Annotated in this window: 52 protein-coding genes (1 of these 52 cut by a window edge); 32 read left to right on the forward strand and 20 right to left on the reverse strand. The window is 64.7% G+C overall.

Annotated elements, in window-relative coordinates; translation table 11 throughout:
• Nucleotides 1–235: 235 nt before the first annotated feature.
• The 5 genes from G7Z99_RS10870 to G7Z99_RS10890 all read right to left on the reverse strand — a co-directional run bounded on the left by G7Z99_RS10870 (nt 236) and on the right by G7Z99_RS10890 (nt 4,243).
• Nucleotides 236–730 carry a hypothetical protein gene (locus G7Z99_RS10870; protein WP_181093709.1) on the reverse strand — a complete coding sequence of 165 codons (495 nt, stop codon included), beginning with the start codon at nt 728–730 and terminating at the stop codon, nt 236–238.
• A 164-nt stretch (nt 731–894) separates the two neighbouring features.
• Nucleotides 895–1,266 (reverse strand): termination factor Rho, encoded by a 372-nt coding sequence (locus G7Z99_RS10875; RefSeq protein ID WP_181093710.1) that lies wholly within the window; start codon nt 1,264–1,266, stop codon nt 895–897.
• A 33-nt stretch (nt 1,267–1,299) separates the two neighbouring features.
• Nucleotides 1,300–2,259, reverse strand: a complete 960-nt coding sequence (locus G7Z99_RS10880; protein ID WP_181093711.1) for a lysylphosphatidylglycerol synthase domain-containing protein — start codon at nt 2,257–2,259, stop codon at nt 1,300–1,302.
• Nucleotides 2,259–3,461, reverse strand: coding sequence for a cardiolipin synthase ClsB (gene clsB / locus G7Z99_RS10885; RefSeq protein ID WP_181093712.1), 1,203 nt, complete (start codon nt 3,459–3,461; stop codon nt 2,259–2,261). Before clsB ends, G7Z99_RS10880 begins: the two co-directional genes overlap by 1 nt.
• The gene (locus tag G7Z99_RS10890; RefSeq protein ID WP_181093713.1) at nt 3,458–4,243 is read right to left on the reverse strand and encodes an endonuclease/exonuclease/phosphatase family protein; all 786 of its coding nucleotides are present in this window, start codon (nt 4,241–4,243) and stop codon (nt 3,458–3,460) included. Before G7Z99_RS10890 ends, clsB begins: the two co-directional genes overlap by 4 nt.
• A 280-nt stretch (nt 4,244–4,523) precedes the next feature.
• Here G7Z99_RS10890 and G7Z99_RS10895 point away from each other — a divergent pair, with 280 nt between their 5' ends.
• Both G7Z99_RS10895 and G7Z99_RS10900 read left to right on the forward strand, forming a co-directional pair.
• Entirely contained in the window at nt 4,524–4,670 is a 147-nt protein-coding gene (locus tag G7Z99_RS10895) for a hypothetical protein (protein WP_181093714.1), read from the forward strand.
• Between the two features lie 141 nt (nt 4,671–4,811).
• The gene (locus G7Z99_RS10900) at nt 4,812–5,363 is read left to right on the forward strand and encodes an ATP-dependent Clp protease proteolytic subunit (RefSeq protein ID WP_181093715.1); all 552 of its coding nucleotides are present in this window, start codon (nt 4,812–4,814) and stop codon (nt 5,361–5,363) included.
• Nucleotides 5,364–5,382: 19 nt separating this feature from the next.
• Here the strand turns inward: G7Z99_RS10900 and G7Z99_RS10905 are convergent, their stop codons facing one another.
• A complete protein-coding gene (locus G7Z99_RS10905) occupies nt 5,383–5,781 on the reverse strand; it encodes an NUDIX hydrolase (RefSeq protein WP_181093716.1) in 399 nt (132 codons plus the stop codon).
• 312 nt (nt 5,782–6,093) lie between these two features.
• On the opposite strand from G7Z99_RS10905, the gene G7Z99_RS10910 reads away from it, so the two are divergent.
• From G7Z99_RS10910 to G7Z99_RS10920, 3 genes are all read left to right on the forward strand, one after another.
• Entirely contained in the window at nt 6,094–7,299 is a 1,206-nt protein-coding gene (locus tag G7Z99_RS10910; RefSeq protein WP_181093717.1) for a zinc-dependent alcohol dehydrogenase, read from the forward strand.
• A gap of 9 nt (nt 7,300–7,308) precedes the next feature.
• Nucleotides 7,309–7,848 (forward strand): hypothetical protein, encoded by a 540-nt coding sequence (locus G7Z99_RS10915; RefSeq protein WP_181093718.1) that lies wholly within the window; start codon nt 7,309–7,311, stop codon nt 7,846–7,848.
• Nucleotides 7,849–7,962: 114 nt separating this feature from the next.
• Nucleotides 7,963–8,292: a DUF6555 family protein gene (locus tag G7Z99_RS10920; RefSeq protein WP_258197010.1), complete on the forward strand. Its 330-nt coding sequence runs from the start codon at nt 7,963–7,965 to the stop codon at nt 8,290–8,292.
• A gap of 81 nt (nt 8,293–8,373) precedes the next feature.
• On the opposite strand, the gene G7Z99_RS10925 is transcribed toward G7Z99_RS10920, so the two are convergent.
• Nucleotides 8,374–8,544, reverse strand: a complete 171-nt coding sequence (locus tag G7Z99_RS10925; protein ID WP_181093719.1) for a hypothetical protein — start codon at nt 8,542–8,544, stop codon at nt 8,374–8,376.
• A gap of 1,734 nt (nt 8,545–10,278) precedes the next feature.
• Here G7Z99_RS10925 and G7Z99_RS10930 point away from each other — a divergent pair.
• Nucleotides 10,279–10,575, forward strand: a complete 297-nt coding sequence (locus tag G7Z99_RS10930) for a DUF2218 domain-containing protein (protein WP_181093720.1) — start codon at nt 10,279–10,281, stop codon at nt 10,573–10,575.
• A 310-nt stretch (nt 10,576–10,885) separates the two neighbouring features.
• Here G7Z99_RS10930 and G7Z99_RS10935 read toward each other — a convergent pair whose 3' ends face one another.
• Nucleotides 10,886–13,450, reverse strand: coding sequence for a bifunctional diguanylate cyclase/phosphodiesterase (locus G7Z99_RS10935; RefSeq protein ID WP_181093721.1), 2,565 nt, complete (start codon nt 13,448–13,450; stop codon nt 10,886–10,888).
• A gap of 137 nt (nt 13,451–13,587) precedes the next feature.
• The gene (locus G7Z99_RS10940) at nt 13,588–14,457 is read right to left on the reverse strand and encodes a DMT family transporter (protein WP_181093722.1); all 870 of its coding nucleotides are present in this window, start codon (nt 14,455–14,457) and stop codon (nt 13,588–13,590) included.
• A gap of 121 nt (nt 14,458–14,578) precedes the next feature.
• Between G7Z99_RS10940 and G7Z99_RS10945 the strand changes: the two genes are divergently transcribed.
• The 4 genes from G7Z99_RS10945 (at nt 14,579) to G7Z99_RS10960 (ending at nt 18,527) form a co-directional block, all read left to right on the forward strand.
• Complete coding sequence (locus G7Z99_RS10945) at nt 14,579–16,027, forward strand: aminotransferase-like domain-containing protein (protein ID WP_181093723.1); 1,449 nt, start codon at nt 14,579–14,581, stop codon at nt 16,025–16,027.
• 74 nt (nt 16,028–16,101) lie between these two features.
• A complete protein-coding gene (locus G7Z99_RS10950) occupies nt 16,102–16,938 on the forward strand; it encodes a hypothetical protein (protein WP_181093724.1) in 837 nt (278 codons plus the stop codon).
• Between the two features lie 246 nt (nt 16,939–17,184).
• Nucleotides 17,185–17,877, forward strand: a complete 693-nt coding sequence (locus G7Z99_RS10955) for a 3-oxoacid CoA-transferase subunit A (protein WP_181093725.1) — start codon at nt 17,185–17,187, stop codon at nt 17,875–17,877.
• An 8-nt stretch (nt 17,878–17,885) separates the two neighbouring features.
• Entirely contained in the window at nt 17,886–18,527 is a 642-nt protein-coding gene (locus G7Z99_RS10960) for a 3-oxoacid CoA-transferase subunit B (RefSeq protein ID WP_181093726.1), read from the forward strand.
• Between the two features lie 58 nt (nt 18,528–18,585).
• Here the strand turns inward: G7Z99_RS10960 and G7Z99_RS10965 are convergent, their stop codons facing one another.
• Together G7Z99_RS10965 and G7Z99_RS10970 are read right to left on the reverse strand one after the other, a co-directional pair.
• Complete coding sequence (locus G7Z99_RS10965; protein WP_181093727.1) at nt 18,586–19,467, reverse strand: alpha/beta fold hydrolase; 882 nt, start codon at nt 19,465–19,467, stop codon at nt 18,586–18,588.
• A 135-nt stretch (nt 19,468–19,602) separates the two neighbouring features.
• On the reverse strand, nt 19,603–20,529 hold the full coding sequence (locus tag G7Z99_RS10970; RefSeq protein ID WP_181093728.1) for a LysR family transcriptional regulator: 927 nt from the start codon (nt 20,527–20,529) through the stop codon (nt 19,603–19,605).
• 167 nt (nt 20,530–20,696) lie between these two features.
• Between G7Z99_RS10970 and G7Z99_RS10975 the strand changes: the two genes are divergently transcribed.
• The 8 genes from G7Z99_RS10975 (at nt 20,697) to G7Z99_RS11010 (ending at nt 28,379) form a co-directional block, all read left to right on the forward strand.
• Entirely contained in the window at nt 20,697–22,049 is a 1,353-nt protein-coding gene (locus G7Z99_RS10975) for a cation:dicarboxylate symporter family transporter (RefSeq protein WP_258197012.1), read from the forward strand.
• Nucleotides 22,050–22,060: 11 nt separating this feature from the next.
• A complete protein-coding gene (locus G7Z99_RS10980) occupies nt 22,061–22,639 on the forward strand; it encodes a carboxymuconolactone decarboxylase family protein (RefSeq protein WP_181093729.1) in 579 nt (192 codons plus the stop codon).
• On the forward strand, nt 22,632–23,450 hold the full coding sequence (locus G7Z99_RS10985; protein WP_181093730.1) for an SDR family NAD(P)-dependent oxidoreductase: 819 nt from the start codon (nt 22,632–22,634) through the stop codon (nt 23,448–23,450). The genes G7Z99_RS10980 and G7Z99_RS10985 overlap by 8 nt, the downstream gene beginning before the upstream one ends.
• Nucleotides 23,451–23,509: 59 nt before the next feature.
• Nucleotides 23,510–24,454, forward strand: coding sequence for an amidohydrolase family protein (locus tag G7Z99_RS10990; protein ID WP_258197013.1), 945 nt, complete (start codon nt 23,510–23,512; stop codon nt 24,452–24,454).
• A gap of 32 nt (nt 24,455–24,486) precedes the next feature.
• Nucleotides 24,487–25,422, forward strand: a complete 936-nt coding sequence (locus G7Z99_RS10995; RefSeq protein WP_181093731.1) for an SMP-30/gluconolactonase/LRE family protein — start codon at nt 24,487–24,489, stop codon at nt 25,420–25,422.
• A gap of 25 nt (nt 25,423–25,447) precedes the next feature.
• Nucleotides 25,448–26,257, forward strand: coding sequence for a molybdate ABC transporter substrate-binding protein (locus tag G7Z99_RS11000; RefSeq protein WP_181093732.1), 810 nt, complete (start codon nt 25,448–25,450; stop codon nt 26,255–26,257).
• Nucleotides 26,257–27,153, forward strand: a complete 897-nt coding sequence (locus G7Z99_RS11005) for an alpha/beta fold hydrolase (protein ID WP_181093733.1) — start codon at nt 26,257–26,259, stop codon at nt 27,151–27,153. The genes G7Z99_RS11000 and G7Z99_RS11005 overlap by 1 nt, the downstream gene beginning before the upstream one ends.
• Before the next feature lie 116 nt (nt 27,154–27,269).
• Nucleotides 27,270–28,379 (forward strand): AbrB family transcriptional regulator, encoded by a 1,110-nt coding sequence (locus G7Z99_RS11010; RefSeq protein WP_181093734.1) that lies wholly within the window; start codon nt 27,270–27,272, stop codon nt 28,377–28,379.
• A 10-nt stretch (nt 28,380–28,389) separates the two neighbouring features.
• Here G7Z99_RS11010 and G7Z99_RS11015 read toward each other — a convergent pair whose 3' ends face one another.
• The 7 genes from G7Z99_RS11015 to G7Z99_RS11045 all read right to left on the reverse strand — a co-directional run bounded on the left by G7Z99_RS11015 (nt 28,390) and on the right by G7Z99_RS11045 (nt 37,594).
• The gene (locus tag G7Z99_RS11015; RefSeq protein WP_308812290.1) at nt 28,390–30,498 is read right to left on the reverse strand and encodes a 3-hydroxyacyl-CoA dehydrogenase NAD-binding domain-containing protein; all 2,109 of its coding nucleotides are present in this window, start codon (nt 30,496–30,498) and stop codon (nt 28,390–28,392) included.
• A gap of 3 nt (nt 30,499–30,501) precedes the next feature.
• A complete protein-coding gene (locus tag G7Z99_RS11020) occupies nt 30,502–31,749 on the reverse strand; it encodes an OprD family porin (RefSeq protein ID WP_181093854.1) in 1,248 nt (415 codons plus the stop codon).
• A gap of 81 nt (nt 31,750–31,830) precedes the next feature.
• Entirely contained in the window at nt 31,831–32,829 is a 999-nt protein-coding gene (locus G7Z99_RS11025) for an ABC transporter substrate-binding protein (RefSeq protein ID WP_181093736.1), read from the reverse strand.
• Nucleotides 32,830–32,864: 35 nt separating this feature from the next.
• Entirely contained in the window at nt 32,865–33,632 is a 768-nt protein-coding gene (locus G7Z99_RS11030) for an ABC transporter permease (protein WP_181093737.1), read from the reverse strand.
• A gap of 26 nt (nt 33,633–33,658) precedes the next feature.
• The gene (locus tag G7Z99_RS11035) at nt 33,659–34,486 is read right to left on the reverse strand and encodes an ABC transporter ATP-binding protein (protein WP_181093738.1); all 828 of its coding nucleotides are present in this window, start codon (nt 34,484–34,486) and stop codon (nt 33,659–33,661) included.
• Nucleotides 34,487–34,702: 216 nt separating this feature from the next.
• A complete protein-coding gene (locus G7Z99_RS11040; RefSeq protein ID WP_181093739.1) occupies nt 34,703–36,784 on the reverse strand; it encodes an acetate--CoA ligase family protein in 2,082 nt (693 codons plus the stop codon).
• A 3-nt stretch (nt 36,785–36,787) separates the two neighbouring features.
• On the reverse strand, nt 36,788–37,594 hold the full coding sequence (locus G7Z99_RS11045; protein ID WP_181093740.1) for an enoyl-CoA hydratase/isomerase family protein: 807 nt from the start codon (nt 37,592–37,594) through the stop codon (nt 36,788–36,790).
• Nucleotides 37,595–37,675: 81 nt separating this feature from the next.
• On the opposite strand from G7Z99_RS11045, the gene G7Z99_RS11050 reads away from it, so the two are divergent.
• From G7Z99_RS11050 to G7Z99_RS11065, 4 genes are all read left to right on the forward strand, one after another.
• Entirely contained in the window at nt 37,676–38,512 is an 837-nt protein-coding gene (locus tag G7Z99_RS11050; RefSeq protein WP_181093741.1) for an IclR family transcriptional regulator, read from the forward strand.
• 224 nt (nt 38,513–38,736) lie between these two features.
• Nucleotides 38,737–39,963, forward strand: a complete 1,227-nt coding sequence (locus G7Z99_RS11055) for an MFS transporter (RefSeq protein WP_308812292.1) — start codon at nt 38,737–38,739, stop codon at nt 39,961–39,963.
• A 278-nt stretch (nt 39,964–40,241) separates the two neighbouring features.
• Complete coding sequence (locus G7Z99_RS11060; protein WP_181093743.1) at nt 40,242–41,366, forward strand: alkene reductase; 1,125 nt, start codon at nt 40,242–40,244, stop codon at nt 41,364–41,366.
• A gap of 106 nt (nt 41,367–41,472) precedes the next feature.
• Nucleotides 41,473–41,778 carry an ArsR/SmtB family transcription factor gene (locus tag G7Z99_RS11065; protein ID WP_181093744.1) on the forward strand — a complete coding sequence of 102 codons (306 nt, stop codon included), beginning with the start codon at nt 41,473–41,475 and terminating at the stop codon, nt 41,776–41,778.
• 8 nt (nt 41,779–41,786) lie between these two features.
• On the opposite strand, the gene G7Z99_RS11070 is transcribed toward G7Z99_RS11065, so the two are convergent.
• Both G7Z99_RS11070 and G7Z99_RS11075 read right to left on the reverse strand, forming a co-directional pair.
• Nucleotides 41,787–42,743, reverse strand: a complete 957-nt coding sequence (locus tag G7Z99_RS11070) for an aliphatic sulfonate ABC transporter substrate-binding protein (RefSeq protein ID WP_181093745.1) — start codon at nt 42,741–42,743, stop codon at nt 41,787–41,789.
• Nucleotides 42,744–42,759: 16 nt separating this feature from the next.
• Nucleotides 42,760–43,725 (reverse strand): ABC transporter substrate-binding protein, encoded by a 966-nt coding sequence (locus G7Z99_RS11075; RefSeq protein WP_181093746.1) that lies wholly within the window; start codon nt 43,723–43,725, stop codon nt 42,760–42,762.
• Nucleotides 43,726–43,905: 180 nt separating this feature from the next.
• On the opposite strand from G7Z99_RS11075, the gene G7Z99_RS11080 reads away from it, so the two are divergent.
• The 10 genes from G7Z99_RS11080 to G7Z99_RS11125 all read left to right on the forward strand — a co-directional run.
• Nucleotides 43,906–44,793 carry a LysR family transcriptional regulator gene (locus G7Z99_RS11080; protein ID WP_181093747.1) on the forward strand — a complete coding sequence of 296 codons (888 nt, stop codon included), beginning with the start codon at nt 43,906–43,908 and terminating at the stop codon, nt 44,791–44,793.
• A 198-nt stretch (nt 44,794–44,991) separates the two neighbouring features.
• Nucleotides 44,992–46,125 (forward strand): acyl-CoA dehydrogenase family protein, encoded by a 1,134-nt coding sequence (locus G7Z99_RS11085; protein ID WP_181093748.1) that lies wholly within the window; start codon nt 44,992–44,994, stop codon nt 46,123–46,125.
• On the forward strand, nt 46,122–47,054 hold the full coding sequence (locus G7Z99_RS11090) for a D-isomer specific 2-hydroxyacid dehydrogenase family protein (RefSeq protein WP_181093749.1): 933 nt from the start codon (nt 46,122–46,124) through the stop codon (nt 47,052–47,054). The genes G7Z99_RS11085 and G7Z99_RS11090 overlap by 4 nt, the downstream gene beginning before the upstream one ends.
• Nucleotides 47,055–47,070: 16 nt before the next feature.
• On the forward strand, nt 47,071–47,865 hold the full coding sequence (locus G7Z99_RS11095; protein ID WP_181093750.1) for a class II aldolase/adducin family protein: 795 nt from the start codon (nt 47,071–47,073) through the stop codon (nt 47,863–47,865).
• Nucleotides 47,866–48,074: 209 nt separating this feature from the next.
• Complete coding sequence (locus G7Z99_RS11100; RefSeq protein WP_181093751.1) at nt 48,075–49,694, forward strand: ABC transporter substrate-binding protein; 1,620 nt, start codon at nt 48,075–48,077, stop codon at nt 49,692–49,694.
• Nucleotides 49,691–50,641, forward strand: a complete 951-nt coding sequence (locus G7Z99_RS11105; RefSeq protein ID WP_181093752.1) for an ABC transporter permease — start codon at nt 49,691–49,693, stop codon at nt 50,639–50,641. Before G7Z99_RS11100 ends, G7Z99_RS11105 begins: the two co-directional genes overlap by 4 nt.
• Nucleotide 50,642: 1 nt before the next feature.
• Nucleotides 50,643–51,557, forward strand: a complete 915-nt coding sequence (locus G7Z99_RS11110; protein WP_181093753.1) for an ABC transporter permease — start codon at nt 50,643–50,645, stop codon at nt 51,555–51,557.
• A complete protein-coding gene (locus G7Z99_RS11115) occupies nt 51,554–53,173 on the forward strand; it encodes a dipeptide ABC transporter ATP-binding protein (RefSeq protein WP_181093754.1) in 1,620 nt (539 codons plus the stop codon). The genes G7Z99_RS11110 and G7Z99_RS11115 overlap by 4 nt, the downstream gene beginning before the upstream one ends.
• 63 nt (nt 53,174–53,236) lie before the next feature.
• Entirely contained in the window at nt 53,237–54,571 is a 1,335-nt protein-coding gene (locus G7Z99_RS11120; protein ID WP_181093755.1) for an LLM class flavin-dependent oxidoreductase, read from the forward strand.
• A gap of 619 nt (nt 54,572–55,190) precedes the next feature.
• Nucleotides 55,191–57,085, forward strand: partial view of a TonB-dependent receptor plug domain-containing protein gene (locus G7Z99_RS11125; protein ID WP_375139148.1) — the 5' portion only. The gene runs 637 nt beyond the window's last position; 1,895 of the gene's 2,532 nt are visible here — the first part of the coding sequence; the start codon lies at nt 55,191–55,193; its stop codon lies off the right edge, out of view.

The following is a 57,085-nucleotide window of genomic DNA, read 5'->3' on the forward strand; positions in this document are numbered from 1 at the left end:
TCTACAATGCGGGCTCGATGCCCTAGGAGCGGCTCTGCTTCATGGCCTTCCCTCGATGATCAGTCGAGAACTTTGGCCTGCAAGGAGGCAAAAGTCGAGATACAAGGAGCGGCCCCTGTGCCGCGATGGGCCGCAAAGCGGCCCCAGCAATCGATCCGCGAAACAGCCTCCAAGTCCTGTCAACTCAGAAGCAGTACTACGGGCAGCACACCCGGCCTCTGGACTGCGCCTGCGATCAGCGAGCGGCCTGACCACCACTCAGGCCGGCGAGGGCCTGGCGCAGTCCGACCAGGTTCGTGAAGCGCTGCTCGCGCACGACCTGGCCATTCTTGAGCTCCAGCCACTGCACGCTGTCGCGATCACCGGCGTAGCGCTCGGCCACCTGGCCATCGCGGTCCAGCAAAATCCGGTAGCGCGCCGAGCGCATGGTCGGCACCAGGACCGCCTGGGCGACCCGGGGCAGCTTCTCGATGTCGGCGACATAGGCCACGCCGCGTTCGCTCAGGTAGCCGTCAGGCGTGTGCTCGACAGCGTTGTTGACCAGTCGCGCGCTGGACAGGCTGCGGGCGATCATCAGGACACGGGTGCCTTCATCCAGGGTGAAACCCTTGTCGAACTGGTCGTTCAATGTCCAGCCCTGGGTGCGCACCTGGGCCGTGGCCGGCAGGGCGTCTTGAGCGAGCAGGTGGGTACACGACAAACCGAGGATCATGAAAAGGCAGGCGCGCATGGCGGCAGGCTCTGGTGGGGGGAGGTGGTGCACACCCTAAAGGGGTCAGGGGCAAGCTGCAAGGGGCGGCTCGGCGGGTGTCCGGAAGGGGCATTTGGCCAGAGGGTATGGTGGATCGGTTTCATGGGCTGCAGAACCCATGAAACCTGTTCGATGGCGCCTGGCTACTGCTTCAATGCCACCACAAGCTCCGCCTTGCGCATGCTCGAGCGCCCTGCGATTTGCCTGGCACGTGCACGGTCGAGCAGCTCGGCCTTGGTCAGGTCCTCCAGATGCTCATCGGCGCGAGGCTCGCCCTTGCGGGTGGCCGCCGCGCGCTTGGCGGAGTCGTGCTTGGCCTTGTCCTTGGCCTGTTGGGAGGTCTTCTGCCCGGAGCCGCCGCTGCGCTCACCGCCGCCCGACTGCTTGTTGACCGTGGCCCAGGCACGCTTCTCGGCTTCGGCCTTGGACAAGCCCTTGTCCTCGTAACCTTCCTCGATGTGCTCGGCCTTGCGCTTCTGCTTGTCGGTGTACTTGGCTTTGCTGCCTTGTGCCATGGGACGCACTCCTGTGGGTGGGGTCGAAGGGGTTCAGGGCTTGCTGACGGCCTGGGGCGCCTGCTGACGCATGTGCTTGGCGCGCTTTTCGAGCACCAGGTAGGTGATCACGGCCACGATCAGCGGGATCAGGTAATACAGGGTGCGGTACGCCAGCAACGCAGCCACCAGGGTGCCTTGCCCGAGCTGACCGGCCAGCAGGGCCAGGAACACGGTCTCCAGCACGCCCAGGCCTGCCGGGATGTGCGCGACCACCCCGGCGATGCAACTGATCAGGAAGATGCCCAGGATCGAGGGGTAGAACAGATGATCCGGCAGCAACCAGTAGATCAGCAGGGCCATCAGCGCCCAGTTGGTCGCGCCCAGGGCGATCTGGCAGGCGGCGAAGCGCAGTGAGGGCAGGGTGATCTCGTGTTCGCGAATGTGCCAGGTACGGCGCGTGGCATAGCCACAGGCCAGCAGGTAGGCCGCAACGACGGTCAGCAACGCGAACCCGATGATCTGCAAGCCTGTCACGCCCACTGCCCAGGTGTCCGGCAACGTCACCAGGCGCAGCGCGAACACGCTGCCGGCCAGGAGCATGTAGCCCGTCCAGTTGGTCAGCAGGCTCAAGGTCAGGATCCGCGTGATGGTGGCGGTGTCCAGGCCCAGGCGGCCATACAACCGGTAGCGCAGCGCGACGCCGCCGACCCAGGTGGTGAAGTTGAGGTTGAAGGCATAGCACACGAAGGCTACGGGCAACACCTGGCGCACCGGCAGCGTATGCCCGGTGTAGGCACGGCCGAGCAGGTCGTAACTGGCGAACACCAGGTAGCTGCACAGGGCGATCACCAGGCCGATCGCCAGGGTGCTCGGCTCGTAGGCCAGAAGCGATTGCTTGACCTCGTTCCAGTCCAGGTTGCGTGCCAGGGAGAACAGCAGGGCGGGGATCAGGATCAGCAGGAGCACGGTGAACAACCGTTTGCCCCACGTCAGCCAGGATTTGGAAGCCATCAGACGTTGCCCTCCGTACCGGTGAGGTGGGGCTCGGCATTCGGCGCGAGGGATTTGATTTTCTGCCGGTGTGCCGGCAACCACCCTGCGATGCGCGGGAAGTAGCGGGTGGCGTGGAAGCAGGCGAAGATCAACGGTGCCCGCCACCAGTAGCCCCGGATCATGCGCTCGAGGGTGATGGCCTTGCACTGCTTGCCGGCCAGTGCGGTGAGGTGCTCGTGCAACTGGGCGTTGAACGCGCGATCGCGCAGGATCAGGTTGGCCTCCAGGTTCATCGACAGGCTGAGCGGGTCGAGGTTGCTGGAGCCCACCGTCGACCAGTCGTCATCGACCAGCGCGACCTTGCCATGCAGCGGCCGCTCGCAGTACTCGTGGATGCGCACGCCTTCCTGCAACAGGTAGTTGTACAGCAGCCGCGACAGGGCGCGTACCCAGCGCATGTCGGGTTGGCCCTGCAGGATCAGCGTGACCTCGACACCGCGTCGCGACGCATTGCGCAGCTCGCGCAGCAGGCGATACCCCGGGAAGAAGTAGGCGTTGGCGATCACGATGCGCTGACGGGCCGTACGGATCACCTCCAGGTACTCGCGCTCGATGTCGGTGGTGTGGCGTTGATTGTCGCGTTCCACCAGGAAGGCGCGCACCGATCCGGTCGGCGTGGTCACGGGCGTGACCTGGCTCTTGGGCGTGAGCACAGGGGCCATCATGCGCTGGCTGCTGGCATGCACCTGCGCCACGACCGGGCCGGTGACTTCCACCGCGTAGTCCTGCTTGGCCATGGGGCCGAAGTCGCCCAGGTGGTCGGCGCTGAAGTTGATCCCCCCAACGAACGCCCGCTCGCCATCGACCACCACGATCTTGCGGTGCAGGCGCCGGAACAGGTTGGTGCGCATGCCGGCGACCCTCGGTTGAGGGTCGAACACGTGAAAGTGCACGCCAGCGGCGGTCATGCCGGCGATGAAGCCATCGGGCAGCTCGGCCGTGCCATAGCCATCGACCACCACCTCCACGCGGACCCCGCGCTGGGCAGCGGCGATCAGCACGGCGCGCAGTTCCTTGCCGACCTTGTCGTCGTAGATGATGAAGGTCTCGAAGAGGATCTCTTCACGTGCCGCTGCCATGACCTCGAACACGCGAGGGTAGAACGCCTCGCCATTGATCAGCAGGTCGACATGATTGCCATCGGTCCAGGGTCGACTCACAGGTTGATCTCCGCAGCGAGAGGGGCATGGTCCGAGAGGTGGGACCAGGGGTATTTGGACAGCACCTGCGCGCCATGGGGCATGGCGTTGCGCAGGTAGATGCGATCGAGCCGCAGAAACGGCAGCCGGGCTGGAAAGCTGCGGGCGGGCGCGCCGAACTTCTCGCCAAACGCCTCCACCAGCCGCTGCGACAAGACATCGTCGGCCTTCAATCGCCAGTCGTTGAAGTCACCCGCGATGATGACCGGCGCCGTCGGTGGCAACCGGTCGAGCAGTTCCAGCAGCAGCTGCACTTGCCGCTGTCGATGCGCTTCGCGCAAGCCCAGGTGCACGCAGATGGCATGGACCTGGTCATGGCCTGGCACGTCGAGCCGGCAGTGCAGCAGGCCGCGCTGCTCGTTGCCCTTGATGGACACGTCGAGGTTCTCGTGCGCGGCGATGGGAAACTTCGACAGCAGGGCATTGCCGTGGTCCCCGTGGGGGTAGACCGCATTGCGCCCATAGGCGAATTGCGGCCACATGCTGTCGGCCATGAACTCGTATTGCGGGCTCTCGGGCCAGGCGGCGTGCGCCAGGGCATGCTGGCTGTGACTGCCATGCACCTCCTGAAGGAACACCAGGTCGGCACCCGTGGCGCGCACGGCTTCGCGCAGTTCCGGCAGGATGAAACGGCGGTTGAAGGCGGTGAAGCCCTTGTGCACGTTGATCGTCAGCACCGTCAGTCGATGCACTGCGGTGACACGGTCGACCTCAGGGTTCAGGGTCGGCTGGGTCTTGATCACAGGCTCACTCCAGGCAGATCGAACAAGCGGCGCCTGAGCGCGGTTCAGCGCAGTGCCGTATCAGCGGATGGGTCATGTCGGCCTCCCTCGATTCGTTCGCAACCCGGTGCCCGCGAGATGCAGGCATTCACTGCTAACGACCTGTTTTGCAGGAAGCTGGTTCCTTTCAGCCCTGCACGTCCAGTGGCCTGGCGTTTTGGTTGAACTTTGTCCCTGGCGGCGATTCCACCAAGGAGGCACGTGCCGTCCGGGCAGGTGCATGACCCTCAGGAGCATGGCCATGGCTGATCGACCGATGATCGTCGATGAACACGAACTGGATGACCCCGAGCAGGCGCTGGGGCTGGATGCAGAAGAAGAGCCGGAAGTGCTGCCGGATGACCCGGACATCGAGGGCGCGACCGAAGATCAAGGCATGCCTCAGTGACACCACGGCTCATGGGCTGAACACCGGGGGCGGTTACCGCGCCGCCGGCTCGATACGCGTTTTCAAACCGTGGCCCGACTTGGCGCCTTGGGGGTTAGTACCACCAGGACGTCGGCCCGGCGCCACTGTGTGGAGGACTTCATGGCACGTCACGTCATCCATTACACCGGCCCGATCAATTCGTCGACCTGCGGCAACCTGATCAACACCTGTTCGCGGGCGATCGACAAGGGGGCCGACCTTCTGCAGCTCAACATCGCGACCATGGGCGGGGAGTGCAGCTACGGCTTCACGTTGTACAACTACCTGAGGGCGCTGCCGATCACCGTGCATACCCATAACCTGGGCACGGTCGAGTCGATGGGCAACATTCTGTTTCTCGCTGGCGAGCACCGCACCGCGTGTCGCTACAGCAAGTTCCTGTTCCATCCGTTCCACTGGACCTTGCACGGCTCGGTCGATCATTCCCGCATGGCCGAATACGCGATGAGCCTGGATTACGACTTGCGCCTCTACGCCGAGATCGTGGCCGAGCGGACCGAGGGTGCCCACGAGCGATTGGACGTCGCGCGTTACCTGATGGCCAGCCCGCGCATTCTGGGGCCTGAGGAAGCAGTGGGCAGCGGCATGATCCATGCGGTCGATGAGCTGCCCCTGGAGAAGGACACCTGTCAGTGGAGCGTGCATGCGTGACGGTGACCCGGCGACTGATCTAGCGAACGGAGGCGGCCATGTCCCGGTCGCAGGCCAGCAGCGAGCGGATCACGGCCTTGATTTCATCCTTCACTTCAGGGCCCCGGTCGAAGCGCTCGAATCGACAGTCGGCGATCTCGTTGCGGGCGGTCGGGCAGGGCGCATCGGCAAACGCCGCCTCGAACACGTAATGCACCCGCTCGGGCGCCTCGTAGCGCATCAGAAAGCGCAAGTCCTCGGCCAGCAGGCCGGTTTCTTCCAGCAGCTCGCGCAGGGCGGCTTCCCGCGGCGTCTCGCCTGGTTCGATCTTGCCGCCAGGCAGGGTCCAGTCGGCTTTGGCTTTACGTACCCACAGCCACTTGCTGCCATGCTTGGCATGGCGACAGATGACAGTGGCACGTGGCTTGATAGGCTTCATGCAAGCTCCAGTGCTTGAACGGGCGGGGAATGAGGTTTGGAACAGAGTTCCCATAAGAATGTTCCATCGTTTTGCAGCGTCAGAGAGGGATGGGGGACGTACTCAGCTTGCAGGGCAAGCCAACCCCTCATGCTGATGGTACCAGTACCCTGACCGATCAATACCGTCTGTCGGGTCGCGCACGAACGATGGAGCTTTGGCACGCTCTTGGGGTTCCCAACTAGGCACGGTCCTTGGCCGTGTCGACCTCTTGCCGTGTCGGATTCGCTATCAGGAGAGAGCGTCGTCAACGATACCGACGGAGATAACCGCATGCGCGCATTGACCTACCATGGGGCCAACGACGTTCGAGTCGACAACGTGCCAGACCCTACCATCCAGCAAGACGACGACATCGTCCTCAAGGTGACTGCCACCGCGATCTGCGGCTCGGACCTGCACCTTTACCACGGCAAGATTCCACAGACCGAGAGCGGCGATATCCTGGGCCATGAGTTCATGGGCATCGTCGAAGACGTCGGCAGTGGGGTGACCACCGTTCAGAAAGGCGATCGCGTGGTCATCCCGTTCGTGATCGCCTGCGGCAGCTGCTTTTTCTGCAACCATGACCTGTTCGCTGCCTGCGAGACCACCAACACCGGCCGCGGCGCGATCCTGAACAAGAAGGCCATACCGCCTGGGGCCGCCTTGTTCGGGTACAGCCACCTGTATGGCGGGATTCCAGGCGGGCAGGCCGAGTACGTCAGGGTGCCCAAGGCCAATACCGGGGCCTTCAAGGTCCCAGGCACCCTGGCTGACGAGAAAGTCCTGTTCCTGTCGGACATCCTGCCGACCGCCTGGCAGGCCGTCGTCAATGCCGACATCGGCAAGGGATCGTCCGTGGCGATCTTCGGTGCCGGCCCGGTCGGCCTCCTGGCTGCCGAGTGCGCACGCATGCTGGGGGCCGAGCAGGTCTTCATGGTCGATGAAGTCGGGTACCGGTTGCGCTATGCGCAGGAGCAATATGGCGTCATCCCGGTCAACTTCCATGACATCGACGACCCTGCCGAATACATCATCGAGCACACCGCTGGACACCGTGGCGTGGACGCCGTCATCGACGCCGTCGGCTTCGAGGCCAAGGGCAGCACCACTGAGACCGTCCTGGCCACGATGAAGCTGCAAGGCAGCAGCGGCAAAGCCTTGCGCCAGTGCATGGCCGCCGTACGCCGTGGCGGTGTCGTCAGCGTGCCGGGAGTCTATGCCGGGTTCATCCATGGCTTCCTGTTCGGCGACGCCTTCGACAAGGGCCTGACGTTCAAGATGGGCCAGACCCACGTACAGCGTTACCTGCCCGAGCTGCTCGATCACATCGAGGCCGGTCGACTGAACCCCGAAGCGATCATCACCCATACCGCTGCGTTGGAAGATGCCGCTCGCTGCTACGAGATCTTCGACGAGAAGCAAGAGTCCTGTCGCAAGGTGGTCCTCAAGCCTGGCATGGCCAGCGGCACTGGGTTCGTCGGGGAGCACAAGTGAGTACCGATCATGCCTAGCCGTATCATCACGTCGGTCAACAGCGACGACCTGAGCGCCGCGGAAGGAGGGCTGGTCTTCAGCTCTCCACGCGAGCGTCTGGATTTCTACCGCCGCGAAATCCAGTACGAGACGACCATGCTGGCCAACCGCACCGACGGTTACCTGGCCGCGCAGTCGTTCCTGGTGATCGCTTTCGCTTCTTCCATGGCCAACGCCAACCCGTCCTGGGGCAACCTGTTCACCCTGTTCGTCCCCCCGTTCCTGTCACTGCTGGGCATCCTGAGCACGCTCAATGCGCTGCCGGGCTTGAAAGCTGGCTACGGCATCATCGATCACTGGCATTTCAAGCAAAGCCAATTGCTGAGGAACGAACCCACCGTGGGGATGCCCTATGACGACTGGCCGCTGTTCAACGAGGCGGAATCGAGCCACCGCGGCTATCGAAAGTCGTTGCTGTTCTCCATGCGCACGCCCTGGATCTTCCTGGTGTTCTGGATCTTGCTGGGGGTCTTCTGCCTGACCATCCAACTGGTCCCGGCCGGTGAATGAGCCCCTTCGCAGGGCGCAGGGCCGCTTGATCATTTTGTCTGTTAATCTTTTGAATCTTCTCGGAAAACCCCGATCAATGACGGTGTCATCCATGGAGAAGAGGAGGGCCCAACGATGCCAACCCCACAGCTGTACATCATCGAATATCGCCTGCATGGGCACTCTCGCAACTTCATCATCCGGTTGGACCGGATGGACAATGCCGAAGCCTGGCATTGGGCAAGCTGCGATGCCGGCGTCGGCATCATCCCTAAGTTCGGTCGCGAAAAGATTCGCAAGGTCAGCCGACCCATGGCCGAGCGTTACGGGATCACCGACGTGCAATGGCGTGTCTCGGGGGGCGGCGCGCCTGTGGTGACCTCCACCGTTCCGGCACCGACCCAGGTGGCCGGGCCGAACACGGGGGAGTTGCCCTCGGGCTCCGAAAAGGCCGCTACGGTCTAATCGGCGAACATGAAAACAGCCCGCTTCGGCGGGCTGTTTTTTGTCTGGCGTTTGGTGAGCGCCGCGTGGACGGGCAGGGTCTCAGGCACCCGATTCCGGGTCGCTGGCCGGTACGCCACGGGGCTCGTCGTCGGTCAGGTTGGGGTCGGCGTCCGGGTCGGCCGCCTGGCCGTCGTTGTCATCGATCTCGCGTTCCAGTTCCGGCCAGTCATCCTGGACGTTACCGCCACCCATGTTCAGTGTGAGGGACATTGTGGACTCCTTGGGTCGAGCGTGGGGAATAGGGGCTCAGGGGCCCTTGAAGCATTGGAGGGAGATTGGGAGGAAGGGGTCGATTTGTCGAGCCGGGGGCTGACGGGCGGTGGGTTGTCGCGGTGGCCTAAGTGAAGTGTCTGAGTAACGGGGCTTGGCGCTGAAGGGCACTGGAGAAGTCACGAAGGACGCAGGGGTCGATTGACCCGTGGATATGATAGACAGTTAACTACACTAAATAACCATTTCGTTGAGTTAAACGAAAAATTGCCGAAAATAGCCGAAATTACTGCCCTGAAGGGTAGTTCACAGAGCAGTATCAAAGCTAGTGAATGGTCAAATGGGCAGGTCGACCAATGCCTGTAGAGACCCGGTCATTTTCCGATGGGAACATCAGCATGGCCCCGGGTTTTCGTTTTCCTAGCACGACACGGTAAGGTCAGGCCAGATCCCTTGAGATAGGGTCACTGGTGCATCCATAGGTTCACCGGCCTGATACAGGCAAGTGCAGTCCATCCTGTATGTGGGCTTGCCCGCGATAGCGTCCGGCCCGTCACTGCCTGCATCGCGGGCAAGCCCGCTCCCACAGGGGGATGAACCACGATGCCACAGCAGCGATGGAGTCCACCTCATGTTGGGCAAAGACGTTGAAAGGCCCATAAACAGAGGCCCGGCTGACCATGCTTACTGTCATGGACGACGCACCACTGGTGAAACGTCCGCCATGCTGAATGCCCGGATCTGACATGCAAGACCTAACAGGCTCCAACCAGCCGAAGACGCTCACGGTCTTCGAATCCACGACCCGTACGGACTGCATCCTGGCCAACGGCTCTCATCCACATCGTGCAGGCCCAGCACTCAGCATTGACCCTACAGACCAAACATTCGCTGGCTTCGACATGGCCGTGTTCTGCCAGATGGATGGCGGTACAGAACGTGCCTGGTCATGGACAGGCACATGTCTTGGCATGCACTGGGGCTGACGAGCGTTGTTCGCTGCAGCGAATGCAGCCTTCAACATGCAAGCGGGATTTTTTCGAGAAATGGCAGGCTGCACATTTGCAGGAGGCTCGTGGTCGGTGAGCACCCGAGTGGTGAGCTGAGCAGATGGATGATGCGGTCGACGACCGATGCAGCAGATCACGCATCAGGCGCTTGATTCGAAGGCTCGGCAAACGGAGTGGCCAAGATGGACCTCACGTACGTTTCACGCTCACGAACCAGGGCATTACGCAGCACATACGAAGGTGCGGTTAATGTGTATTATGTTAAATCATGTATATTCATTGGATTCGATGCTCTAGCCCTGACCCACTTCCCGTCCTGGCTGCCCCAACAAGCTGGACTACTGCAATAGTAGTGGCCCGTGATGCCCACGGCCGTTAGGCACATTGGATGGAGTCCCCGATCATGTGCACCATTTCGCCGGATCCGAACGCGCCAATCGGGTTAGTACTCAGTTGACCACGCGTCCAGTTGTACATCTGAGACTCGGGCTTGAGAATGCCCAATTGATAGCTGTACGCGTAGACATCAAGGTGAGGGAACAAGCTAATTACGACCGCACCATAGGGCTGAGTGAATTTGGAGCACACGGCGATGACCATGCTATATCTGTCGTTTGATAAAAATCAGAGAAAGATTTCGGGCTGGCCAGTTGGAGGGCTACAATGCGAAGAGTTCTCACTACCGCATTCTATTGTCGATAACCTACTGCCCCCAGGAGTTTTCATGGCCACTTCCCAAGCGACTATCGCCACCGATCAACCCAGCCGCTACATCCTTCGCTTGAGCAAGCACTGGGGGCACAAGTTTTTGGTCGTCTTCGACAATGAGCGCAGTCGGATCGAGCTGGGTGATGCTGTTTGCGAGCTGCAGGCCGAGGGCGCCCAGTTGAACGTGCTGATACACGCACCTGAGCCATTACTGGATAAAATGGAGACTGTAGTAGCTGAGCACCTGCAGCGGTTTGCTCCCCAGCACACATCGCTGGCATTTGATTGGATGCGTAACGCTGACAGAGGCTAGCGCCTCGTGAAAGCCTCGCTGAACGCAGATGATAACGATACAAAACCGTCAGCTGCTGCCTGCTGAGCGACGAGGCAATCACTACCCTACCCGGCTCCACCGATTATCTAAGCCTCACCGCGCAATCTCATTCAAACGCACCAGCATTGCCTCCCAGATGCAGTGACCCAGGGCGCTGATGGCAACGCGCTTGTGGGAAGTGACAATTGACGTACCCGGCTCGTGCCCTTCATCTACATGCCACTCGCACTCAGATGCGCCGGTCGATCGCCTGGCTCACCTCGACCTCAGTCCGAGGCCTGTGCACCTGCTAAACCAGCGACGACTCGACCATCTGCCTGAACTCGACTGACTCCACAGGCTTGCTGAGGTAATAGCCCTGCCCTTCATCACAGGTGACGGACTTCAACAGATCCAGATGCTCCGCCGTTTCAATACCCTCCGCGGTAACGGTGAGCGACAGCGCGCGCCCCAGCCCCACGATCGCCTTGACGATCGATCGATCATCCTCGCTTTCCCCAAGACGACTGACGAAGCTCTTGTCGATCTTCAACCCATCGAACGGGAATGTGCGCAGGTAGCTGAGCGATGAGTACCCGGTGCCGAAATCGTCCATCGCGAGCCGCACGCCAAGCGCCTTGAGCGCGCGCATGATGACCAGCGCACCGCTTGCATCTTCCAGCATGACGCTTTCGGTCAGCTCGAGCTCCAGGCGAGCTGCACTGAGCCCGGAACGCGAAAGCGCACTGCTCACACGCTCGGTCAACGACGCCGACTGGAAATCCTTCGGCGACAGGTTCACGGACACGAACAAATCCTGGGGCCAATGAACCGCTTGGGCGCATGCCGTCTGAAGCACCCAGTCACTCAGTGCGGTGATGAGCCCTGTGTCTTCGGCGATCGGGATGAAGGTATCGGGCGACACCAGGCCGCGATCAGGATGCTGCCAGCGAACCAGCGCCTCGGCACCCACCATGTGCCCGTCGCTGATACGAAAGCGAGGCTGGTAATACAAACGCAGCTCGCCATGTTTGATGCCGTAGCGCAAGTCGTTTTCCAGACGCCTGCGCTCTATGATGCGGGCATTCATTTCACCCGCGTAGAAGCGCCAGGTGCCCCGCCCGCTGGTCTTGGCCTCATAGAGCGCAATGTCGGAGTAGCGAAGCAGTTCAGCGGCCTGCGAGGCATCATCTGGGGCCAGCGCGATGCCGATGCTCGCGCTGATATGAACGTCCTGGCCCTCGAGGTGCATCGGTTGCTCGACGCACTGGATCAGTCGTTCGCACAGGGCCTCGATCTCCCCGTGGTCACTCATGTCGGTGATGATCATGACGAACTCGTCACCGCCTATGCGAGCGATCAGGTCTTCGCTGCGCACGCAGTCTTCCAAGCGCCGCGCGGTTTCCAGCAGCACCCGGTCACCGACGGCATGCCCCAGGAGATCGTTCACCGGCTTGAACCGATCTAGGTCGATGCTGAGCATCACCAGCGGTGCTTCGCCGGCTGACGAAAACGCCAGTCTCCCCTCCAGGAAATCGCGAAGGCGCTTCCTGTTCGGCAGGCCGGTCAGCACATCGTGTTCGGACAGGTACTCGACCCGCTTGCGCGCTTCGACTTCTGCGGTGATGTCCGTCGCCGTGCCGCGGTAGCCTAGCCCATTCTTCTCCTTGGCCGTCACGCGGATGATCCGATGCGCACCCTGACTGTCCAGGCATCGGCATTCAAGCGTCGCATTGACGCCATGTGGCCGCTGGCCCGACCATTCGAGCACGCCGCCATTCTCACCGATGAACAACGCGTCTATCCGCGTGCCCAACCAAGTGGCCACTGAAAGGCCGGTGATGGTCTCGAACCGTTCGGAAAGGTACGTGAAGTGCCCGTTCTCGTCGGTCTCCCAGATCCAATCCGAACTGGCCTCCGCAACGTCTCGGAAGCGTGCCTCGCTGTCGGCCAGGGCTGTCCGGCTGCGCTGAACCTCGGCATAGCTGTGATCCAGGTAGCGCGCCACGGAAGTGATGCGCCTTAAGAACATCCACATCATCCCGTAGACCACCGCCCCCAGCAGACCGAGCAAGGGCAAGATGAATGTCAGCATGTCACGCCCTGGGGTAGGCACCTTCCACAACAGGATCCCCGCCCTGCCCTCATCGCCCAGCTTCAGCGCCGACTCGGCGGGCGGGGGCTGATGGGCAAGCCGCAGGTGCTGGATGCCGAATCGCTGGCCCAACGCTTCAAGCCGGTGATCGTCCAACAACTGGGTAAACACAAGGACGGAGGCCTCACCAGCCTCTCGCGTTACCGTGGGATCTGTCGAAGGGGTAATGGCGGCGGCGGCGACGAGCGCCAGTACGCCGTCCACGTTGACAAATGCGCTGACCGCCTTTTCCTGGGGTTCCTCGGCCCGCGCCGCGTGTACGAGGGGGTCGATGGGTTGACCAAGCCACTCCGAGGCCGAGATCGGGACGCGCGATCCGTTGATGACGGCGTAGACGGTCTGCTGGGCATCCCTGATGACGAAAAGACCGTTGACACCGAAATCGGCATACAAGGTGGCGCCGAGATTCCCCTGTACGAAGGCCCAGTCCGTATTGACCTCGCTGTGAAGGTTTCTGTACGCATCGCCCCAGAATGCATAATCCTTGATGGTCGTCTTGGACGCGCTCACCAGTGATTCGACGGCCTTCTCGACCAGGAACTTCGCTTTTTTCGCCTCCGATCGATCCAGCCCCAGCGCAAAGTAGATCGAGATGACACCGGCCGCCAGGATCACCAGCGTCAGAAAGCCTGTGCACATGAAGAGCACGGCTCGGGCCAGGCCGACACTGGAATGCGGGCGCAGCTCGCGGGTAGAAGCCTCAGGCGGAATGGAAGTCATGGTCAGCCGAAAAGTTGAACGATGGCGTTACGATGTCGGCTGACAGTGCTGATTCTTTAGCGCATGGGACCGCCCGGTTGATGCAGGAACCCTTCGGCCCTCCCCCCTGCCTCTGCCGAACGCACCACGGCGCGCACTCATCGGGCGTATCGCTTCGCCCCTGCCACACAGACCACGGCCCCCAGTGTCACGACCACCATCGTCCAGCTGACGTGCTCGTTCAGCAGCAGCGCGGCCAGGCCAAGCCCCATGAACGGCTGAACGAGTTGCAGTTGGCCGACAGCGGCGATGCCACCCTGCACGAGCCCCCGGTACCAGAACATGAATCCGATCAGCATGCTGAACACGGACACGTAACCGAAGCTGACCCAGGCCGGTGTGCTGACCTTGGCGAAGGCCTGGAACGTGGGGAGGTGGGTGAGCGCCAGCACCAGCATGAACGGCAACGCGGCCAGCAACGCCCAGCTGATCACCTGCCAGCCACCCAGTACCCGTGACAGACGTGCGCCTTCGGCATAGCCCAGCCCACAGGCAAGCACTGCAGCGATCATCAACAGATCGCCCATGGCCGATCCCTCTCCCCCGTTCATGAAGGCATAGCCGGCGACCAGCCCGGCACCGAACAGCGAAAACACCCAGAACAGCGGCTGAGGTCGCTCACCGCCCCTGAGTACGGCACATCCTGCCGTGCAGAGCGGCAGCAGCCCGACGAACACGATGGAGTGCGCTGAGGTGACGTGCTGCAGGGCCAGCGCCGTCAACAGCGGGAACCCGATTACCACGCCCAGTGCCGTGATCGCCAGTGACGGCAGGTCTCCACGTCCAGGTCGAGGCTGGCGCAATGCGATCAGAAAGACCGCACCCAGCAAGGCGGCAATCGTTGCCCTGGCACACGTCAGAAAGGTCGGCTCGAAAGCGGTTATCGCCACGCGCGTGGCGGGCAGGGAGCCCGCGAAGATGGCCACGCCGATGAAGCCATTGATCCACCCGCTTGTCGATTTTTCCATGGGTATGTCCTTGATGAGCCAGGCAGCAGTACATCACTGACAGGCTCACCAGGGCCACGTACAATCCAGTACAGTTGAGCAGAACTGTTATGCCTGATGATCCATTACAGTCGAGGGGCCGATGAGCCGGACGGGAACGCGAATTCGAACGGTCATGAATGAAGTCCAGTCCAGGATAAGCGCCCGGACGTACACGCCCGGTGCAAGAATCCCCTCCGTCCGCGCTATGGCGCAGTCCATGCAGGTCTCCGTGTCGACCGTGCTCGAGGCCTATGAGCGGTTGATGGCAGAGGGGGTACTGAGCTCACGTCCTGGGTCCGGCTTTTATGTGGCAGGCCCCGTGGCACCGTTGGCGCTGACTGACATCGGCCCCAGGCTCGACCGTGAGGTCGACCCGCTGTGGATCTCGCGCCAGTCGCTCGAAACCTCAGGCGATGTCCTCAAGCCAGGGTGCGGATGGCTTCCGGCATCCTGGATGTATGAAGCGGGCATGCGCAAAGCGCTCCGGGCCGCTGCCCGATTCGACCCGTTGCAACTGGCCGAGTACGCGTCACCCATGGGGTATCCGCCACTCAGGCAGTTTTTGTCGCGTCGGCTGGCAGGCCTCGGGATCGAAGCGTCCTTGGAGCAGATCATGCTGACGGAGTCCGGTACTCACGCCATCGACCTGATCTGCCGCTTTTTGCTCCAGCCAGGCGACACGGTACTGGTCGACGACCCCTGCTATTTCAATTTCCACGCACTGCTCAAGGCCCATCGGGTAAAGGTCGTAGGCGTACCCTACACGCGCACAGGTCCAGACATTGACGCGTTCGGCGGAGCCTTGCTGAAGCACTCTCCACGGTTGTACCTGACCAATTCCGGCGTCCATAACCCCACCGGGGCCACGTTGTCCCCCGTTACAGCGCACAGGTTGTTGAAGCTGGCCGACAACACTGACCTGGTGATCGTCGAAGACGACATCTTCGCAGACTTCGAGACCACGCCCGCGCCACGACTCTCTGCCTTCGATGGCCTGTCTCGTGTCATCCAGATAGGGAGTTTCTCCAAGACCATCTCCGCTTCGATGCGGTGCGGCTACATTGCAGCGCGCGGTGAGTGGATCGAACCCCTGGTCGACCTGAAGATTGCGACCACCTTTGGCGGTGGACGCCTGGCCGCGACCCTTATCCATCACGCCATCACCGATAGCGGCTATCGCAAGCACATGGACAGTGTGCGCCTTCGCTTGGCCAAGGACAGGGACAGCACGGTCACCAGGCTTCAGGCCATAGGGATCCGTCCCTGGAGGGTTCCCCAGGCCGGCATGTACCTCTGGTGCCAACTGCCTGAGGGCCAGGAGGCGACCACGCTGGCGAGGGTCTGCCTGAACGAAGGCGTCATACTGGCGCCCGGCAATGCGTTCAGCCAGTCCATGACTGCGGGCGATTTCCTTCGTTTCAATGTGGCTCAATCGGGTGATGCGAAAATCTACGAGGTGTTGGAACGGGCGATGAGCCGCGAATTCGGGCAGCCGCGTGTAGGTGAGGTCGCTGGCCCAAGCGCTGAAGCGTACGTGAACGAGCGCTGAACAAAGCCTGACGGCTCATGTCCCATGGCCAGCTGCACCCCAAGCTCATGTTCCCCAAGCAAGGAGGCTTCACCATGCAACCCACCCCACCCACGTCCACCGGCAAGCTGTTGGGCCGCTATGGCTATGGCAAGGCGCTGATCATCAGCCTGCTCGTCCTGGGCACCGTGTTCTTCGCCCTGGCCTTGTTCGTCGGCTACCTGAGCGTGGCCAGTTCCCTGAATTTCAATGGTCCAAAATCCCTGCTCTATGCCACCGCCGCCTTCCTGGCGCTGCTCGGTGTGGTGATGTTCGCGCTGGCTCTGTGGCAGAAGAAGCTGCGCGTGGCGCAGTACGAGGTGTACGAAAAAGGCCTCTGCCAGATCATCGGCAGCCAGCACGACTACGTGCCGTTCAGCGAAATGGGCGATCTTTACCTCTTCGCCTCGGGCCAGACCGCCGTGGCCGGTCTGACCAACAACGTCGCCTACCGCCGCGACGCCAGCGAACCCTTCCGCCGGGCCAACCCTCACCTGCAAAAGCTGTTCGTGTTCCGCGAACAGGTACGCGAGCAGCACCTGAACGAACGCTTGCCCGCGGTGATGACGACCCTGGAAAACGGCGGTGCCGTGCAGTTCAACTACCTCGAGACATCGCAGGTCTGGGGCAAACGCATGAGCGGCGATTTCTTCAACCTCGCCACCAAACCGTTGACCCTCACCCGGGACACCCTCGACGTCAATGGTCGTACGATCGCCCTGAGCACGCTGCGCTCGCTCGACCTCAGCCAATGGACCGAGCGCGTGGTGATCAAGGACGACAAGGGCCAGACTGTCCTGTCGACCGTCGCCACAGGCATCATCAGCCTCGACCTGTTCCTTACCACCCTGCATCACCTGCTCAAGGTCCCCCAGGCACACGTCAGCGCCTGACGACCGGACATGCCACGGCAGGCCTTTCGCAAGAGAGCGCCCGCCGTGGCCTCGCTGCAGCAGGCTCGCCTCTCCCTCCGTCACGCACTCTCACCTCGCCTCGCTCGACGCATAACCGTTCGATAACCGCACGGTTACCGCCTACGCCCCTCTATTCCTCCCCCCGCTTGCGGCAAGCTACCCAAAACGTGTGACGCGACCGTCAAGCACCCTACCCTTGCCTTACTCATCACCCGGAGCCCCGCCGTGATCGACAAGACCCACCCCTCCATCGCCAGCGCCCTCACCGGCATCACCGACGGCTCGACCCTGCTGGTCGGCGGCTTCGGTACCGCCGGCATGCCCTCCGACCTCATCGACGGGCTCATCGCCCTGGCCCCGCGCGACCTGACCATCATCAGCAACAACGCCGGCAATGGCGAAACCGGCCTGGCCGCCTTGCTCAAGGCCGGCTGCGTGCGCAAGGTCATCTGCTCCTTCCCGCGGCAGTCCGACTCCTACGTCTTCGATGCCCTGTACCGCGCTGGCAAGATCGAGCTGGAGGTGGTGCCGCAAGGCAACCTGGCCGAGCGCATCCGCGCGGCAGGCTCGGGCATCGGGGCGTTCTACTCGCCGACCGGTTACGGCACCCTGCTGGCCGAAGGCAAGGAAACCCGTGAGATCGACGGCCGCCAGTACGTCCTGGAAATGCCCTTGCACGCCGACTTCGCGCTGATCAAGGCGCACAAGGGTGATCGCTGGGGCAACCTGACCTACCGCAAGGCCGCGCGCAACTTCGGCCCGATCATGGCCATGGCGGCCAAGACCGCCATCGTCCAGGTCGACCGGATCGTCGAGCTGGGCGAGCTGGACCCGGAACACATCATCACGCCGGGCATCTTCGTTCAGCGCGTGGTGGCCGCTCCCCGCGCCGCCACTTCCCCCGCCCACGCCTCCTGAGACCTGCCATGACCATCACCCGAAAGCTCTCCCGTACCGACATGGCCCAGCGTGTGGCTGCCGACATCCAGGAAGGTGCCTACGTGAACCTGGGCATCGGCGCGCCGACCCTGGTAGCCAACTACCTGGGCGACAAGGAAGTGTTCCTGCACAGCGAGAACGGCCTGTTGGGCATGGGCCCCAGCCCGGCGCCAGGCGAAGAAGACGACGACCTGATCAACGCCGGCAAGCAGCACGTGACGCTGCTGACCGGTGGCGCCTACTTCCACCATGCCGACTCGTTCTCGATGATGCGTGGCGGTCACCTGGACATCGCCGTGCTGGGCGCTTTCCAGGTCTCGGTCAAGGGGGACCTGGCCAACTGGCACACCGGCGCGGAGGGCTCGATCCCGGCCGTGGGCGGCGCGATGGACCTGGCCACCGGTGCGCGCCAGGTGTTCGTGATGATGGACCACCTGACCAAGACCGGCGAGAGCAAGCTGGTGCCTGAATGCACTTACCCGCTGACCGGCATTGGCTGCGTGAGCCGTATCTACACCGACCTGGCCGTGCTGGACGTGACCCCCGAGGGGCTGAAGGTGGTCGAGATCTGCGCGGACGTGACGTTCGAGGCGTTGCAGGCACTCAGTGGCGTGCCGCTGATCGCGTGACCGGTGGTTCCCGGCACGAACGGGCCAGCAGTGCTGGCCCGTCTTTCAACGGGAAGCGTCATTCCTTGTCTGCATAGACCCGCTTGGCGAACGCGGCAATTGCGTCGGCCATTTCCTTGGGTTTCTCGGGCGCCAGCGCATGGCCTGCCCCGGCGATGACCTGGTGCTGCACACGTTCCCCCAGCATGGACTTGAGGATGTTGGGAATGACGACGGCATCCTTCTCGGCCTGCAGGTCCAGGATCGGCACGGTGTCCCCGGCAGACCAGTAGCTGTCGACCGGCGTGCTGTCGCGGGCATGATCCTGGGCCACATGAGTGTCGTGATACCAGCCGGGCAGCCACGCCCGCGCATCGTTGCCAGGGGCGAAGAAGGCCATTTTCAGGTACTTGAGGCGCTGGGCTTCGGGCAGTGCCTGATTGCCAGCCCCTTTGATGGCCTCGACCATCCTGCCATAGGGCTTCTCGGACGAGCCCGGTGGCAACTTGCCGATCGAGGCCGCCGCCAGCACCACGCCTTTCACCAGGTCCGGGCGATCGACCGCCAGCACACGTGCAGGCTGGCTGCCCCAGGCATGGCCCACGACGATCGCGGGACCGGTGTGCGCCTTGTCCATCACCAGTGCCACGTCGTCGGCGAAGTCATGCAGGGTGGGCGCCGCCATGGGCGCCCGGCTGCCGTTGACGCCACGCGGCTCGGGGCGGATGACGCGGTAGCCGTCGTCGGCCAGGTACTCGGCGACGCGGTCATAGTCATGGGCGCCGCGGCCTTTGGACGGGAGGATGACGATGGGCTTGCCAGCCCCCTGCACCAGTGCCTCGATATGAACATCGCCTTTGCTGGCCGTGAGGACGGACACCTTCTGCTCGGCGTGAACGAACGCACTGGCCAGGCAGACGCCAAGCAGCGTCAGTGAAGTCGCAATGTGGGTAGAGCGCATAGTCTGTGCCTTTTGTTGTTATCTGAGCGGCGAGGCCGAGGTCGGCCCCGCTGTCAGCCTATGCGTTTGCCCACCGGTGACAAATACCGTGTGGCGATGGCTCGCCATGACCGTTGGGCATGGCTTTGGTGCGCCTCACTGCTCCAGCCAGTGCGTGGCGTCCTTCCAGGCGCCGACCGTGACCAGTTCCTCCAGGGTCTCCAGCAGGATCTTTTCGTAGCTCAACGCCAGCCGGGAGCTGCGCCGCTCGCGCAGTCGCGTCAGCGAGACGGTCGAGCGGATGCCCGGGCGCTCGATGGCATGACCGACCAGGGTATGCTCGCTCATGTCCTGCTGGACGGCGGCATGGGCGAGGATCGAATAGCCGAGCCCTTCGGCGACCAGGCGCTTGGTCAGGCTGACGCTGTCGACCTCGAGCACGATGTTCAGGCGCACGGCGTTCTGCGCGGCGATCTGCTCCACCAGCCGACGGTTGCTGTGGGGCAGCCCCGGCAGGATCAACGGGAAATCACCCAGCGCCGCCAGGCGTACGTTGCGTGGTGCCTCGCCGGGTGGGCCGACCAGCACCATTCGTTCGCTGAACAGGGGCCGCACGTCGAAGGCATCGATCAAGGGTTGGTTGTAGACCACCGCCACATCGATGCGGCCCTCCAGCAGCCACTCCTGCAGGGAGGTGCTGAGCCCTTCGAGCGCATGGAGCGATGCCCGTGGCCAGCGCGCCTTGAACGTGCGGATCAGTTGCGGCCCGACGATCGAGCCAATTGCCGGTGGCAGCCCGATGGCCAGGTGCCCGCGCTCCTCGTCCGCGCTGTTGCGTACGTGGTCCGTCGTCTCTTCCAGGTAGCGCAGCATCATCTCCGCGCGCTCCAGCAAGCGGGCGCCGGCTGCCGTCAGCTCGACCCCTCGCCCGTGACGGGTGAACAGCTCGACCTTGAGCTGCTCCTCCAGCTTGGCGATCTGTCGGCTGAGCGCCGGTTGGGCGATGAACAGTTCTTTGGCCGCCCGGGTGAATCCACCGCACTGGGCGACTTTGACGAAGGAACGCAGCTCACGAATATCCACTTTCGACTCCCATGCTCTGACGGCATAGCTTTTTATCAAAATAAGGTTTTTGCGCGGACTACGCCAGAACTCTATGCTCGGCTCCAATAGCTGGGCAGGCGGGAATGGCCGCCCCTGCTGGCGAACCACAAGAACAATGACGCCCACCCCAAGGGCGAGGACTCACCATGAACCAGTTGAAGAAGCTCCACGTCCAGGTGCTGATCGCACTCGTTGCTGCCGTCATCCTCGGTTTCGCCGCGCCTGCCTGGGCCACGGCCATGAAACCGCTGGGGCAGGCCTTCATCGCCCTGCTGAAAATGATGCTCGCGCCCATCGTCTTCGTGACCCTGGTGCACGGGCTCACCCATGTCCAGGACATGCGCAAGCTGGGTCGGCTGGGCATCAAGTCACTGCTCTACTTCGAGGTCGTCAGCACGGTCGCAATGCTGATCGGCTTCGTGCTGGTCAACGTCGTCGAGCCCGGTGTCGGGCTGCACGCGACCGGGATGCAAGAGCCCGCCGCGGCGATCAAGGCCACCGCGGCCGCCGGTGAGGTCTCCATCGTCACCTACCTGCTCAGCCTGATCCCGCACACCCTCGTCGATGCGTTCGCCAAGGGCGACATCATCCAGGTTCTGCTGATCTCGGTGCTGGCCGGCATCGCCATTAATCGCACCTGCGGACCGGAGTCGGTGGCCGTGCGGGCAATCGACGAAGCCCAGACCATCCTGTTCAAGATGCTCGGCTTCATCATGAAGCTGGCGCCGCTCGGTGCCTTCGGCGCCATGGCCGCCGCCATCGGCAGCTACGGGGGCGACACCCTCCTCTACCTGCTCAAGCTCATCGGCGTGTACTACGCCGCCTCGCTACTGTTCGTGTTCGGTGTGCTGGGCACCATCAGCTGGTCGGTGGGCCTGCCGTTCATGGCCGTGCTGCGGTTGATTCGCGATGAGATCCTGCTGGTCTTCGGCACCGCGTCGGGCGAAGTCGCCTTCCCGCGCCTGATCGAGAAGCTCAAGCGCACGGGCTGCGACGACGTGGTCGTCGGGTTCGTGCTGCCAGCAGGCTACAGCTTCAACCTGGACGGCACCGCCATCTACATGGCCATCGCCATCGGCTTCATCGCCCAGGCCACGGACACGCCGTTCTCCTTGTGGCAGCAAGCCGGGCTGCTGGCCATCCTCAGCATCACCTCCAAGGGCGGCACCACCGTCGCCGGCGGTGCGTTCATCAAGCTGGCGGCCACGCTGCAGTCCGTCCATACCCTGCCGTTGAGCGGCCTGGGCCTGCTGTTCGGGATCGACCGCATCATGGCCACCGCGACCGCACTGACCAACATCGTCGGCAACACCGTCGCGGTCTTCGCCATCGCCCGCTGGGAGGGTGCGTTCGACCCGGCCGCGTTCGAACGCGAAACGGGTCGAGCCCCCGGCCGTAGCCTGCTGCGCCCCTCGCAGGGCAGCGTCGCCCGGGCCGTCGCGCCCGAGACGACACCCACGCCCCACGCCCACGTCGAATCGCACACCCAGCACTCCTGACAGGAATGGCCATGAACCGCTTGCCCCCGATAGACCCGCATCACCTGAACGAGGCGCAACGCGCCGTCTACGACCGTATCGCGAACGGCCCGAGAAAGGGCGTACGCGGCCCCCTCGCCATCTGGCTTCATCGCCCGGAGATGGCCGAGTGTGCCCAGGCCCTGGGGCGCTATTGCCGCTACGACAGCTGCCTGGAACCGCGTCTGTCCGAGCTGGCCATCCTGCTCATGGGGCGTCACTGGCTGGCGGAGTACGAGTGGGCGGCCCACAAGCCCTTCGCCCTGGAGGCTGGCCTGGCGCCGGCGATCATCGATGCGATTCTCGATGGTGAAGCGCCCACGTTCACCCGCCCCGACGAAGCCTTGGTGTATCGCTTCATTCGTGAACTCCACGACACCCGCAACGTCAGCGACGAGCTCTACCAAGCCTTCACGGCGCTGCTGGGCGACGAGGCCGCCGTCGACCTGGTGGCCATCGCCGGTTACTACACCCTGATTTCCATGACCATTAAGGTATTCGAGGTGCCGCCACCGGCCGGTGTCGCACCCGAACTGCCGACTCCATCGCATCGAGGATCACAGCATGACTGAAGTCATTCCAACCAGCGACCGTCTGAAGGGCAAGGTCGCCATCGTCACCGGCGCCGGCTGCGTGGGCGCCGGCTGGGGCAATGGCCGGGCCGTGGCCGTGTTGTTCGCACTGGCAGGCGCCAAGGTGTTCGCGGTCGACCGTGACCTGGGCGCCATGGAAGAAACATTGGGTCGCATCCGCGAGGCCGGAGGCGAAGTGACGCCGTATGCCTGCGACGTGACCGACAGTGCGGCCGTGGCGGCCATGGTGAAGGCCTGCACGGCCGCCTATGGCACGGTCGACATCCTGGTGAACAACGTCGGGGGCTCGGCGGCAGGCGGTGCCGTGGCCTTGGCCGAAGACACCTTCGACGCCCAGATCGCCCTGAACCTGAAAAGCGTGTACCTGACCTGCAAGCACGTCCTTCCCGTGATGGAGTCCCAGGGCAGCGGCGCGATCGTCAACACCGCCTCGACGTCCGGCATCCGCTTCACCGGCTCGGCGCAGGTGGCCTACGCCGCGAGCAAGGCCGGCGTCATCCAGCTCGGCCGTGTGACCGCAGTGGAATACGCGCCCAAGGGGATCCGCGTCAACACCGTGGTGCCCGGCCAGCTGCACACCCCGATGGTCGAGGTCCGCCTGGCAGGCCAGCGCACCGGCGGCGACGTGAACAAACTGCTCGACTCGCGCCTGGCACGTATCCCCCTGGGTTTCATGGGCGATGGACGTGACACCGCGTACGCCGCGCTCTACCTGGCCAGCGACGAGTCGCGCTTCGTCACGGGCACGGAGATCGTGGTGGACGGCGGCATGACCGTGCGCTGCGGCTGATTTCGAAGGGGCCCGCCCAGAGGCCCCTCTCCCCTCGACAACGACGAGAGCCAGCGATCATGGATGAGCTTCTCTGCGCCCAGGCGTCACGTCGCCTGTTCATCAAGCAAACGGCAGTCGCTGCAATGGGCATCTCCCTGTTCGGCGGCATGATCCATCAGACAATCGGAGCTACCATGTCCAGCCCAACCACCGTATCCGGAAGGTGGGATTGCCATACCCATCTCTACGGGCCCTGGGAACGTTTCCCACTTCCTGCCAACGCGGCCTACACGCCCGAGCCTGCGCCATTCAGCGCTCTGCTGGCGCTGCACCGACGTCTAGGCATCGAGCACGGCGTGCTGGTCCAGGCAGCGCCCTACGGCACCGATCACAGTGCCATCCTGGCCGCCATCGCCGAGAGTGGCGGCCGTTACCGCGGTGTCGGCCTGATCGACGAGACCACCACCGAGTCGCACTTGCAAGCGCTGCACGACGGTGGGCTGCGGGGCATCCGGTTCAACCTGATGGGGCATCTGCCCGGTGCACGCGACCCACGCAAACTGCGGCAACTGGCCGAGCGTGTCGCGCCCTTCGGCTGGCATGTGCTGGTCCATGGGGAGCTGACTACCCTGCTGCCGTTTCTGGACCAGTGGAAGGACCTCGAGACGCCGCTGGTCATCGATCACATGGCGCGCCCGGATCTCACCCAGCCCGTCGATCACGATGCACTGGCCGCGCTGAAGAACCACCTGGACCATCCAGGCCGCTGGATCAAGCTGTCTGGTATCGATCGCGCCATGCAAGGCCAGCCGGGACCCTGGCCACAGGCGCTGCACCACGTTCGCACGCTGCTGGCGTATGCGCCGGACCGCGCGATCTGGGGCTCGGACTGGCCGCACCCGAACATCAAGGGCGCACCACCGGATGACACGCAGTTGCTCGCGTTCATCGAGCAGGTCTGTGACAGCGCGGCGCTGAAACAGGCCGTGCTGGTCGACAACCCGGTCCGCTTGTACCGCTGAGCCTTCGGCTCACCGACTGAGGGAAACGAACGATGGACGATAGAGATTGGCGTCCAAGCCCCCGTGTGCCTGATCCAGCCGTACGGGAGCTTGATCCACGCTTTGCACACTACCGACTCGCCCACGCGAAGATCGAACGCCTGGGCGGCGGCCTACGCTGGGCAGAAGGGCCGGTCTGGTTCGCCGACGGCCGCTACCTGCTGCTCACCGACCTGCCCAACGACCGCATCCTGCGCTGGGACGAGGCCACCGGAGCCCTGGGCGTGTATCGCCAACCGGCCCACCAGGCCAATGGCATGACCCGTGATCGGCAAGGCCGCCTGCTGGTCTGCGAACACGGTGGGCGACGTGTCACGCGCACGGAATACGACGGCAGCATCACCGTGCTGGCGAGTCATTTCGAGGGCCAGCCGCTCAACTCACCGAACGACATCGTGGTGAAGTCGGATGACAGCATCTGGTTCACCGACCCGCCGTTCGGCCTGGTCAGCGACTACATGGGACGCCAGGGCGAAGCAGCGCTGCCGGCCAACGTGTACTGCCTGACGCCGGACGGGACGCTTCGCTGCGTGGCAGAAGACCTCGAAGGCCCCAACGGTCTGGCGTTCTCGCCGGATGAAAAGACCCTCTACCTGGTCGAGTCCAGAGCCCGCCCGCGCCGCATCGTGGCGTACAGCGTCGATGAGCACCCTCGGCTCAGCGGGCGCCGGACATTGATCGATGCAGGCACCGGCCTGCCCGACGGCATACGCCTGGACGTCGATGGCAACCTGTGGTGCGGCTGGGGTGCCCATGAGCCTGGCCTGGACGGGGTGCGGGTGTTCGCACCCGATGGCACCCCGATCGGACACATCGACCTGCCGGAACGCTGCGCCAACCTCTGCTTCGGCGGCCCACGACGCAATCGCCTGCTGATGGCCTCCACCACCTCGTTGTATGCGTTGTTCGTCAACACTCGCGGCGCCTGAAGGTGCCCCCCAGGAAGGTAGCTCCATGAAAAAAACAAGATCTGCTCCGCTGTTGCTCTCCACGGGCCTTGCAAGCCTGCTGACCCTCTCTGCCGGTGTCGAGGCTTCCGAGCTCAACGTCATCGCGAGCGGTGCGTTGAAGGGGGCCATGGCCCAGCTGCAACCGGCGTACGAAAGGGCCAGTGGCACTACCCTCAACATCAGTTGGGGACCTTCGATGGGCGATTCTCCGGAGTCCATACCGCAGAGGATCAGGCACAAGGAGCCCATGGACCTGGCCATCATGGCCGGCGAAACCCTGGACCTGCTAGGCCCGACCGGTGTGTTCGACCTGTCGACGCGTCGCGAAATCGCCGACTCCCGAATCGGCGTCGGCGTGCCGAAGGGCCATCCACACGCGGATGTGTCGACGGTGTCAGCCTTGCGTACGGCGCTGCTGGGCGCTGACAGGATCGCCTATTCACAAGGCGCCAGTGGCGTCTACATCCGCACCGAGCTCTTCACGCGCCTGGGCATCGCCGATCAGGTCAGGCACAAGACCGTCGAGATCCAAGGCAAGGAGCTGGTGGGCACGGCGCTCGCCCGCGGCGAGGCGGACATCGGCATGCAGCAGATCAGCGAGCTGAAGGTGACGCCTGGCGTGGACTACCTGGGCCCGCTGCCCGACGAGTTGCAGAAGGTCAGCCGCTTCTTTGCCGCCGTGGCGAGCAACACGGACAACGCCGCTGCCGCGCGTGGGTTCATCGCCTACCTCAACAGTGCCGAAGCCCACACGCTGCTCGAGCAGAGCGGTCTCGAGCCGGCCTCCTCCTCCACTGCCCAAGGAAAACAATGATGAACACGCTCTCCCGCTTCATCGCCGGCGCGTCCATGACGCTGGCCGCATCCATCGTCCTCGCGAGCACGCCGACTGCAAAGGAGACGCTGCACCAGGAAATCGTGCGCTACGACAACGTGCAGATCGAGGTCAATGCCCAGGGCCAGGGCCCGATCATCGTGATGCTGCCCTCGCTGGGGCGCTCGGGGCGTGACTACGACCAGGTGGCGCATTACCTGCAGCAGGCAGGGTTCAGGGTCGTGCGCCCGGAGCCGCGTGGCATCGGCCAGAGCACAGGGCCGATGGAGCAACTGTCCGTCCATGACTTCGCCCGCGACATCGCCGCCGTGGTCGAGCATGAACGCCAGGGCCCGGTGGTCGTGGTCGGGCATGCATGGGGCAACTTCCCCGCCCGGCAGCTGGCGGCCGACAGGCCCGACCTGGTGCGCGGTGTCGTGCTCGCAGCGGCCTCTGCCGGGAAGGTCCCGCCTGGATCGACCGAAAAGCCCATCAACGCCGACATGCGCCAGGCCATCGATGGGGCCGGTGATCTGTCCCTTCCCGAAGAGCAGCGCCTGGTCTATCTGCGCAAGGCCTTCTTCGCCCCCGGCAACGACCCGCGGGTCTGGCTTGGCGGGTGGCACGAAGACACTCATGATGCCGAGTCCCACGCGCGCAACACCACCCCGGTCGATGACTATTTCGCCGCCGGCACGGCGCCGATCCTGGACTTGCAGGGTGAAGCCGATACGGTCGCCCCGCGTCGATTCTCGGGCGTGCTCAAAAGCATGCTGGGCGACCGTGTCCAGGTCGTAGTGCTGAAAAACGCCGGCCATGCGATGGCGCCCGAGCAGCCCAAGGCGATGGCCGAGGCCATCACGACGTTCGCTAAGGCTCGGTACGCGGCGAAATGATGGAAACCGGAGCGGACGCTATACGGCCTCCGCTCTGGTTCTGCACGTCCGAAAAAGCAGCCGCAGGCCCCTCGACTGCCTGGATAATCCTGTGGCCAAGCCTGCAAGGATTTGCAATGTCCTACCGTCTCTCCCTTCCCATGCCTGTTCTGTTGCAGTGGCTGTGTGTGGTGTGCTCCGCCGGCGCTGCCGGGCAGCTTCTCCATTACCTGCACGTGCCGGCAGGCTTGTTCCTCGGCCCCATGCTCGCGGGCATCGCCTGCGGACTGCTTGGCGTGGGCGTGCGTATTCCCCGGCAGGCTTTTCGCTTCGGGCAAGGCTGCGTAGGGCTTCTGGTGGCGCACGCCATGACCTGGCCAGTCGTTCGGATGCTTGTACAGGGTTGGTATCAGCTACTGGGCATCACCGCCCTGACACTGGCCATGAGCGTATTGGTAGGTCTGGGCGTCGTCCGGTTCAGCGGTTTGCCTAGAGCAACGGTAGTGTGGGGCACAGCGCCCGGTGCGGCCTCTGCGATGGTGGCCTTGTCCGAGGAGTACGGGGCTGATGCGCGTGTGGTGGCGACCATGCAATACCTCAGGGTTGTCTGCGTCGTGATGGTCGGAGCCGTCGTAAGTCACTTCCTGGGCGCGCATGCGCCTGCCTCGGGTGTTGCCACCCTGCCCCCGTTCGGGAGCCTGGCGGATGCAGCACTGAGTCTCGGCGTCATCGCGGTCGGCCTGGCAGCAGGCACGCGCTTGCCGGCTGGCGCACTGCTCGTACCGTTGCTGCTCGGGAGTGGGCTGCAGCTGTCAGGTGCCCTGACGATCGGTCTCCCACCTGCAGTCTTCAGCCTGGGCTATGGGTTGATCGGGTGTTATATCGGTCTCAGGTTCGACCGTCGAACCATCGCCCATGTCTGGCGACAGATGCCTGCAATGATCCTGAGTGTCATTGCGTTGATCGTGCTGTGTGCCGCCTGCGCCTGGTGCTTTGCGAACGTCATGGGTATCGATTTTCTATCGATGTACCTGGCCACGAGCCCGGGCGGTCTGGACGCGATGGCCATCCTCGCCGTGGAAACCCAGGCAGACACCGGTTTCGTGCTCGCCAGCCAGACGCTGCGGTTGTTTTCCGTGGTCTTGATCAGCATGGTCATGGCGCGCCGGACCTTGCGCGTCACGCCGGCAGTCGCCGGAAAGAAAACAGGTCGGTCGACGTCAAGGTCATCGGCCGACCCAGAGTGAACCGGCAGAATCAGGCCTGACTGAGTGGGCGGCCCTGCCGCGCACGGTGTCGCAGCAAGGTGCAGACGTGCATGTCTCGCTCCGGATGTTGCGTGGCCCAATGCTCGAGCGTCTCGCTTACCTGACGTAGCCCGATCTGGTCGGCATGGTAGAGAAGCCCGCCGCGGTAACGCGGGAACCCGTAGCCATGGATCCACACCAGATCGATGTCCCTTGGGTCATCGACAATGCCTTGTTCGAGCAGGTGAGCGGCTTCGTTGATCATCACGAACAGGCACCGTTGCACGATCTCCTCGTCCGAGATCGCGCGAGGCACCAGCCCTCTTGCGCGCCGGTGCTCGGCAAGCAGGTTCGCAACGAATGGATCGGGCGTCCCTTTGCGTTGATCCGCATCGTATCGGTAATAGCCAGCGCCGGACTTCTGGCCGAGACGACCCGCCTGGTGCAGCTGCTCGATCAGATCGCAGCGCAGCTCGGCCTGTCCGAGCTGCGCGCCCCGCCCTTTTCTGTTCAGCCAGGCGATGTCGACGCCTGCCAGGTCACGGAGCTCGAACGGACCGATAGGGAAACCGAAGTCGCGCAACGCCCGATCGACATCCTCGGGTGCGGCGCCTTCCTCGAGCAGAAACGTCGCTTCACGTTCGCGAACGGCCAACAACCGATTGCCGACGAAACCGTAGCAGTTGCCTACCGCGACTGCCGTCTTGCCCAACCTGCCGCCCAGTTGCAGCACGGTCGCCAGCACATCCGCTTGCACCTGGGCGGTCTTCACCACTTCGAGCAGCTTCATGATGTGGGCGGGACTGAAAAAATGCATGCCGATGACGTCGCCTGGACGTTCGGTGACGCCTGCGATCGCGTCGACATCGAGGTACGACGTGTTGGTGGCCAGAATCGCGCCGGGCTTGGCGAATCGATCGAGCTGGCGGAAAACGTCTTGCTTGACCGACAGATCTTCGAACACGGCTTCGATGATCAGGTCTGCCTGCGCCACCTGCTCAAGACGCGCTCCATACTGGATGAGGCTGGCCTGCTCGGCAGCCTGCGGCGCTGTAAGACGCGCCTTCTCCACGGCAGTGGCATGGTAGCGCTCGATCGTGCCACGCCCACGCTCCAGTGCTGCGGGCTGGGTGTCGATCAACAGCGTGCTGAGGCCTGCATTGGCCAGACACAAGGCAATGCCGCTGCCCATCGTGCCTGCACCGACCACGGCGACCGACGTCAGCACGCGGACCGGGGCTTGCGTGGTCAATGCGCGGCAGCGCGTCGCCAGGTCGCGTTCGGCGAAGAACACGTGCCTCAGAGCACGGGCTTGAGCGCTCTGGCGTCTCGAGACGAACAGCGCCCGTTCCAGCGCCATGCCTTCTTCGAAAGGCACTTGCCAAGCGGCCTGCAGTGCTTGGAGCGCAAGAGAGGGCGCTTCCTGTCCTGCGGCCTTGCGAAGCATCGCCTGAGCCCTTCGCTGAACAGCGTCGGCGTCGAAAGGCGCCACGTCCAGATCGCAAGACCGGGGCATGGGCTGCCCTGCCCCTTGCCTGGCGAATTCGAGGGCCGACTCGAGCAACGAGGCGCCCCCCACGCGGTCGATCAAGCCAACCTCCAGCGCGCGTTCGACACCGATCCGCTCACCGCCCACGACCAGCTCGAGCGCCACGTCCATACCGCACACGCGCGGCAGGCGCTGGGTGGCGCCAGCGCCTGGGGTCAGGCCCAGGCTGACCTCGGGCAGTCCGAACCGAGTACCGGGTGCCGCGAGCCGGTAGTGACAGGCCAGTGCAAGCTCGAGACCACCGCCCAGGACCGATCCATGCATCGCCGCAATGACGGGCTTGGGCGCGCGTTCGATCGTCGCCAGCACCTCAGGCAGGTGAGGCGTCTGCAACGGCAGGTCGAACTCCTTGATATCGGCACCGGCGACGAAGGTACGCCCTTCGCACAGGATGACGACTGCCTGGATGTCGGCATCATCGACTGCCTGCTCCAATCGCGCCAGCAACTGCTCGCGGACGTCGCGCGAGAGCGCATTGACTGGCGGGTTGTGGATGATGATCAGACCGACATCGCCTTCGCGTTCAAGCGCTACGAGAGGGTGCATGGTGACTCTCCTGGTGAATGACATGAATTACAGAAGCGAGAGTGGGTAGCTGACGATCACCCGTACATCATCGGCGCCCCGAGCGAAGTCGGACCGGTACGTGGCGCTGCGCAGTCGCATGCTCAGGCCCTTGAACGATCCGCTCTGCATCACATACTGCACCTCGACATCGAGCTCGCGCTCGCCCTCTCCCGCCGATCTCGGTACATCGGCATCACTGCCTTTGAGGTAGCGCGTCATGAAGGTCAGCCCAGGCAGTCCGACGCGCGCCAGATCGAGGTCATAGCGAGCTTGCCATGAGCGTTCGTCCTTCTCGGCGAAGTCACCCAGTTGTACGAAGTTCACCAGGTACGGGTCGGTGCCTTCGACGTAGGGAAACCCCGAGTTCCCCGACATCGTCTGGTAGCCGAGGCCGAACGAGTGGCTACCCAGCTTGTAGGTGCCCATGAGGCTGAGTGCCCGGTTGTCGAAGGACCCGCCGCGTGCTTGGCCTGTGTCGTCGGTATCGAAAAGGCGCACGTCACTGGTGAACGAACCCCATGCCCCCTTTCTTCGATCGGTCAGCCCGTAGAAGCGTTGGGTATAGACGTCCTCGAGCACGGCGTACTGCACCAGCAGGTCGGTCGCCTCACCGGCATGATAGGTCGCCCCCACCATGTTGAAATCGCCCCCGTCCAGCGGTCCGCTGAATCGACGGTTCTTGTTGTTCAGGGCCAGTCCCGTGGAGCCGGATCGGTCACGGTAAACCGTGTCCTGGATCTTCGCACCCGTCAGCTCCAGTGCTTTCCACGTCTTGACCTGAAGCTGCGCGCCGTCGAACGTCTGGGGTAGCAGACGGCCATTGTTGGACACCAGCGTCGGCCAGCGCGGGATCAATGTCCCGACCCTCAGTTCGCTGTCCGACACCTTCATCTTCAACGTGCCACCTGCTTTCGAGTAGTCGTCGGGCACGCCGCCATCGTCCTGGACCGGTAACAGGCCAGTGCCAGAGCGACCACGGCCTGAATCGAGCTTGACGCCCAGCATGCCGATCGCATCGAACCCGAGGCCTATGACGCCCGGCGTGTAGCCCGACTCATAGCGCAGGATGAAGCCCTGCCCCCATTCCTGTCGCTTGGATTGGCCCGGCCCATCACGTAAGTCCCGGCTCATGTAGAAATTTCGCAGCTCCATGGAGGCCTTGCTGTCCTCGAAAAAGCCTTCGGCACCTGCCAGTGGCAGGTAAACGGCCAAGCCAACCCCTGCCGCGCACAGCGACATTGTTTTTATTGTCATTGATGCATTTCCGAACAAAGGACCGTGCGCGGCAGTCGTCTCGTGCTGTCACGCCGGTCAGGCAGACGATCGCAGAGCGCCTCAGCGTACCTGCGTCAGGTAGTCCTTGGCCTCGCCGGGAATCTTCTCGTTCTGGATATCCCCCAGGAACTTGATGGCGCGGTTCACGTCCTCGTCGGTGAGATAGGGCGTCTGCGGGAAGGACTTGCGATTGTTCTCCCACGCGGCAGCGTAGACCGTGTCGTTGACACCCTCGAACCGACTGCGCACTGACTTCATGGCCTCCTTGGGCTGCTCGTTGATGAGTGTGGTCGCATCGCTCAGCGCAGCCAGAAACGCCTTGACCGTGTCCTGATGCTCGGTTGCCCATTGGCGACGCGCACTCAGGGCGATCGAGGGATAGCCGTCCAGCTCAGGCACCATCCCCTCGGACATGTCGAGCAAGGTGTAACCCTTGTGATCGAGCACGGCGCTATCGGACGCCGGCGACGACAAGGCGAAACCGTCGATTCTGTTCTGGGCGAACGCGGCCAGCATGGCAGCACCGTTGTTGAGATAGAGGAGCGTGAAGTCTTTCTCAGGGTCGAGCTTGGCCTGCTTGCCCAGGAAGCGCACCAGGAAGTCAGCGCTGCCCCCGGCACCGCTGACAGCCAGGCGCAACCTCTTGAAGGCGGCCAGACGTTGCTCGACGGTCGAATCGGTATTCAGACCAAGACGGGCAGCGAGGTCTTGGTGAATGACCACGTTACTGGCGTATTGACCGACCAGGCGCCCAAGCAAGGTGATGTCCGCGCCTTTCACCTTGGCGTTGATGGCGTTCTGGATGGCGCACGAGCAGAACTCGACCGAGCGGCTGGCAAGACCTGACGCGGCTGCACCTCCTCCCTTGAACTTCACCAATTCCACGTCCAGCCCGTGTTTCTTGAACATGCCGCTGTCCAGCGCGACGAACAGCGGCATGTGCACGAAGCCCTCGGTGCCGAGCGCGACCTTCACAGACTCGGCAGCCTGTACGGACAGACTGGCTGCGCCCATGACGAGGCTCAGCCCCAGTGCGGAAATCAAACCTTTGACAGACATGGCAAACACCTCTTTTTGTTGTTATGGGGATGGATTCAGACCGACAGCTCACGCTCGGCCTGATCCTTCTTCCAGGGCATCAGCGAGGCTTCGAGCTTGCGCACCGCAGCCTGAAGAATGAGCGCCAGGGCGATGATGGCGACCAGCGCCGCGAATACGCCTGCGGTGTCCAGCTGTCCTGCCGCGTCCTGTAGCAGATAGCCCAACCCCCTGTTCGCGGCCATGATTTCGCCAACGATTGCCCCGATCAGTGCATACGGCACCGACATCTTCAGGCCGGTGAAGACCCACTGGATGGCCGACGGGAACACGACCTTGGTGATCAGGTGATGCTCTTTGGCGCCCATCAAACGCAGGATTTCCAGCTGTTCGCGCTCCACGGCACGGACCCCGCTGTAGGTGTTGAGGAACACCAGGAAGAACACGATGGTGGCCGTCAAGATGATCTTCATCTCGATGCCGATACCGAACCACATGATGAACAACGGCGCGAGCGCGACCTTGGGCAGGCTGTAGATGGACACCAGGATAGGGTCGAGCAGTTTGGCCAGAAGCTCGTTACGGCCCAGGATCAGCCCTACCGAAATGCCTGCACAGGCACCCAGGAAGAAGCCTGCCAATGTTTCGACGACGGTGATCCAACCGTGGGAGAACAAGCGGCCGCTGGTGACCAGCTCGATGAAACGGCTACCGATTTCTAGCGGCGAACTGACGAAAAAGGGATCGATCAGCGGGCCCGAGGCGAACTGCCAGGACAGAAAGAGCACAGCGAAAATGGCGAGACGGCCGAGAAGGATGTTCATGTGCGTCACTCTCCAGAAGAAGGGGCTCAAGCGTCGTGGGAGGGGGTGATGAATTCCCAGAGATCGGCGCACAACGCGTGGTAGCGCGGATCCTTGCGTAGCTGGAGGATGTTGCGCTCGTCTCCTAGCGGGATCTCCACATCGCGAACGATGGTGCCTGGCCGGCCCGAGAAGATCAGGCAGCGGTCGCCCAGTGCGACGGCCTCGTCCAGGTCGTGGGTGACGAACAACACGGTTTTCTTGAGCTGGCGGCTGAGCTTGAACAACTCGGTCTGCATGCGCATGCGCAGCTGCGCATCGAGCGCCGCGAACGGTTCGTCCATCAGCAAGGTTTCAGGGTCGTAGGCGAGCAGGCGCGCCAGCGCGGCGCGCTTGCGCATGCCCCCGGACAGCTGACTGGGGTAGGCCTTTTCATGCCCTTCCAGGCCTACGAGAGACAACAGTTCCTGAATGCGCGCCTGACGCTTTGCCTTGGGAACGCCCTGGATTTCCAGAGGTACGGCAATGTTGCCGGTGACGTCACGCCACGGCAGCAGGTGATCGCTTTGCGTCATGTAGCCGGTACGGCCGTTGATACCCTGAACAGCCTGGCCTCGATACAGCACTTCACCGGTGGTCGGTGCGAACAGCCCGGCGACCATGTTCAGCAGCGTGGACTTGCCACAGCCCGACGGTCCGATGATGGTGACTACCTGACCTTGCTGGATGTCGACGTTGATGCTGTGTGAGGCTTGCTTGGCAATGCCCTTGACCGTAAACGACTTCGAGACGTCGTTGAACGAAATGACCGTCGGGACGGCGGTTCTGGCGTCGAGGGGTTCGAATGAGGTGGCACTTTTCAGCACGGCGTTCATGGTGATACTCCCGGCACGAAGGTGGCGTTGCGCTCAAAAAGCTTGAGCGGCGCGACTGAGGAGGTCGAGAGAGCGACACGCCGAGAAAGGGCGGTATAGAGCGTGTTCATAGCGACCTACTTATTTTTATGAGTCAGAAATGAAGCGTTCTTTGATTATGCAAGTGCAGCATACGAGGTCAAAGCAGCTGTTCCACTCAGTGGAACAGCCTATCCTTCATGCCATGATCGTCAGCCCATCGAGGGCAACCACACCGCGGCCTGCAGGACGAACGAGCAATGGGTTGATTTCCGCTTCCACCAATCGCTCGCCAAGCGTCAGGGCCATTTGTGAAAACGCCACGATGCATCGGGCCGCAGCGTCGACATCGGCTTTCGGCATCCCACGGAAACCCTGCAAGAGCGGATAGGTTTTCAGCTCACTCAGCATCTCCCGAGCCTGGTCTTCATCCACGGGAAGCAAACGCAGGGTCGTGTCCTTGAAGAGTTCTGCCGTCACGCCGCCCATGCCGAGCAATAACGCCGGGCCAAGCTGAGGGTCCCGATGGAAACCGAGGATCAACTCCTGCCCCCCTGTGACCATTTCCTGGACAAGGAACGACTCGGGGGTGAAACCGACATGACTGCCAACCTCGTCGCGCATCCGCTCCAGACGATCACCGATGGTGTCCGCGCTCAGGTGCAGGGCCACACCGCCCACTTCGCTCTTGTGCGCGATTCGTTCCGAGAGGACCTTCAGGACAACGGGGCCGCCGAGTGACCGTGCGGCCTGCACGGCCTCGTGGCCATTGCTCACCACGCATTCCCGCGTCACGGGGATGCCGAAGCCCGCATACAGACGCTTGCTGCGTTCCTCGTCGAGGGGACCACTGGGCAGTGCTTCGCCCGTCATGGGCACACTGGCCGGTGCCACCCCTGCCTCGCCTGTGGGGTTCATCCGGGCACGCATGACCAACGCCCGGAGCGCACTGGCGCAGCTTTCGGGCGCCGTGAAGGCCACACCACCCGCCCCGTTGATCCGCTGAGCCGCAGCCGGCGCATGTGGACTGATGTAGGCCAGCACGGGCTTGCCCGAATGGGCCAGGCTGTCACGGATGGCATCGGCCATCAGATGCGGTTGAGCGACGCCCGATGAGCCGACCACGCTGACCACGGCATCGTAATCATCGCTGTCGAGCAGGATGCCGATGGCACTGCGCATGACCTCAGGCTGCAAGCCCGCCAGCGTCAGGTCGATAGGGTTGCGGTCCAGCACGGCCTGATCACCGATGTCCAGGCTGCGCAGCCTTGCGGCGGTCTGCGGCCCAGGCTCGGGGGTCTGGAAGCCGCTCATGCCCAGGTTGTCGGCGATCAGCGTTCCGGCGCCTCCGGTCGAGGTGAGGATCGCGACACGCGTGCCCTGCATGGCGCGGCCGTTGGCCAACGCGAAAGGAATGTCGAGCAGATCCGCGAAGGTGTCCGCGCGGATCACACCCAGTTGCTTGAAATACGCGGAGTACAGGTCATCGGACCCTGCCAGTGCGCCCGTGTGTGAATTCGCGGCATGCGCGCCTGCCTCTGAACGCCCGACCTTGTAGACCACCACGGGTTTGCCTGCCTTGCGCGCCTTGCGGGCGGCTTGGCTGAATTTCTCGCTGTCGCGCAAGCCTTCGAGGTAGAGCGCGATGACCGAAGTGGCCGGATCATCGGCCAGATGGTCGACGAAGTCCGCGACATCGAGGTCCACTTCGTTGCTGGTGGAAATGAGCTTGGAGAAGCCAATGCCAGCCGCGACACCGCGCGAGAGCAGCGCACCCAGGATGCCGCCACTTTGCGAAACCACAGCGACGCGGCCGGCGAGCAATGCGTCCATGTCCAGTGCACCGCTTGCAGAGAGGGTCACACGGTCCGTGAGGTTGACCAGCCCGATGGTGTTCGGGCCGAGAATGCGCATCGAGCCTCGTGCTGCCTTGAGCGCCTCTTGGCGCTGAGCGCCTGCCTCGCCGGTTTCGCCGTAGCCACCGGCCAGGACGATCGCTGCGGGGCAGCCGCGTGCAGCCAGATCGGCGACCGCCTGGTTGGCCCGTTCTGGCCCCAATAGAATGATCGCGACATCCGGCACTTCCGGCAATGCAGCCACAGAGGGGTAGCAGCGGAGCCCGTCGATCTCTTCATACCGGGGGTTCACCGGGTACAGGCGCCCCTCGAAACCGTGCTTGCGAAGAAAGGCGATGGGACGGCCGGCGGTCTTTCGGGCATCGCCCGAGGCGCCGATGACGGCAACGCTGGCAGGGTTGAGCAGGCGTGTGATCGCGTCCATGATTCAGCTCCGCTCTGCCTTGCGCGCCAGGAAAGCCGCCACCGACGCCTGATGCTCGCTGGAGGTGTAGCAGATGCCCTGCGCCTGACTGCCCATGGCGAAGATCTGGCTCTGGGTCAGCTCGAACGTGTTGTTGAGGATCGACTTGCTCAACGCCAAGGCGGTGGCCGAACCGGCGGCGAGCTGTTGGGCCCAGTCCTGGGCGGCCGGCAGCAGGTTCTCGTGCGGGGCCACACGATCGATCATGCCGATCTGCTGGGCTTCGGACGGCGCCACGGTGCGGCCGCTGAAGATCAGCTCCTTGGCCTTGCTCAACCCGACACGACGCGGCAGGAAGTACAGGCCGCCTCCGTCGGGAATCAGGCCCCGGGCGATATAGCTCATGGCGAAGGAGGCGTTCTGCGAGGCGATGATGAAGTCGCAACTCAAGGCCATGTCGCACCCCAGCCCCGTTGCTGCACCGTTGACGGCGGCAATGGTGGGTTTGGGCAGGTTGTGGAGCAGCGATACCGCATGGTGAACGCGCTGCTGACGCTTCCACCCGTTGAAGGCCACCGACCCGGCCGGTGCGCTCATCCGGGCTTGCATGCCCTTGATGTCACCACCGGCGCAGAACCCTTTGCCGGCGCCTGTGACGATCAACGCCTTGATGCTGCTGTCCGCTGCGACCTGCTCGAGGTGCTCGATGAGCAAGCTGCGCATGTCATCGCTGATGGCATTGCGGGCCTCCGGGCGATTGAGCGTCAAGGTGGCGATACCGTCCGTCACGGTAAGGTCGATGGGAGTCGATGACTCAGGGGACGTCGTCATGCGGTGCCTCTCTTATTATTCGGTTGATTGGCCGCCCAGCGATGAGCCAAGCTGGATTCAATCTGACCGAGAGGCGTATCCATGACAACGCGACCGTTCCACCTGCTGGAACACAGCGAAGAGGCCCTGCCCTGTGCTGGTATTCCTGGGCAAGGCAAGGCGCCGCCGAACCGTTCGCTGGAACGTGGGCTGGACATCCTTCGCGCTTTCCGGCCGGGCAGTGAGCATCTGGCTAACGGGGATCTGAGCGAGATCACCGGGTTGTCCAAATCCACGGTAAGCCGGCTGACGCAGACCCTCGTCCGCTCAGGCTTTCTGGACTATGACGCTGTTTCGGGTGGTTACCGATTGGCGGCTTCGGTGTTGGGCATGGCGCACTCGATGTATCACGGCAGCGTCCTGCTTCAGGCCGCAACACCGCTGATGGCGCAGGTCGCACGAGACCATCAGGTGAACGTCGGCCTGGCCGCTGCAGACGGTGAAGAGATGGTTTATCTCGAGTCCGTGCGTTTCGGCCAGCGTAAATCCCCACGCAATGTGTTGACCGGCCAGCGGTTGCCCATGGACATGACCTCCCTGGGCAGGGCGTATCTGTCGACCCTGGAAGACACGCAACGACAACGCTTGATCACGTTGTTCACCTCCAGACGCTGTGCAGCCAGGGCCGAGCAACTGGGACGAGAAATAGAAGCGGCAGTCACCCAGGTGAAAGCCAAAGGCTATTGCGTCGCCTCGTGGCAGCCCGAGGTCATCGCCTTCGCGACGCCGCTCGATCACCCGGTGTACAGGACGCATGCACTGAATATCAGTCTGTCGACCACCGAGATGCCGGAGGAGATCGTCGAGCGGTACGCCCCGCTTCTCCTGAACCTTGTAGACGCCATTCGCCACTCGCTCGACCTGCCGGAAGTTCGCTGACGGTGCGGCCGTGAGTGCACCGCCTGGCCAAGGGAAACGCATGCCGTAGCGGTATGGCAAGTCATGGTTTAAAGGTCTTGGCGGCCCGTGTTCGCGCTGCCCTATGCTGCCGAACCCTCTCCTTACAACAATAAGGGTCACCCATGACTTCCTTGACCGCTCCAACTGCACAGGACACTGATCCTGTACACATACGCGCGTGTAAAAAAGCAGCGTTGCGCCTGGTGCCTTTGTTGGCACTGGCCTACTTCTTCAACTACCTGGACCGCACCAACGTCGGCTTCGCTTCCCTGACCATGAACGAGGACCTCGGGCTGACGGCCTCGCAGTTCGGCTTTGCGGCCGGCATCTTCTATGTGGGCTACTGCCTGTTCGAAGTGCCAAGCAACCTGGCGCTCTACAGGTTCGGCGCCCGGCGCTGGCTTGCCAGGATCATGATCACCTGGGGCCTGTTCGCGGCCGCCACTTCGCTGGCGCAAGGGCCCACCAGCTATGCGGTCATCCGCCTGCTCGCGGGCATTGCCGAGGCTGGGTTCTTCCCCGGCGTGATCTTCTTCCTGTCGCTGTGGTTCCCTGCTCACTACCGCACCAAGGTGATGGCATGGTTCCTGTTCGCCATTCCGCTGTCGTCCGTGCTCGGCGGCCCGCTGTCGGCCGCCATGCTGCAGATGGATGGCATCTGGGGCTTTGCAGGCTGGCAGTGGCTGCTGGTCCTCCAGGGGCTTCCAGCCTGCTTGCTGGGGCTATTGTGCCTGCACATGCTGGCCGACAAACCGGCCGATGCCGGCTGGCTGACCCAGGAAGAGAAAACCGCGTTGCAGACGGTTCTGGATGCTGAGCAGGCCTCCAAAAGCGCGCACAGCTTCCGTCAGTCGCTCACAGACCCGCGGGTCTGGCTGCTGGCTGCCATCCTGTTCAGCTACATCATCGGTATCCTGGGCATCGGTGTATGGCTTCCTCAGATCCTGAAGAGTCACCACCTGACGACGACACAGATCGGCTGGATTTCTGCCGCACCCTATGTCATCGCCAGTGTGGCCATGCTGGTGTGGGCCAAGGTACTGGCGCGTAAAAGGCGCTACATCCTTCATTTGGCGCTCACCTGTGCAACCGGGGCTGCCGGCTTCATCTTCTCGGTGGTCTACAGCGATCTGCTCCCGGCACTGTTCGGGCTGACGATCGCCCTCATCGGCCTGTGCTCCGTACGCACCTGCTTCTACAGCATTCCCTCGACCTTCCTGAGCAAGCAAGCCGCCGCAGGCGGTATTGCATTCATCAATGCCACGGGCAGCCTGGGAGGCTTGGTCGGCCCTTACGCGGTCGGCTGGCTCAAGGACGCCACGGGCTCGTTCAATGCCGGCCTGATCGGCATGGCGTCCATGCTCTGCCTGGCCACGGCGCTGACCGTCGTCCTGGGGTTCATGGTCAAGGCGCACGCCAGGCGGGGCTAGCAGCGCCAGGACGATGCACCACGATGTGGTTCTGGAGCGTGCAGCAGGCGGATTGACGGGCTGTGTGTCCCAATTGCGTCGGATGGGCCAGATGACCGTCTGCAAGGAAGGCGTTCGTGCCTTCGTTGCAGACCAGGCCGAATGGAGGGGATGTCGCTCATCGTCAAGCCTGCCGTATTGACATATCTCGATATGCGGAATAGGCTGCGCACCCTTCATCTGACGCGGCGCCAAGGTGTCAGCCATCACATCTAGAAATCTAGATATCTGGAATCGAAATGAACGTCTCACCTCTGTTCGACCGCGTGCAACTGGGCACCCATACCCTGAAGAACCGTATCGTCCTGCCGCCCCTCACCCGCTCGCGCAGCACCCAGCCTGGCAACCTCCCCAACGACCTGATGGCCACCTACTATGCCCAGCGCACCGGCGCCGGCTTCATGGTCACCGAAGGCACGCAGATCGAACCGCGCGGCCAGGGCTATGCCTGGACGCCTGGCATCCACAGCCCACAACAGATCGAAGGCTGGCGCACCGTCACCGACGCCGTGCATGCCGAGGGCGGGGTCATCTTCGCCCAGCTGTGGCACGTTGGCCGGGTCTCCCACACCTCGCTGCAGCCCGGTGGCCAGGCGCCAGTCGCGCCGTCTGCCCTCCCCGCAACGGCCGTGAAGGTGTTCATCGAGACCGGGCCGGGCACCGGTGAGCTGGCCGAACCGTCGCTGCCACGGGCGCTGTCCACGGCCGAGGTCAAGGACATCGTGCAGCTGTATGCGCAGGCGGCCCGCAACGCGCTGGCAGCCGGGTTCGACGGGGTGGAGATCCACTGCGCCAACGGCTACCTGGTCAACCAGTTCATCTCGGCGCACAGCAACCAGCGCACCGACGAGTATGGCGGCTCTCTGGCCAATCGCCTGCGCTTTCTGCAGGAGGTGACCGAAGCGGTGGCCGAGGTGGCCGGTCGCGAGCGCGTCGGGGTGCGTTTCGCGCCTCTGTTCGACTCGACCGATGAAGAGCGCGTCTACCTGGGGCTGGTGGAGGACGACCCCCATGACACCTACCTGGAAGCGGTCAAGGTGCTCGAACGGATCGGTATCGCTTACCTGTCGCTGGCCGAAGCCGACTGGGACGATGCGCCGGAGCTGCCGGACGATTTTCGTCGCGACGTGCGCCAGGCCTTCAGTGGCTGCATCCTCTATGCCGGTGGCTACACCGTCGAGCGGGGGCTGCGCGTGGTCGAGGCCGGATGGGGTGACCTGATCGCCTTTGGCCGGCCATTCATCGCCAACCCGGACCTGCCCGCGCGCATCGCTCACCAGTGGCCACTCAACGCGCTGGACGCCAGCACGATGTACGGCGGCACCGAGGTGGGCTACACCGACTACCCCCGTCATCCCGCCTGACCCTCAAGCGCCGCGCCTGGCCCCGCCGGCGCAGCCGGCCTGCCGAGGGCTGGGAGCGGCCCCCGGAAATGGCGTACTATCGCGCAAACCCGTTTTGGCCATGACCATGAGCATCGACGTCAGCGAAGCGCTGAAAGCCCTCGACAACCCCACCCGCCTGGCCATCCTCACCTGGCTCAAGGATCCCCGAACCCACTTCCCCCAGCAGGCCGTGGACCCGGAGCAGGTCGGTGTGTGCGTGAGCATCATCCAGGAACGCGCGGGGCTGTCGCAGTCGACGGTCTCGCTCTACCTGACGTCGCTGCAACGCGCCCAACTGGTCACCTCGCAACGCATAGGGCCCTGGACCTACTACAAGCGGCACGAGGCGAACATCGCCCGCTTCCTGGAACAGTTGCAGACGATGCTCTGACGAGCGCCCTACTCCTGGGTGGGTCGGTACACGCTGACCGCCTTCGCATCCACGGCCTTGGGCAGCAAGCCTTCGTTCAGGAAGGCATCGGCGATCCGCTGCTGCTCCGCCAGGTTCTCCACGGTCACCGGCTGTACGTCGTAACTGCGCCGGGCATTGGCCTGCCGCACCGTGGCGCTGTCCAGGTTGCCCCACAGCGGCCCGAGAATCCGCGCCGCCGCCGCCGGGTTGGCCTTGGTCCAGGTACCCACCTCACGCAGCGCCTCGTACACCTGCTGGACGACCTCAGGGTGCGCCGTGGCGTAGTCGCTGCGGGCCAGGTAATAGCGTTGGTAGCTGGCCAGCGCGCGACCGTCGGCCAGGATCCGCGCGTGCTGCTGGCGCTGGGCGCTGGCCACGTAAGGGTCCCAGGTCACCCAGGCATCGACCTTGTGGTTCTCGAAGGCTGCGCGGCCGTCGGCCGGGATCAGGTACGCCGGGGTGATGTCCTTGAAGGTCAGGCCGGCCTGGGCCAGGGCCTGGATCAACAGATAGTGGCTGCCGGCCGCCTTGGTCACCGCCACGCGCTTGCCCTTGAGGTCGGCCAGCGTCCTGAGTGGCGAGTCGGCCGGCACCAGGATCGCCTGGGCCGTCGGCGAGGGCGTCTCCCGGGCGAAATAGGTCAGCTGTGCACCGGCGGCCTGGGTGAACACCGGCACGGTGTCGGCCACGTCCGCCGACAGGTCGACGTTGCCCAGGTTCAGCGCTTCCAGCAACGGCAGCCCGCTGGGGAACTCGTGCCAGGAGACGCGGATGCCCTCGGCGTTCAGGCGCTGTTCGAGGCTGCCGCGGGCCTTGAGCAGGGTCAGCAGGGTGGAGGATTTCTGATAGCCGATGCGCACGGTCTGTTCGGCGCTGGCCAGGGCTGGCAGGCAGGCACCGATCAGCAGCGCCAGGCCGAGCTGGCGTAAAGGGGTGAGGGTCATGGGCGGGTCTCCAGGGTCAGGGCTGCGCGGCCAGCTGCGGATCGTGGGGCACCACAAAGCCGCTGGCGAAGGTCGGCGTCACGTCGAGGCGGGCGTTCATCAGGCCGTGCGCGTGATAGAAATCGGCCGTGGCCTGCTGCACGGCCACGGTCTGCGGGTCGATCGCCTGCCAGCGCAGGTGGCGCCGTTCGAACTGCAGGCGCGCAGCGTCCTCGGGGAAGCCGATGATCGCGGCCAAGGTCTTCGAGTAGCTGTCCAGGTGCTGGTTGGCCCAGACCTGGGCGCCTGCCAGACGCGTGAGGTAATCCTGCAGGGCCGCGCGCCGTGGGGCATCGCCCAGGGCCTCGTCGGTCGCGGCCAGGAAGCTGTTGCCGCTGGACAGCCCACGCCCATTGACCAGCACCCTCCCCTGGCCGCTCAGTTCGGCCAGCGCGGTGTAGGGCTCCCAGGTCGCCCAGGCGTCCACCGAACCGTTGGCCAGCGCGATCTTGGCATCCACCGGCCCCAGGAAGCGCAGCGCCACGTCCTGCTCGCTCAAGCCGGCCTGGTCGAGGGCCTTGAGCGCCAGGTGATGGCCGATCGAGCCGCGACCGGTGGCGATGCGCTTGCCCTTGAGGTCGGCCGCGCTGTGCAGCGGTGCATCGGGGCGAACCAGCACGGCCGTGCCATAGGGGTCGGAGGTGTCCACGGCAATGGCCTTGACCGGCGCGCCCGACGCCAGCACGAACAGCAGCGGCGCATCACCGATGATGCCGGCGTCGAGGGCACCGGCATTGAGCGCTTCGGCCAAGGGCGCTGCGGCGGGGAACTCGGCCCAGCGGATGTCGTAAGGCAGGTCGCGCAAGGCGTCGGCCGCTTCCAGCTGGGCGCGCATGTTGCCCTTCTGGTCGCCGATGCGCAGGGTCAGGCGCTCGGCAGCGCCGGCCTGGCTGGCCAGCAGCAGGGCCGCTGCCAGGGTGAGCAGCTTCGATCGGATGGGCATGGGGTTCCTCGGTATCTGGGCAGGCTGCGTCGTGCAGCCCTGGACGAGCGACTCTAACGGGATCTTCCTGATAAATTAAATTGATTTTAGGAATAACCTAATATGCGTTTTTATCCGATAGAATCCCCAATGAGATGAGGCCTGTGCCTCGTGTTTCCGTCCGACCTGTGAGCACCGCTGATGAAAATCGATGATATGGACGCCTTCGTGGCGGTCATCCGTTGCCAGTCCACCAACCTGGCCGCCGAGGCCCTGCAACTGACGCAACCGGCCGTCACCCGCCGCGTGCAGAACTTCGAGCAGGACCTGGGCGCCACGCTGCTCGACCGCCACACCAAGCCGCTCAAGCCCACCCCCATGGGGCTGCGGGTGTACCAGCAGTGCAAGGCCATCCTGCGCGAGATCGATGCCCTGCGCGAGCTGGTGGCCAACCAGGGCGCCCCCTCCGGCACCCTGCGCCTGGGCGTGCCGCAAACCCTGGGCGACGTGGTGCTGCTCGAGGCGCTGGCGCGGATCCGCGAAGCCTACCCGCCCCTGCGCACCCAGGTCAGCAGTGGCTGGGGCAGCAGCCTGATCACCCGCATGGAGAACGGCGAGCTGGATGCGGCGGCGGCCCTGTTTCCCGCGGGCAAGATCTTCCCCGAGGGCATCGCCAGCCAGTCGCTCGCTCGGATGCCGCTGAAGGTGGTCACCGCCAAGGGCAGCGCCCGGCGCACGCAGACGCTCAAGGACTGCTACACCCGTGGCTGGGTGCTCAACCCCGACGGCTGCGGCTTCCGGGCCGGCCTGCAACGCGCGCTGAGCGAGCAGGGGTTGAGCCTGTCAATCAACCTGGAGACCTTCGGCACCGAGCTGCAGCTGGGCCTGGTCGCCAGTGGTCAGGGCCTGGGGCTGGTGCCTGAACCGCTGCTCGAGGTCAGTCGCCATCGGGCGGCGCTCGATGTGCTGAACGTCAGCGATTTCAAGCCGCAGGTGGATTTATGGCTGTTCCACCCGCGCTACCTGGGCAACCTGCAGGAGCCCGTGGAGCTGTTCGGCGAAATCGCGGGGCGAATGCTGATGCAGTGAGCGTCGATCGTGAACGATGCGGGGAGAAAACCCTCCTGATCACCCTGTATCCATGGACCTGTAAATGCGCATCACGCATAACCATGAATACTATAAATTCATAAAACAAATAATTAGCATAGAACCAAAAAGACTTTTACAGGCTTCATCCATACGAATACGGTCTTAGCCAGACACCGTCATTCAGGGATGAACCCCATGCGTCACCCTTCCGACAGCGCCTTGGCCGAACTGACCCAGGCCCTTGCCCTCCAGGCCGAGCGCTACGACCGCAGTGCTCGCTTCCCCCAGGACAACATCGACCTGCTGCACCGTCACGGCCTGCTCGCCTTCACCGTGCCGCAGGCCCTGGGCGGCGCCGGTGCGAGCCTTGCCGAGGCCCGCCGGGTCATCGGCGCGCTCGGCAAGGGCGACCCGGCCACCGCCCTGATCGTGGCGATGCAGTACCTGCAGCACGTGCGTCTGCAGGCACACACCGACTGGCCCGACGCCTTGCGTCAGCGCGTGGCCGTCGAGGCCGTGCACCAGGGCGCGCTGATCAATGCACTGCGTGTCGAGCCCGAGCTGGGCAGTCCCACCCGTGGCGGCCTGCCTGCCACCGTGGCGCGGCGCACGGCCGATGGCTGGCGCCTGAGCGGGCGCAAGCTCTACGCGACCGGGAGTCATGGTTTGACGTGGCTGCTGGTCTGGGCCCGCAGCGACGACCCCGACCCGTTGGTGGGCAGCTTTCTGGTACACCGTGACACGCCCGGCATCACCATCGTCGACACCTGGGACCACCTGGGCATGCGTGCCACCTGCAGCCACGAGGTGCGCTTCGACGAGGTGCCGCTCCCGCTCGAGCACGCCGTGAGCGTCAGCCCCGCCAGCGCACCGAGGGCCGAGCTCGATGCCGAGGGCCTGGTCTGGATGGCCGTGCTGCTGTCGGCGGTGTACGACGGCGTGGCCCGCGCCGCCCGTGACTGGCTGGCGACGTTCCTCACGCAGCGCGCCCCGTCCAACCTGGGCGCGCCCCTGGCCAGCCTGCCACGCTTCGAGACCGTGCTCGGGCGGATCGACACGCTCCTGTTCGCCAACCAGAGCCTGCTCGACGCGGCCACGACCGGGCAGGTCGCCGGGCCCCATGCCGGCCAGCTCAAGCACTTGGTCAGCGCCAACGCCATCCAGGCCGTGGAACTTGCCCTCGAGGCGGCCGGCAACCCTGGGCTGTCGCGGCACAACCCGCTGGAGCGGCACTACCGCGACGTGCTCTGCAGCCGGATTCATACCCCACAGGACGATGCCGTCTTCACTCAGGTCGGGCGTGCGGCGCTGGCGCAGGTGCCCGCATGAGCCGCTCGATCATCGCCAGCCAGCTCGACGCCTCGGCCAACCAGGCCCTGCGCCAGCAGTTGCCAGGCCACGACGTCCTCGACGTGCGTCCCGGCCAACTGACCCTCGACGCCCCTGCCGACGTCTTCATCGTGCGTCCGGTCGACGTGAGCGAGACGCCGCCGTCGGGGTGGCCCTGGCAGGTGAAGTGGGTGCAGCTCACGTCCTCGGGCATCGACGCCTACCCCGACTGGCTGCTCGAGGGCACGCCGGTGACCACCGGCAAGGGCGCCAACGCCGAACATGTGGCCGAATTCGTCCTGGCCCTGGTGTTCACCGCGGCCAAGCACCTGCCGGGGCTGTGGGTCAAGGACGCCCACTGGCGCCTGACGCCGCTGGCGCCGGTGCGCGGGCGCACGCTGGGCATCCTGGGTTTCGGCAGCATCGGCCAGTGCGTGGCCCGCAAGGCCGTGGCCCTGGGGATGCGGGTGCTGGCCACCGGCCGCCCTGGTCAGGCCATCGCCGACCTGCCCGGCGTGACCGCTGCGCCGGACCTGCACACGCTGTTCGCCGAGAGCGACCACGTGGTGCTGGCGGCCCCGCTCACCGCCGCCACGCGCGGCCTGGTCGATCGCCAGGTCCTGGCCCAGGCGCGTCCCGGCCTGCATGTGATCAACGTGGCCCGGGGCGGGCTGCTCGACCACCACGCCCTGCTCGAGGCACTGGACAGCGGGCGGGTGGGTCGCGCCAGCCTGGACGTCACCGAGCCTGAACCGCTGCCGGCCGGCCACCCGCTGTACCGGCATCCGCACGTCTTTCTCTCACCGCACACGTCGGCGATCTCCACGGCGGGCTGCCCGGACCTGATCGACGCCTTCGTCGCCAACTTTCACCGCTACCGCGCACGCACGCCCTTGGCCAACCTGGTCGACCGCGTGCGCGGCTACTGATCACTGGAGCGTTCCCATGAGTCCATCGCCTGCCGTCACCGCCCTGCCCGACAACGTCCGCCACCGGGTCAGCCCCGAAGAATGGGAGGTCCGGGTCAAGCTGGCCGCCGCCTACCGGCTGGCCGCGCTGTTTCGCTGGACCGACCACATCTATACGCATTTCTCGGTCCGTGTGCCCGGGCCGCACGAGCACTTTCTGATCAATGCCTTCGGCCTGCTGTTCGACGAGATCACCGCGTCGAACCTGGTCAAGGTCGATGTCGACGGCACGATCATCAACGACCCTTCAGGGTTGGGCATCAACCAGGCCGGCTACGTGATCCATGGCGCCATCCACCGTGCACGCCCGGACCTGCACGCCGTGCTGCACACCCATACCCGCGACGGCGCAGCGGTGTCGGCCCAGCGCGATGGGCTGTTGCCGGTCTCGCAGCATGCCCTGGCCTACTACAGCCGTGTGGTCTACCACGACTACGAAGGCGTCGCCCTGGACCTGGACGAGCAGCAACGGCTGGTGGCCAACCTGGGCCAGAGCAACATCCTCATCCTGCGCAACCACGGGCTGCTCACCGCCGGCGTCAGTGTGGAGCACGCCTTTCGCGAACTGCACGGGCTGGAACGCGCCTGCAACATCCAGATCGCGGCTCAGGCAGGCGGTCACGGTCAGGTGCTGCACGCCTCGCCTGCGGCCATCGCCAAGGTGCATGAACAGTCGAAGCGGTTTTCCGACGGCAAGGGGGACGGCATCCAGCGGCATTGGGACGCGCTGATCCGCCAGCTGGACCGCGAGGGGCGTGATTACCAGGGTTGACGCCCCCCGGCCGGTGCTTGTTCGACCGCTTCGCGGGCAAGCCCGCTCCCACACAGGCGCGGCGGCGTTCTGACAACTTGGCAGTGCGCTCCACCTGTGGAAGCGGGCTTGCCCGCGATGGGCTGCCAGACAGCCCTTGAAAAAGGTGGACTTGCCGATGAAACGTCGGCGCCCGCACTCACGTTCATTGCTCTGGAAGGATGCTTCACATGCCTGCACTGCACCGCCTGTTCGCCCTCGGGGCCCTGGCCCTGGCGTTGACCGCCTGCTCGCCGGCCGACGACCACACGGCCAGCAACACGCTCAACATCGCCTTCTGGGGGGACAACACCACCTTGGTCAGCGTCGATCCGTTCCAAGTGTACTGGCTCGAGCACCGCGTGCTGCTGCGCAACGTCGCCGAGTCGCTCACCGACCAGGACCCAGAGACCGGGCGCCTCATTCCCTGGCTGGCGACGCGCTGGGACATCAGTGCCGACGCCTTGAGCTACACCTTCCACTTGCGCCAGGACGTCACCTTCAGCAACGGCGAGCGCTTCGACGCCCAGGCCGTGAAGACCGCCTTCGACAGCAACAAGGCCTTCGCCACCCAACTGCCGGCCACCTTCGGCGCGACCTACCTGGCCGGCTACGACCATGCCGAGGTGGTCGATGCGTTCACCGTGCGCCTGGTCCTGTCCACGCCCAACGCCGGTTTTCTGCAAGCCACGTCCACCACCAACCTGGCGATCCTCGCCCCGGCCAGCTACGCACTGACGGCCCAGGAACGGTCGCTGGGCAAGATCATCGGCACCGGGCCGTTCATCCTCGAGCACTACACCCCGGAGGTCGGTGCGCGGCTGGTCAGGCGCGACGACTACGCCTGGCCCTCGGCCAACCTGCACAACCGCGGGGCAGCGCACCTGGAGGCCGTGGAGGTCCGCTACATCCCCGAAGAAAGCGTGCGCAACGGCCTGTTCCTGCAGGGCAAGGCCGACATCCTGTGGCCCCGCTACCCGTTCTCGGAGGTCGACGTGCAGCTTCTGCAGTCCAAGGGCGCGACCCTGCAGAGTCGCTCGCTGCCCGGCCCGGCGCTGAACCTCTACCCCAACACCCGCAACCCGCGTCTGCTCGCCGACCGCCAGGTGCGCCTGGCGCTGCAAAAGGCCATCGATCGCACCAGCTACGCACACACCGTGTTCAACGCCGAGTTCCCGGTGGTCAGCGGCGTGTACGACACCACCACGCCGTACTTCAAGTCGCAGCGCGCCAAGCTCGCCCATGACCCCAAGGGCGCCGAGCAGCTGCTCGAGGCCGCAGGCTGGCACAAGGGCGACGACGGCTACCGGCACAAGAACGGCCAGCGCCTGACCCTGCGCTACAACCTGACCCCGGTCGAAAGCGCCGGTGACGTGCTGGTGCAGGATCAACTGCGCCAGGTCGGCATCGACCTCAAGCTCAACGTGCTGACCCGGGCCGAATGGGTGGCCGGCAATGCCGCCGGCAACTACGACCTGACCTCCACCTACATGACCCGGGCCGACCCGATCATCCTGCAGACCATCCTCGACCCACGGGCCGCCAACAGCGCCACGCTGGCCACCAATGCCTACGCGCCCGACGTGCTGGCCCAGGCCCAGACGCTGTTCGACCGCGGCCTCACCGCCACCGCCGATTCGCAACGCGCCAGCGCCTACGGACAATTGCAGGACCTGCTGGTCGACGAAGCGTCCGCGTTTCCGCTGTACGAACGTGTCTGGCAAGCCGCCACCGCGCCGCGGGTCAAGGACTTCCGCTGGACGGCCGAAGGCTTCGCCCTGTTCAGCGACATTCAGGTCGCCCAGCCATGAGGCGCTACCTGATCGGCCGTGTCGGGCAAGCCCTGCTGGTGCTGTGGGGCGCCTACACCCTCACCTATTTCATCCTCTACCTGCTGCCGGGCGACACCCTGGCGATCATGCTCAGCGCCTCGGGCCTGGAGGCCGATGGCCTGTCGCCCGACGACCTGGCCAAGGCGCGGGCCTACTACGGGCTGGACAAGGGCCCCTTCGAACAGTACGCCGACCTGCTCTGGAGAGCCCTGCACGGCGACTTCGGGCAATCGCTGTCGCTCGGCCGGCCGGTCACCGCGCTGCTGGCCGAACGCCTGCCGCAGACCTTGGCCCTGGCCGGTGGCGCCATCGTGCTCTCCCTGCTGACCGGGATCGGCCTGGCGTGCCTGACGGCCTACGTGCAGTGGCGCCCCCTGAAGGTCGCCCTGACGCGTCTGCCGGCGCTGGGGTTTTCCGTCCCGGTGTTCTGGGTCGGGTTGCTGCTGATCCAGGTCTTCGCCTTCTCCCTCGGCTGGTTCCCGGCCACCGGCAGCCAAGGGCTCGACAGCCTCGTGCTGCCGGCGGTCACCCTGGCCATCCCCAGCGCCGCGCTGTACGCCCAGGTGCTGCAGCGGGGTTTCCAGGACGTCTGGCAGGCGCCTTACATCACCACGGCCTTTGCCAAGGGCCTGAGCCGGGCCCAGGTGCAGGCACGCCACGGCCTGCGTAACGCCGCCCTGCCCCTGCTGACCCTGGTCGGCCTGCAGGTGGGCAACACGGTGTCCGGCGCCGTCCTGGTGGAGACCATCTACTCACGCAATGGCGTCGGCCGTCTGGCCCAAGAGGCCGTGCTGCGTCAGGACATCCCCGTGGTGCTGGCGATCGTTGCGGTCGCCGCGGCGGCCTTCGTGGTGGTGAACCTGCTGGTCGACCTGCTCTACCCCTGCCTCGATCCACGCATCGCCCACACGGCCAAGGTGACCTGAGATGACCTTCCCCAGCCCATTACCCGCCCTCGGCACCCCAGCCCACCAGGATCCGGTGCACCCTGCCACGGCCTGGACACGTCGCACCCGGTGGCAACGCTGGCAGCAACGGCTGACGCCGCTGCTGCGCCGCCCAGGTTTCAGCCTGGCGCTGCTGATCGTGTCGTTCGCGCTGCTCGCCGCCGTGCTTCCGCACCTGCTGAGCAGCTTCGACCCCTATGCCACCTCGCCCGCCGACAAGCTCAGCGCGCCGAGCCTGAGGCACTGGTTCGGCACCGATGAACTGGGCCGCGACCTGTACACGCGGGTGGTCCACGGCGCGCGCCTGTCGATACTGGCCGCGTTGCTGGCGGTGGCCATCGCCCTGGTCGGCGGGCTGACCCTGGGCGTGCTGGCCGGCTTCGCCGGTGGGCGCGTGGATGCCGTGCTGATGCGCCTGGTGGACGTGCTGCTGGCCCTGCCCGGCCTGCTGCTGGCCCTGGCCATCGTCACCGCGATCGGCTTCGGCACGGTGCCGGTGGCGCTCGCCGTGGGTGCAGGCCTGATTCCAGGCTTTGCCCGCACCACCCGCGCCGAAGTGCTGCGCGTCAAGACCCTGCCCTACGTCGAGGCCGCGCGCCTGGGCGGCGCCAGCTGGACACGCACCCTGCTGCGCCACGTCCTGCCCAATGCCTGGGGGCCGGTGGCCGTGCTCGCCACCCTCGATGTCGGTGCGGCCATTCTGGCGGCTGCCGGGCTGAGCTTCCTGGGCTTCGGCGCAGCGCCCCCCGCCGCGGAATGGGGCACGCTGATCGCCAACGGCCGGCATTTCCTGATCACGGCCCCCTGGGTATCCCTGCTACCAGGGCTGTGCCTGGTGGCGGTCGTGTTCAGCCTCAATCACCTGGCGCGCAGCGCCGAGGAACCTGCCCGATGACGCCTTCCACCTTGATCGACGTGCGCGACCTGAGCATCCGCTACGCCACCGCCGGGCAGCCTACCCAGGCCGTGCGCTCGCTGTCGTTCAGCATGGCCCAGGGCGAGACCCTGGCCATCGTCGGGGCGTCCGGCTCGGGCAAGTCGACCCTGGCCCACGCGCTGCTCGGGTTGCTGCCGGACACCGCTCGCATCGACCATGGCCAGCTGTGGGTCGATGGCATCGACCTGGCGAGCGCCCCCGAGCGGATTCGCCGCCAGGTGCGTGGACGCACGGTCGGCCTGGTCCCACAGGACCCGATGGTCAGCCTCAACCCCACATTGCGCGTCGGTCAGCAGGTCGCCGAGGCCCTGGTGCTGGCCCGTGGCGGACGCTTCGCAGGGCTGGACACCGAGGTGCAGGGGTTGCTGGCCCAGGTCGGTCTCGACGACCCGGCGCTGCGCGCCCGCCAGTACCCTCATGCCTTGTCCGGGGGCATGCGCCAGCGTGTGCTGATCGCCATCGCCCTGGCCGGCGAGCCGCGGCTGATTATCGCCGACGAGCCTACCAGTGCGCTGGACGTGACCGTGCAACGGCGCATCCTCGACCACCTGCAAGGGCTGGTGGCCGAGCGTGGCCTTTCGCTGCTCATTATCACCCACGACCTGGGCATGGCCTGCGATCGCGCCGACCGCCTGCTGGTGATGAAGCAAGGGCAGTGTGTCGAGCAGGCCACGCCCCGGCAGATCCTGTGGGGCATGCGGCAACCCTACACGCAGGACCTGCTCACCGCCGCCCCCGCCTTCGTGCCGCGACGCCGGCCGGGCGCCATGACAGACCAGGCACCGCTGCTGCGCCTGCAGGGGGTCGGCAAGCGTTTCGTCGTGCCTGGGCGCGCCGAGCCTTTCACGGCCTTACAGGGCCTGAGCTTCGACGTGCAGGCCGGGCAGACCGTGGCCCTGGTCGGTGAGTCGGGCTCGGGCAAAAGCACCGCGCTGCGCCTTGCCCTGGGGCTGGAGACCCCCAGCCAGGGGCAGGTGACGTTCGCCGGCGTCGATGTCGGCGCCAGCAGCTGGCGGCAGTTCCGGCCCTTGCGCCGGCGCATCCAGCTGGTCCAGCAGAACCCGTTCGCCGCCCTCGACCCGCGCTTCACCGTGTTCGACAGCATCGTCGAGCCGCTGGTGTCGTTCGGCCTGCTCAAGGGCCAGGCCCTGGCACGCAGGGCCCAGGAACTGATCGCCCAGGTGCACCTGCCGGTGCAGTTTCTCGACCGGCTGCCCAGCGAACTGTCCGGTGGCCAGCGCCAGCGCGTGGCGATCGCGCGTGCGCTGGCGCTGGAGCCCGACGTGCTGCTGCTCGACGAGCCGGTCAGCGCGCTGGACGTGTCGGTCCAGGCGCAGATCCCCGCCCTGCTGGAGACCCTGCAGCACCGGTTGGGCATGGCCTACGTGCTGGTGTCCCACGACCTGGCGGTGGTGGCGAGCATGGCCGACCACGTGGTGGTGCTGCGCCGTGGGCAGGTCGTCGAGCAGGGGCCGGCGCTGCAGGTGCTCAGCCAGCCGACCAGCGCCTACACCCGTGAGCTGATCGCGGCGATACCAGGGCATTCACGGCGCGTGCTGCCCGTGGCGATTTGACGACAGACGCGTGGCCCTTACGGACGCGCACACCCACAAGGTCATCATCAGGAGAGACCGAGCATGAGTAAACGACAGATCCACCTGGGTGCGATGATCCATGGCGTCGGCCATGGCTGGGGCGAGTGGCGGCACCCAGACGCGCTGGCCGATGCCAGCGTGAACTTCGGCTTCTACAAGCAGCAGGCGCTGTTGGCCGAAAGCGCCAGGTTCGACTTCGCCTTCATCGCCGACAGCCTGCACATCCACGCACGCTCCAGCCCGCACTACCTGAATCGCTTCGAGCCATTGACGATCCTCTCCGCCCTGGCGGCGGTCACCACCCACATCGGCCTGGTGGCGACGGTCACGGTCAGCTACAGCGAGCCGTTCCAGGTCGCCCGCCAGTTCGCGTCGCTGGACCTGATCAGCGGCGGCCGCGCTGGCTGGAACGTGGTCACCTCCTGGCTTTCGGGCACCGCCGACAACTTTGGCAAGGCCGAGCACCCGCCCCATGCCGTGCGCTATCGCATTGCCCGCGAGCATGTGCGGGTGGTCCAGGGCCTGTGGGACTCGTGGGAAGACGACGCCTTCACGCGCGACAAGCGCACCGGCGAGTTCTTCGACCCGGCCAAGCTGCACACCCTGGGCCACCAGGGCGAGTTCTTCAAGGTCAAGGGCCCGCTGAACATCCAGCGTTCGCCCCAGGGCCAGCCGCTGATCTTCCAGGCCGGCGTGTCGGAGGACGGGCGCACCTTCGCTGCCCAGACTGCCGATGCCATCTTCGTCAACCCGGAGTCGTTCAGCGATGCCCGCGCCTACTATCGCGACTTGAAACAGCGCGCCGCCGCCCATGGGCGCGACCCTGACCAGCTGTTCATCCTGCCGGGCATCCGCCCCATCGTCGGTCGCGACGAGGCAGAGGTCGAGCGCCGCTACCAGCAGGCGGTCGAACTGGTGAGCATCGAGGATGCCCTGGTCGCCCTGGGGAGGCCGTTCAACGACTACGACTTCAGCCAGCACGACCTGGACGCGCCGTTCCCCGACCTGGGCACGCTTGGCGACAACAGCCACAAGGGGACCTCCGACCAGCTCAAGCAGCTGGCCCGCGACGAAGGCCTGAGCCTGCGCGAGCTGGCGCTGCGTTTCTCGCGCCCACGCCGGGACTTCACCGGCACGCCCGAGCAGGTCGCCGACGCCTTGCAGGACTGGTTCGAGAACGAAGCCGCCGATGGCTTCATCGTCAACTCGCTGTTGCCTGACGGGTTGCAGTCCTTCACCGAATGGGTCGTGCCCCTGTTGCAGGCGCGCGGCCTGATGCGCAGCCAATACCCTGGCCGTACCTTGCGCGACAGCTTCGGCCTGAGCGTGCCGACCAACCGCAACACGCTGCTACGCGAGCAGGCGGTGGTGGCCTGAGGTCATTCGGGTCGAGCGCCCGTACCGGCGCCATCGCGCGAGCAGGCTGCCTGCAGAGGGCCGCTCGGCAGGCAGTTGCTTGGAATGAAGACCAGCGACAAGGCCCGACCAGGCAGCGCCTGCATCGCGGGCAAGCCCGCTCCCACAGCGGCCAGTCAGTGCGCTGATGTCAGGCAGTTGATTGGAATGAGGGCCCGTGGGAGCGGGCTTGCCCGCGATGGGCTGCAAGGCAGCCCTTGAACGACCATCCAGCCCGACAGGCGGACAGTGAAGGCAGTGATGCCCAGGCAGCCAGTCAGTGCACTGATGTCAGGCAGTTGATTGGAATGAGGGCCCGTGGGAACGGGCTTGCCCGCGATGGGCTGCAAGGTAGCCCCTGAACGACCATCCAGCCCGATAGGCGGACAGTGAAGGCAGTGATGCCCAGGCAGCCAGTCAGTGCGCTGATGTCAGGCAGTTGATTGGAATGAGCGCCAGTGGGAGCGGGCTTGCCCGCGATGGGCTGCAAGGTAGCCTCTGAACGACCATCCAGCCCGATAGGCGGACAGTGAAGGCAGTGATGCCCAGGCAGGACGGTAACGCCTGGGCGCAATCGACGTTGTTTCGACGTTTCCATCACATGGCCTGCCCGGCCAGGTGCCTATCCGCGCATGTACGTTTCGAGGACATGATGTCTAGACCCCCTTGCATCGCCCTGCCCCTGGTCTGCCTGCTGGCCCCTGGGACCCACGCGACCACCTTGCCTGAAGCACCCCGCCTGGAGACGGTCACGGTGACGTCCACCGCCACCGGCTCGCGGGCGAATCAGCGCACGGTGGTCGACAGCCCCACGCCGATCGATGTGATCAGCAACGAGCAACTGCTGCGCACCGGCCGTGCCGAGTTGTCCGAGGCCATCGCCAAGCTGCTGCCGTCGTTCAACTTCGGCACCAACATCGCCGGTTTCCAGTCCGGCGTACGACCGCTGAGCAACCGCAGCCTGGGGCCGGCCTACACCCTGGTCCTGGTCAACGGCAAGCGCCGACACAACAGCGCCCTGCCGGCCAGCGGCTCCACCGACAACAGCGGCGCCAACGCGGTCGACATCGACATGATCCCGGTCAGCGCCGTATCGCACATCGAGGTGCTCAAGGACAGTGCCGCCGCCCAATACGGTGCCGACGCCGTGGCTGGCGTGATCAACGTCATCCTCAAGAACGCCGACGGCGGCGGTCATTACGACAGCAGCTACGGCCAGCTCTACAGCGGCCAGGGCGCGACCCTGAAGCTGGCCGGCGACCAGGGCTTCGCGCTGGGTGACGGCGGCTTCCTGCACCTGTCGGGCGAAGCACGCAAACGCGGAACCGCCCACTGGATCGACAAGGCCGACCCCGGCTATCGCGCCTACTTCGAAGACGATCGCCAGGCCGCCTGGGACCACCGTGCGGTCAAGAACGGCGACCCGGACCTGCGGGCCTTCAACCTGGGCTACAACGCCGAGCTGCCGCTGAGCGGCGACCTGCGCCTGTACTCGTTCGCCACCTACGCCGAACGAAAGCTGGAGGCCTACAACAACTACCGCCTGCCCAACAGCAATGCCTCCATCCCCGAACTGTTCCCCGACGGCTATTTCCCGCTCAACAACCTCAAGGACACCGACTATCAATGGCTGCTCGGCGCCCGGGGAGTGGCCGATCGCTGGGCGTGGGACCTGTCCACCAGCTATGGGCGCAACAAGAACCAGCAGTCCAGCGACCTGACCCTCAACCCGACCTACGGGCCAGCCTCACCGACTTCGTTCGATGACCTGGCCACCTTGCAGTTCGACCAGTGGGTGAACAACCTGGACATCCGCCGCAGCTTCGATGGCCTGTTCGGCCTGGCGGTGCCGACCCAGGTCTCGGCTGGCCTGGAACATCGCTGGGAGCATTTGCGCACCTTTGCCGGCGACCCCATCGCCTATGGCATCGGCCCTTACACCTACCCGGCGACACTCGCCGACGGCCGCCCCAACCCTCTGTATGCCTTGGCCAACGGCCAGACCGCGGTGGGCGCCCAGGCGGCGCTGACGATCCGCCCTGAAGACGAGGCCGACGTGCAGCGCAACGTCTACGCCGCCTACGTCGGACTGGGCCTGGACCTCACGCCGCGCTGGTACCTGGGCGGCGGCGCACGGCTGGAGCATTACGCCGATGACACCGGGCGTGCTGCCAGCTTCAAGCTCAATTCCCGCTACGGCCTGACCGACAGCATCGCGGTGCGCGGCACGCTGGGCAGTGGCCTGCGCGCACCCTCGCTGACCCAGACCGGCTATACCGTCAGCGACAACCGGACCGCGCTGGATGCCAATGGCAACGTGGTGCCGGCCCTGCGCCGTACCGTGGCCCCCGGCAGCGCTGCCGCGCAGGCCTTCGGCGGCGGCACCCTGGACCCGGAAACCTCGCGCAATGCCGGCCTTGGTCTGACCTGGCAGCCTGCCCGGCGCACCCAGGTGACCCTCGATGCCTACATGATCGACATCGATGACCGTATCCT

The sequence above is a fragment of the Pseudomonas entomophila genome (genome assembly GCF_013523165.1).
GTDB classification, from domain to species: Bacteria; Pseudomonadota; Gammaproteobacteria; order Pseudomonadales; family Pseudomonadaceae; genus Aquipseudomonas; species Aquipseudomonas entomophila_A.

Bases quoted from the DNA above. Each gene is read 5' to 3' on its own strand.
- G7Z99_RS10870 (WP_181093709.1), bottom strand. From the start codon at position 730: ATGCGCGCCTGCCTTTTCATGATCCTCGGTTTGTCGTGTACCCACCTG.
- G7Z99_RS10875 (WP_181093710.1), bottom strand. From the start codon at position 1,266: ATGGCACAAGGCAGCAAAGCCAAGTACACCGACAAGCAGAAGCGCAAG.
- G7Z99_RS10880 (WP_181093711.1), bottom strand. From the start codon at position 2,259: ATGGCTTCCAAATCCTGGCTGACGTGGGGCAAACGGTTGTTCACCGTG.
- G7Z99_RS10895 (WP_181093714.1), top strand. From the start codon at position 4,524: ATGGCTGATCGACCGATGATCGTCGATGAACACGAACTGGATGACCCC.
- G7Z99_RS10900 (WP_181093715.1), top strand. From the start codon at position 4,812: ATGGCACGTCACGTCATCCATTACACCGGCCCGATCAATTCGTCGACC.
- G7Z99_RS10905 (WP_181093716.1), bottom strand. From the start codon at position 5,781: ATGAAGCCTATCAAGCCACGTGCCACTGTCATCTGTCGCCATGCCAAG.
- G7Z99_RS10910 (WP_181093717.1), top strand. From the start codon at position 6,094: ATGCGCGCATTGACCTACCATGGGGCCAACGACGTTCGAGTCGACAAC.
- G7Z99_RS10915 (WP_181093718.1), top strand. From the start codon at position 7,309: ATGCCTAGCCGTATCATCACGTCGGTCAACAGCGACGACCTGAGCGCC.
- G7Z99_RS10920 (WP_258197010.1), top strand. From the start codon at position 7,963: ATGCCAACCCCACAGCTGTACATCATCGAATATCGCCTGCATGGGCAC.
- G7Z99_RS10925 (WP_181093719.1), bottom strand. From the start codon at position 8,544: ATGTCCCTCACACTGAACATGGGTGGCGGTAACGTCCAGGATGACTGG.
- G7Z99_RS10930 (WP_181093720.1), top strand. From the start codon at position 10,279: ATGGCCACTTCCCAAGCGACTATCGCCACCGATCAACCCAGCCGCTAC.
- G7Z99_RS10935 (WP_181093721.1), bottom strand. From the start codon at position 13,450: ATGACTTCCATTCCGCCTGAGGCTTCTACCCGCGAGCTGCGCCCGCAT.
- G7Z99_RS10940 (WP_181093722.1), bottom strand. From the start codon at position 14,457: ATGGAAAAATCGACAAGCGGGTGGATCAATGGCTTCATCGGCGTGGCC.
- G7Z99_RS10945 (WP_181093723.1), top strand. From the start codon at position 14,579: ATGAGCCGGACGGGAACGCGAATTCGAACGGTCATGAATGAAGTCCAG.
- G7Z99_RS10950 (WP_181093724.1), top strand. From the start codon at position 16,102: ATGCAACCCACCCCACCCACGTCCACCGGCAAGCTGTTGGGCCGCTAT.
- G7Z99_RS10960 (WP_181093726.1), top strand. From the start codon at position 17,886: ATGACCATCACCCGAAAGCTCTCCCGTACCGACATGGCCCAGCGTGTG.
- G7Z99_RS10965 (WP_181093727.1), bottom strand. From the start codon at position 19,467: ATGCGCTCTACCCACATTGCGACTTCACTGACGCTGCTTGGCGTCTGC.
- G7Z99_RS10975 (WP_258197012.1), top strand. From the start codon at position 20,697: ATGAACCAGTTGAAGAAGCTCCACGTCCAGGTGCTGATCGCACTCGTT.
- G7Z99_RS10980 (WP_181093729.1), top strand. From the start codon at position 22,061: ATGAACCGCTTGCCCCCGATAGACCCGCATCACCTGAACGAGGCGCAA.
- G7Z99_RS10985 (WP_181093730.1), top strand. From the start codon at position 22,632: ATGACTGAAGTCATTCCAACCAGCGACCGTCTGAAGGGCAAGGTCGCC.
- G7Z99_RS10990 (WP_258197013.1), top strand. From the start codon at position 23,510: ATGGATGAGCTTCTCTGCGCCCAGGCGTCACGTCGCCTGTTCATCAAG.
- G7Z99_RS10995 (WP_181093731.1), top strand. From the start codon at position 24,487: ATGGACGATAGAGATTGGCGTCCAAGCCCCCGTGTGCCTGATCCAGCC.
- G7Z99_RS11000 (WP_181093732.1), top strand. From the start codon at position 25,448: ATGAAAAAAACAAGATCTGCTCCGCTGTTGCTCTCCACGGGCCTTGCA.
- G7Z99_RS11005 (WP_181093733.1), top strand. From the start codon at position 26,257: ATGAACACGCTCTCCCGCTTCATCGCCGGCGCGTCCATGACGCTGGCC.
- G7Z99_RS11010 (WP_181093734.1), top strand. From the start codon at position 27,270: ATGTCCTACCGTCTCTCCCTTCCCATGCCTGTTCTGTTGCAGTGGCTG.
- G7Z99_RS11015 (WP_308812290.1), bottom strand. From the start codon at position 30,498: ATGTCATTCACCAGGAGAGTCACCATGCACCCTCTCGTAGCGCTTGAA.
- G7Z99_RS11020 (WP_181093854.1), bottom strand. From the start codon at position 31,749: ATGACAATAAAAACAATGTCGCTGTGCGCGGCAGGGGTTGGCTTGGCC.
- G7Z99_RS11025 (WP_181093736.1), bottom strand. From the start codon at position 32,829: ATGTCTGTCAAAGGTTTGATTTCCGCACTGGGGCTGAGCCTCGTCATG.
- G7Z99_RS11030 (WP_181093737.1), bottom strand. From the start codon at position 33,632: ATGAACATCCTTCTCGGCCGTCTCGCCATTTTCGCTGTGCTCTTTCTG.
- G7Z99_RS11035 (WP_181093738.1), bottom strand. From the start codon at position 34,486: ATGAACGCCGTGCTGAAAAGTGCCACCTCATTCGAACCCCTCGACGCC.
- G7Z99_RS11040 (WP_181093739.1), bottom strand. From the start codon at position 36,784: ATGGACGCGATCACACGCCTGCTCAACCCTGCCAGCGTTGCCGTCATC.
- G7Z99_RS11045 (WP_181093740.1), bottom strand. From the start codon at position 37,594: ATGACGACGTCCCCTGAGTCATCGACTCCCATCGACCTTACCGTGACG.
- G7Z99_RS11050 (WP_181093741.1), top strand. From the start codon at position 37,676: ATGACAACGCGACCGTTCCACCTGCTGGAACACAGCGAAGAGGCCCTG.
- G7Z99_RS11060 (WP_181093743.1), top strand. From the start codon at position 40,242: ATGAACGTCTCACCTCTGTTCGACCGCGTGCAACTGGGCACCCATACC.
- G7Z99_RS11065 (WP_181093744.1), top strand. From the start codon at position 41,473: ATGAGCATCGACGTCAGCGAAGCGCTGAAAGCCCTCGACAACCCCACC.
- G7Z99_RS11070 (WP_181093745.1), bottom strand. From the start codon at position 42,743: ATGACCCTCACCCCTTTACGCCAGCTCGGCCTGGCGCTGCTGATCGGT.
- G7Z99_RS11075 (WP_181093746.1), bottom strand. From the start codon at position 43,725: ATGCCCATCCGATCGAAGCTGCTCACCCTGGCAGCGGCCCTGCTGCTG.
- G7Z99_RS11080 (WP_181093747.1), top strand. From the start codon at position 43,906: ATGAAAATCGATGATATGGACGCCTTCGTGGCGGTCATCCGTTGCCAG.
- G7Z99_RS11085 (WP_181093748.1), top strand. From the start codon at position 44,992: ATGCGTCACCCTTCCGACAGCGCCTTGGCCGAACTGACCCAGGCCCTT.
- G7Z99_RS11090 (WP_181093749.1), top strand. From the start codon at position 46,122: ATGAGCCGCTCGATCATCGCCAGCCAGCTCGACGCCTCGGCCAACCAG.
- G7Z99_RS11095 (WP_181093750.1), top strand. From the start codon at position 47,071: ATGAGTCCATCGCCTGCCGTCACCGCCCTGCCCGACAACGTCCGCCAC.
- G7Z99_RS11100 (WP_181093751.1), top strand. From the start codon at position 48,075: ATGCCTGCACTGCACCGCCTGTTCGCCCTCGGGGCCCTGGCCCTGGCG.
- G7Z99_RS11105 (WP_181093752.1), top strand. From the start codon at position 49,691: ATGAGGCGCTACCTGATCGGCCGTGTCGGGCAAGCCCTGCTGGTGCTG.
- G7Z99_RS11110 (WP_181093753.1), top strand. From the start codon at position 50,643: ATGACCTTCCCCAGCCCATTACCCGCCCTCGGCACCCCAGCCCACCAG.
- G7Z99_RS11115 (WP_181093754.1), top strand. From the start codon at position 51,554: ATGACGCCTTCCACCTTGATCGACGTGCGCGACCTGAGCATCCGCTAC.
- G7Z99_RS11120 (WP_181093755.1), top strand. From the start codon at position 53,237: ATGAGTAAACGACAGATCCACCTGGGTGCGATGATCCATGGCGTCGGC.